The sequence below is a fragment of the Pseudomonas sp. MDV22-iso1 genome (assembly GCF_058145095.1).
Genome location: NZ_JBYVMF010000002.1, coordinates 386,318 through 443,323, shown reverse-complemented (window position 1 = coordinate 443,323; position 57,006 = coordinate 386,318). Strand labels below are relative to the sequence as shown.

Below are 57,006 nucleotides of genomic sequence, written 5' to 3'. Positions count from 1 at the left end.
GGCAAGAAAATCCTGATGTCCGGAGGTGGACGCTGCAATTTCACCAACATGTACACCGAACCGGGCAATTTTCTCTCGCAGAACGAACACTTCTGCAAATCAGCACTGGCCCGATACACCCAATGGGATTTCATCGGGATGGTCGCCAAACACGGCGTGCCTTATCACGAGAAAAAGCTCGGCCAACTGTTCTGCGATAACAAATCCAGTGACATCCTCGAGATGCTGCTCGATGAGTGCAATCAGGTCGGCGTCAGCCTCCACCTGGACACCTCGATCCAGACGATCGAGAAGCTCGTAAACGGTTACCTGCTGGACACCACGCTGGGCCAGATCAGCTGTGAGTCCCTGGTGATCGCCACGGGCGGCCTGTCGATTCCGACCTTGGGCGCTACCGGCTTTGGTTACCAGGTGGCGAAGCAGTTCGGCCACGATCTGTTGCCGACCCGCGCAGGTCTGGTGCCATTCACTATCACCGATCAACTCAAAGAGCTGTGCACCGAGCTGTCCGGTACGTCGGTGGATTGCCTGGTGAGCTGCAACGAGCAGAGTTTCCGCGAGAACATCCTGTTCACCCATCGCGGCCTGAGTGGACCGGCGATTTTGCAGATCTCTTCGTTCTGGGAATCGGGTGACACCGTAGAAATCAATCTGATGCCCGATCACGACATGCCTGGCTGGCTGCAACAGCAACAGGCCGAGCGCCCGAACAGCGAGTTGAAAACCCTGCTGGGTGAGATCTTCACCAAGAAAATGGCCAACCTGCTGGCGGACAACTGGTTCGTCTCGAAACCGATGAAGCAGTACACCCATGCGGAAATCGCCGACATCGCCGAAAAACTGGCGAGCTGGAAAGTCGTACCCGCAGGCACCGAAGGCTACCGCACCGCCGAAGTGACACTGGGGGGCGTTGATACCCATGAAGTGTCATCCAAGACCATGGAATCGCTGAAAAGCCCTGGTTTGTATTTCATCGGTGAAGTGCTCGATGTGACCGGACATCTGGGCGGTTTCAATTTCCAATGGGCCTGGGCCTCGGGTTACGCGGCCGCGCAGTTCGTTTAACTACACAGGCCCTATGTAAGAGCCATGTAGGAGCTGTCGAGTGAAACGAGGCTGCGATCTTTTGATCTTGCTTTTGAAAGAACAAGATCAAAAGATCGCAGCCTCGCTTCGCTCGACAGCTCCTACAGAGGACCGCGGTTACAGGGAAGGAACAAATTTTGCTGCCAGATGTGATCGACGCCATTGCGTCGACGTCATTACTGGCTCAATTTAGCGGCATTGCCTCGGAAGGCCTTCGCACTTCATGTCATCGACCCCACTTCATCAGTCTCTGCGTCGCCTCTGGGCGCTGGATAAATTCAGCTACAGCGTGCGGGTGTTCATCGCCCTGACCGGCAGCATGGCGCTGTGTTGGTATCAGGATGAAATGGGGCTGCTGATCCCGCTGTTCCTGGGGATCATCGCCAGCGCACTGGCCGAGACCGACGACAGTTGGCAAGGCCGCCTCAACGCGTTGGCCGTGACGCTGGTGTGCTTCAGCGTCGCCGCGCTCTCCGTCGAATTGCTGTTCCCCTACCCCATCGTCTTCGTCATCGCCCTGGCACTGGCGAGCTTCGGCCTGACCATGCTCGGCGCCCTGGGCGAGCGCTACGGTGCGATAGCCTCGGCGACACTGATCCTGTCGGTCTACACGATGATCGGCGTGGACCAGCGCGGTGGTGCGGTCACTGACTTTTGGCACGAGCCGCTGCTGCTGGTCGCCGGTGCCGCCTGGTACGGCTTGCTGTCGGTGTTGTGGCAGGCGATGTTTTCCAACCAGCCAGTGCAACAGAGCCTGGCGCGGTTGTTTCGGGAGTTGGGGTTTTACCTGAAGCTGAAATCATCGCTGTTCGAGCCGATCCGTCAGATGGACGTTGAAGCGCGCCGCCTGGAACTGGCCCAACAGAATGGGCGCGTGGTCGCCGCACTGAACGCCGCCAAGGAAATCATTTTGCACCGGGTCGGCAATGGTCGACCGGGTTCGAAAGTCAGTCGCTACCTGAAGCTGTACTTCCTCGCTCAGGACATCCACGAACGCGCCAGCTCCTCGCACTATCCTTACAACGCGCTGGCCGAGGCCTTCTTCCACAGTGACGTGCTGTTCCGCTGTCAGCGCCTGCTGCGCCAACAGGGCAAAGCCTGTCGAGCACTGGCCGAATCGATCCAGATGCGCCAGCCGTTCATCTACGACGCCAGCTTCGCCGAAGCGCTGAGCGACCTGGACGCCTCCCTGGAACACTTGCGCGGCCAGAGCAATCCGGCCTGGCGTGGCCTGTTGCGTTCGTTGCGGGCATTGGCGGCGAACCTGGGCACCCTCGACCGCCTGCTCAGCGATGCCAGCAACCCGGATGCCCTGGCGGACGCCACCGACAGCAGCTTGCTCGACCGCTCGCCGCGCAGCCTCAAGGATGTGTGGATTCGCCTGCGCACGCAGCTGACACCGACCTCTTTGCTGTTCCGCCACGCCCTGCGATTGCCCCTCGCGCTGAGCATCGGCTACGGCATGGTGCATTTGATTCACCCGTCCCAGGGCTACTGGATCATCCTCACCACACTGTTTGTCTGCCAACCGAACTACGGCGCCACGCGACGCAAACTCGGCCAGCGGATCATCGGCACCGCCATCGGCCTGACGGTGGCCTGGGCGCTGTTCGATCTGTTCCCGAACCCCTTGGTTCAGTCGTGCTTCGCCATTGCCGCCGGGGTGGTGTTCTTTATCAACCGCACCACCCGCTACACCCTGGCAACCGCCGCGATCACCCTGATGGTGCTGTTCTGCTTCAATCAGGTGGGCGACGGCTACGGGCTGTTTCTGCCAAGGTTGTTCGATACCTTGCTCGGCAGCCTGATTGCCGGCCTGGCGGTGTTCCTGTTCCTGCCGGACTGGCAGGGACGGCGCTTGAACAAAGTGCTGGCGAACACCCTGACGTGCAACAGCATTTACTTGCGCCAGATCATGCAGCAATACGCTGCCGGCAAAAGCGACGACCTCGCCTATCGCCTGGCCCGACGCAACGCCCACAATGCCGACGCCGCTTTGTCGACCACGCTGGCCAACATGCTCATGGAGCCGGGCCATTTCCGTAAGGAGGCGGACGTGGGCTTTCGTTTCCTGGTGCTGTCGCACACCTTGCTCAGTTATTTGTCAGGGCTGGGTGCACACCGTGAGACGCAGCTGCCAGCGGATGTTCGAGAGCATCTGATTGAGGGGGCCGGGGTGAAACTGGCCGCCAGCATTGATGAGATCGCCCAAGGCCTGGCGAGCAAAACGCCGATCGCGATTCAGAGCGATGAGGAAGAGGCACTGGCTAACGAGCTTGAGCAGATGCCGGATGAAATCGATGAAGGGCAGCGGTTGGTGCAGACCCAGCTGGCGTTGATCTGCCGGCAGCTTGGGCCATTGCGGACGTTGGCGGCGCACCTGATCAAGGACACCAGCGCGCAGTGATGGATAGCTTCCTGTAGCAGCTGGCGAAGCCTGCGTTGGGGCGCGAAGCGGCCCTGATTTTCAAGCGGGCATCACAGCGTCTGGACAGCGACCGCTTCGGTCGAGCGCGACCCCGGAGCGGACGCAGCCTTCGGCAGCTGCTACAGGTACTTCTGTACGCGATTTCACATGCCATGCTGCTTCATCAACCGCTCATAACTTCCGTCAGCCTTCATCGCCGCGATCTCGCGATCAAATCCCGCGACGATCTGTTCATGCCTGGGATTCTTCAGGCTGACCAGTATGTGCAGGCTGTTCTCGCTCAGTGGTTTGGGCAGGAATTCCACCGAGTTGCGCACTTTTGAAGATTCCCTGGACAAGTAATAGCGCGCGACGAATTCGTCCTCCAAGGTCAACTTGACCCGGTCGGCCGCGACCATGCGCACTGCCATGGCGAAGTTGTGAACCGGGACTTTCTGCAGCGACGCATCCTCATCGAATGCCGCCGAATAGGCATAACCGCGCACAACCGCAATCGGGTAGGTGTGCAGTTGCTGCAGATTGTTGTACTCGATGGCCACGTCTTTGCGTTTGAGAAAGCGCACCCGGTTAAGCAGGTATTCGCCGGAAAACTGACCGAGCTTGGTGCGCTCCTGGTTGTACCAGGCATTCACCAGCACGTCGTAACGCCCCTCGCCGATGCCGAGCAAGGCTCGCGCCCAAGGCACTTGCTCGAAATCGCTGGCATAACCGGCTCGGGCCAATGCGGTGCTGACGATGTCCGTGGCCAGACCGCCGTTAATCAACGTGGCATCCGTAAACGGAGGCCAGGCATCGGCGACCAGTCGCAACTTTTCCGCCACCGCGCTCTGAGTCAGCAACAGCAATCCAATCAAAGCAAAGGCTCGATGCACTCGCGGCATGCTGGAAAATCCTTGGCGGGCGGACTGTCATCGAAGATTACACAAAGAAAACAATCCCGCGCGAAATGAATGATGGCATTTTGGCCTTTGTCACAGATTCGACCGCCATAAAGACATCTTTCATCAGGGAGCTTAGTATCGGGCGACGTTGATCAAGGAATGTGGACATGACTATTGATTGGGTGTGCAAACACCACAGCGATTTGGGCAAAGAGCAGCTGTACGCCATTCTGCAACTGCGGGCGGAGGTCTTCGTCGTTGAACAGAAGTGTGTGTATCAGGACATCGATGGCCAGGACCTGGAAGGCGACACCTGCCATTTGATGGCTTGGGAGGAGGATCGTCTGGTGGCGTACCTGCGCTTGCTCGACCCGGAGCTTCAGGGCGGTGACGTGGTGATCGGCCGGGTGATCATTGCCCCTCAGGCACGCGGAACCGGGCTCGGGCATGAGTTGATGGCCCAGGCGCTCAAACAGGCTGCGAAGCGCTGGCCGGATGTGCCAATCTATTTGTCAGCCCAGTCGCATTTGCAGGGGTATTACGGGCGGTACGGGTTTGTCGTCGCGGGCGAGGAATACATGGAAGACGGAATTGCGCATATCGGGATGCGTCGCCCTTGAGGGCCCTATCGCGAGCAGGCTCACTCCTACAGGGCTGCATTCCAATGTGGGAGTGAGCCTGCTCGCGATGGCGTCAGACCTGACACTGCAAATTCAGGGGTATTCGAGCACGGCTTTCACCTGCCGCAAATTACGCTCGATCCAGCCGCGATCAATCGCTCCCCACTCGCGTATCCGATAGCGCCCGGCATGATTGCGCGCGCCCTCTTCCTGTTCGAACTCGCACACGATGTCCAGGTCCGCCAGCGCAGCAATCGTGTCCTGCGCCGTGCGCCGGGGCATGCCGGTGACCTCGGTCAATGCGGGAACGCTGCTGGCCAGCCCACTGTCGATCAGGTAAGCCACGTATAGCCGGCGGTAGAAACTGGTTTTGGTCTTGCTAACGTCCATCCATTTGCCCCGCATTCATTGGAAGATCAAAAGATCGCAGCCTGCGACAGCTCCTACGCGCCCGTGGGCGCTGGCATATCCCGCCACGTCAGGTACACCCGCAGATCGAACTCCACCTGGTGATACCCCGGCAACATGTGTTCGCACAGCTTGTAGAACGCCTTGTTGTGATCCGACTCTTTGAAATGCGCCAGTTCATGCACCACGATCATTTTCAGAAACTCGGAGGGTGCCTCCTTGAACAGCGAGGCCACGCGAATTTCTTTCTTGGCCTTGAGCTTGCCACCTTGCACCCGGGAAATGGTGGTGTGCAGGCCGAGGGCGCGGTGGGTCAAGTCCAGGCGATTATCGAACAGCACTTTATCGATGGCCGGCGCGTTACGCAGGTATTCCTGCTTGAGGTCCAGCGCGTAGGTGTACAGCGCCTTGTCGCTCTGTACCCCGTGCTTCTCGGGGTAACGCTGGCTCAGGTAATCGCCCAGCCGACCTTCGCTGATCAGTTGGCGTACTTGGTCCTGCAATGCTGCGGGATAGGCCTGGAGATATTTCAACGCGGTCATCGGGGCGGGCAACGTCAATCACGAAAAGGTCGTCAGTGTAGCGAATTCAGAGGCTCAGCGCGTTCCAGTCAAACGGCTGCACGAAGTCGATGACTTCCTCGGCGATCATCGGCCGTGCCACCAGAAATCCTTGCACGTACTCGCAACCATGGGCTTGCAGCCATTCATATTGCGCAACGGTCTCGACGCCCTCGGCAACGATCAGCAACCCATATTGCTTGCACAGGTCGATGACGTTTCGCACCAGCGCCGCATCCCGCGAGGAGTGCGGCAACCGCGCAATCAAGTGCCGATCGATTTTCAGCGTATCCAGTTCCAGGTCGCGCAAGTAAGACAGCGAGCATGCGCCAGACCCAAAATCATCCAACGCCACCCGCACCCCGAGATTGCGCAGCAACCGCAGTTGCTTGCGGGTTTCCTCAGGGTTTTGCGCCAACGCCTCTTCGGTCACCTCGACTTCCAGATAGCGCGGCTGCAAACCATGGCGCTCCAGCACCTGGCGCAATTCGGTGACCAGATGGGGCATGCCGAACTGAGTGCTGCTCAAACTGACGCCCAACACCAGATCCGAGGCAAATACGGTTTCCCACGCCTTGCGCTGCCCTGCTCCGTGCTGATAAATCCAGCTGCCGAGACGGCTGATCAGTTGCGCTTCTTCCAGCAAGGGCAGAAACAACCCGGGCGGGACATCGCCGACGCTCGGATGCTGCCAGCGCAGCAGGGCTTCGAAGCCGCGAAGGTGCCCGTCGGCGATGGACACCTGCGGCTGGTACACCAGATTGAAATCACGATTCTCGATGGCGTCGCGAACGCTCTCTTCCAGCATCAATCGCGAGCGGGCGCGGCCATTCATGTCATGGTCGTAGAAACGATACTGCTGACGCCCGGCGCGTTTGGCTTCGTACATGGCGATGTCCGCCGCTCGCAGCAAACCATCCAGATTGGAACCGCAGTCCGGGAAGGTGGCGATGCCGATGCTGGCGCCCAGCGCGATGTCCAGGCCTTCGATTTGCTGACAGGCCGAGACTCGATCGATGAGTTTTTCGGCAATCTTCGCCGCCTGCTCGGGAAAATCCAGGTCGAGCAACGCCGTAAACTCGTCGCCCCCCATACGCGCAAGTACATCCAGGGGACGCAGCGAGCCTTTCAATTGCTCGGAGACCCAGCGCAGCACCCGGTCGCCAGCATCATGCCCGAGTGAGTCGTTGACCCGCTTGAAGCCGTCCAGATCCAGGTACAACAGCACCCAGGCCCCGTCGGTTCGTTCGCCGCGCAACAACAGGTTTTCCACTGTTTGATAAAACCCGCGCCGGTTGAGCAGTCCGGTCAACGGGTCGGTGACAGCCTGGAACTCCAGTTGCTTATGAAGATGACGCACCACCGACATGTCCAGCACCGTCACGACCATGGCGTGCTGCTCGGCCGGCAACGGCGCGCAGGACAGCGCGACAGGGACCTGCTGATTGGGTGCGGTACGCAGCAGTGCGTCGTGCAGGCGCAAAGTCTCACCGCGCTTGTAACCCGCCAGCCACTCGGAATCGGCCCAGATCGGGATGTGCGGTTTTTGCAGGAAATCCAGGAATTCCTTGCCTTGCAGCTCTTGCACCGTGGCGCTGAGCATCCGTGACATGGCCGGATTGGCAAACTGGATCAGGCCATCCTCGCCAACCACCAGAATGCCTTCGGCGGCGTTTTCCAGTACCGAGGCGTTGAAGGCGCGCGCTACTTCCAGATCGTGGCTGAGGCGTTGCAAATCGCGACGATTACGCTGGTGTTCCAGCAGCGCCTGCACTTTGGGCTTGAGGATTTGCGGGTCGAACGGCTTGAACAGGTAATCCACCGCGCCGCTGGCGTAACCCTTGATCACGGCTTCCTGGGACTGTTCGTTGGCGGTAAGGAAAATAATCGGCGTCAGGCGAGTACGTTGGCTGCCGCGCATCAGTCGTGCGACTTCAAAACCGTCCATGCCGGGCATCTGCACGTCCAGCAGCACCAGGTCCACATCGTGTTCGAGCAATAGGCTGAGGGCTTCGAAACCGGAAAGCGCGGTCATTACTTGCCAGTCCTGGCGCTCCAGCAAAGCACGCATGCTGACGAGGTTCTCAGGGTAATCGTCAACGATTAACAGGATAGGGTTGCCTTCACCTGGCGTAAGTTGCCCGCATTCCATGCTGCTTCTCTTTGTTCGGGGAGTCAGGCCGGTTTTGGGTAAAAACCGGACAATTACCAAGCCATCACTCTAGACCTGGATCCAGGAAAGCAGTAGCTGTCAGAGCGCCATCATTCTACGAAAGCGTTAATTCGCCGACTAACGGTCGCGCCTACAGGCCGCTAAAACCGGGGAAGATGGCCTTTTAACAGGATTTTGACGTCATCCATCTGTCAGTTCGACGTTAACAATGTTGCCTTCTACGCTTATAAAGACCGCCCTCTAAGGCGCGTGCTAGAGCTTCTGGCACGTGCGTGCAGCAAAATTTGTGGAAGCTTTGTCTATGATCGATCTCGCAACCTGGAACCTCAGCGTTCCCGTCGGCAACCCGCCCTACACCGTTGAAACTGCAAAACTGGTGAAGGGGTTCAAGGATCAATACTTCCATTCCGATACCGGCACCTTGTTTTTCTGGTCACCGGTGACTGGTTCCAAAACTGAAAACGCGAAATATCCTCGCACTGAGCTTCGCGAAACCTACAGCAACGGCACCCTGCGCAACTGGCTTTACCCGGACGCCGACAACTCCCTGCGTGCCACGTTGGCGGTGAATCAGGTGCCGAGCTCGGGCAAGATCGTTATCGGTCAGATTCATGCCTATCAAAGCCAGAAGCCGATGGTGAAGGTCGAGTATCAGTACAAGACCAGCACGCAGTCAGGCAACATCGTCGCCAAGGTGCGCATGCGCCCCGACGACGGTGAAGGTCGAGTCATCACCATCGCTACCGGGGTGAAGCTGGATCAGCAATTCTCCTACCTGATTCACCTGAGTCCCGGCGGTTCGTTAGGCATTAGTGCTGCGGGCTATCAATGGGACACCGATATCAGCAAGACCTGGCGAGACAAGCCGCTGTATTTCAAGGCCGGGGTGTATGTTCAGGATCACACCGGGTACACCAGCGAAGGCGGGAAGGTGACGTTCAGCAAGCTGGATATTGATCACGACAAGTAAATTCCAAATCCTCCCGATCCCTGTAGCCGCTGCCGAGCCCGCGAGGCTGCGTTCGATAGCGAAGCAGTCGTAAACCGACACCACATTCTTTGGGGTAACGCTGGCTTAACTATCTGGCGAGGACTTCGTCCTCGAACGCAGCCTCGCGGGCTCGGCAGCGGCTACAGGGGGCAAATGTCAGCCCACAAAAAACCCGCATCGCTGCGGGTTTTTTGTGGGTGCTGATTGACGCTGAGGCTTAGTTGACCTTGGCGTTCAACTCACCTTTGAGGTAACGCTGATACATCGCTTCCAAGGAGATCGGCTTGATCTTCGAAGCGTTGCCTGCGGTACCGAAAGCTTCGTAACGAGCGATACATACATCACGCATTGCAGTGACGGTAGCGCCAAAGAATTTACGTGGGTCGAACTCGCTCGGATTGGTGGCCATCAGGCGACGCATCGCACCGGTGGACGCCAGGCGCAGGTCGGTGTCGATGTTGACCTTGCGCACGCCGTGCTTGATGCCTTCGACGATTTCTTCAACCGGTACGCCGTAGGTTTCTTTGATGTCGCCGCCGTACTGGTTGATGATCGCCAGCCAATCCTGAGGCACCGAAGACGAACCGTGCATGACCAGGTGAGTGTTCGGAATGCGCTTGTGGATTTCCTTGATGCGGTCGATCGCCAGCACGTCGCCGGTAGGCGGCTTGGTGAACTTGTAGGCGCCGTGGCTGGTGCCGATGGCGATGGCCAGGGCATCGACCTGAGTGCGCTTGACGAAGTCAGCGGCTTCTTCCGGGTCGGTCAGCATCTGGCTGTGATCAAGCACGCCTTCTGCACCGATGCCGTCTTCTTCACCGGCCATACCGGTTTCCAGCGAACCCAGGCAGCCCAGCTCGCCTTCTACCGAAACACCGCAGGCGTGAGCCAGGGCTACGGTTTGTTGGGTCACGCGGATGTTGTAGTCGTAGTCGGTCGGCGTCTTGCCGTCTTCGCCCAGGGAACCGTCCATCATGACCGAGCTGAAGCCCAGCTGGATGGAGCGCTGGCAGACGTCAGGGCTGGTGCCGTGGTCCTGGTGCATGCACACCGGGATGTGCGGGAATTCTTCGATGGCCGCCAGGATCAGGTGACGCAGGAACGGCGCGCCAGCGTATTTGCGAGCACCGGCCGAAGCCTGGACGATCACCGGGGAGTCAGTCTTGTCAGCGGCTTCCATGATGGCGCGCATCTGCTCAAGGTTGTTGACGTTGAAGGCTGGAACGCCGTAGCCGAACTCGGCTGCGTGGTCCAACATCTGGCGCATGCTGATAAGTGCCATTGTGTGTGTCTCTCCCGGTTTAGGGTCGTTAATCGTGCCAGCCTGCCGTAGCGGCGGCGGCTATTCAAGTTATTGCAGATCGGGGGTTGGCCCGGGCTGCGAATTCGGTAATACAAAAATCTTGAGAACCATCGATTCCCTGTGGGAGCCGAGCTTGCTCGCGATGGCGGTTTAACTGCCAGCACATGCATTGAAAGTGCCGGCCTCATCGCGAGCAAGCTCGGCTCCCACAGGTTTGGTGTCGGCTCTGGGTGCTACTGCGCTTTACACCCGCGCCCAATCAAATCATTGGTAGCGACCCAGTAAACCAGGCCTTCCTCACCTTTGATGTGAAACGCCAGCATGTCGTTGCTGTACAGCGAACCCGACGCGCCGGGTTCCTGCTTGAGACGATAGACCTGGTCGGCGCCGCCAAGCCGCACATCGACTTCCTCGCGTGCAGCATCAGCATAGCGCCATACCACTTTGGCCTGGCTGTCGCAGGTCCAGGTGGTCCAGTTGTCCGCTGGGGCTGAACTGTCGAACAGGTTGAAATTCGAGCAACCTGCCAGCAGAGCCAGCGCCATGACGGCGATAAAACCTTTCATCCATGTTCCTCGACCAACGGCGCACGCCGCCGGCCTTGAGTAATGAGTCAGACCCGTCAAGGGCAACCACGTTCCTTGGCGGGGGTCTGTGTCTCGTATTTGTCCAGGCCATCAGGCCCGGAACGCTTGTTGATCACCGGGTTGGTTTCCGCCTGCCAGTCAGCCTGGTAGCAGCCTTTCTCCACCTCGGACGGAGCAGGTTCCGGGGTGGCTTTCGGGTTACTCCCGCAAGCCGCCAGTGAACCCGCGACGATCAACAGCGCTAACGTCTTGACCATGTGAACACTCCCTTTCCTGGTCAAATGAACCGCCTCAGGCCTTGGCCCGACTTTCCAGGACTTCAACGGCCGGCAGCACTTTGCCTTCGACGAATTCGAGGAATGCGCCGCCACCGGTAGAAATGTAGGAGATCTGGTCGGCAACGCCATATTTATCGATGGCTGCCAGGGTGTCGCCGCCGCCAGCGATGGAGAACGCCGAGCTCTCTGCGATAGCTTGGGCCAGCACTTTGGTGCCGTTACCGAACTGGTCGAATTCGAACACGCCTACCGGGCCGTTCCACAGGATGGTCTTGGACGACTTCAGCAGCTCGGCGAAATTCGCCGCGGTCTGCGGACCGATGTCCAGGATCATGTCATCTGCGGCCACATCAGCGATCAGCTTGACGGTCGCGGTCGCGCTTTCAGCGAATTCCTTGGCAACAACAACGTCGACCGGCAATGGCACGCTGACCTTGGCGGCGATTTCGCGCGCGGTGTCCAGCAGGTCCGGCTCGTACAACGACTTGCCGACCGGGTGACCGGCAGCAGCGAGGAAGGTGTTGGCGATGCCGCCACCGACGATCAGCTGATTGCAGATCTGGCTCAGGCTGTTCAGCACGTCGAGCTTGGTCGACACCTTGGAGCCGGCAACAATGGCGGCCATAGGCTGGGCCGGAGCGCCGAGGGCTTTACCCAATGCGTCCAGCTCTGCAGCCAGCAGCGGACCCGCCGCAGCGACTTTGGCGAACTTGGCCACGCCATGGGTCGAACCCTCGGCGCGGTGGGCAGTGCCGAAGGCGTCCATCACGAACACGTCGCACAGGGCGGCGTATTGCTGGGCCAGGTCGTCAGCGTTCTTTTTCTCGCCTTTGTTGAAGCGCACGTTTTCGAACAGCACGATGTCGCCGGCTTTCACGTCGACGCCACCCAGGTAATCAGCCACCAGCGGCACTTCGCGGCCCAAGGCCTTGCTCAGGTAGTCAGCCACTGGCTTGAGGCTGTTCTCGGCCGAGAACTCGCCTTCAGTCGGACGGCCAAGGTGCGAGCAGACCATCACGGCCGCGCCTTTTTCCAGGGCCAGCTTGATGGTCGGCAGCGAGGCCAGGATTCGCGCATCGCTGGTGACAACACCGTCCTTGACTGGGACGTTGAGGTCTTCGCGAATCAGTACGCGTTTACCTTGCAGATCGAGGTCGGTCATCTTCAACACGGTCATGGGTCGCATTTCCTGAGTTACGGCTTTTGAGAAGCAGAGAGTGGAGAAGCTGTTTGCAGATAGTGCTCTGCAACGTCCAGCATTCGGTTGGCAAAACCCCATTCGTTGTCGAACCAGGCCAGGATATTCACAAGCTTGGGCCCGGAAACCCGGGTCTGACTGGCATCGACGATCGCCGAATGAGGGTCATGGTTGAAATCACAGCTGGCGTGCGGCAACTCGGTATAGGCCAGCAAGCCTTTGAGCGGGCCGCTGGTGGCAGCCTCGCGCAAAATCCGGTTGATCTCGGTGGCGTCCGTCGCGGTGGCGGTCTGCATCGTAATGTCGAGGCAGGACACATTCACCGTCGGCACCCGCACGGCTTTGGCCTGAATTCTCCCGGCAAGTTCCGGTAACAGGCGTTCGATGCCACGTGCCAGACCAGTGGACACCGGAATCACCGACTGGAACGCCGAACGGGTGCGGCGCAGGTCCTCGTGGTGATAGGCGTCGATCACAGGCTGGTCGTTCATTGCCGAGTGGATGGTGGTGATCGACACGTAATCCAGGCCAATGGCCTTATCCAGCAAGCGCAGCAGCGGCACACCGCAATTAGTAGTGCAGGACGCGTTCGACACGAGCAGCTCGTCGCCGGTCAGGCAATCCTGGTTCACGCCGTAGACGATGGTGGCGTCGACATCGGCCTCGCTGGCCATCGGCTGGGAAAACAGCACCCTTGGCGCGCCGGCGTTGAGGAAACGCTGGCCGTCTTCACGGGTGTGGTAAGCGCCGGAGCATTCCAGCACCAGATCGACGTCCAGCGACGCCCAATCGATGCCTTCGGGGGTGGCGCTGCGCAGGACCTTCACGCAGACGCCATTAATATGCAGACAATCGCCGTCGACCTTCACTTCACCGGGGAAACGCCCGTGAGTGGAGTCGAAGCGTGTCAGGTATTCGATGCTGGCCATGTCGGCCAGATCGTTGATCGCAACAATTTCAAACCCGGCCTTTTCGCCACGCTCGAACAACGCACGCAAGACGCAACGACCAATCCGGCCGTAGCCGTTGAGTGCAACTTTGTAGGGACGCGGTTGGGGCATGGGGTTCTCGATAATACGCAGCCAGACGAATTTCTTTCGTACAAGACGTCCTCTGTAGGAGCTGTCGAGTGAAACGAGGCTGCGATCTTTTGATCTTGTTTTTTCAAGATCAAGATCAAAAGATCGCAGCCTTCGGCAGCTCCTACAGGGGATCGCGGCAGCCATGGCCACCGCGTTGTGCCTTTAGTCTTCCAGCAGCTCTTCAGCCTGACCCAGGATGTTTTCCAGGGTGAAGCCGAACTCTTCGAACAAGGCAGGCGCAGGCGCCGACTCGCCGTAGGTGGTCATGCCGATGACGCGACCTTCCAGGCCCACGTACTTGTACCAGTAGTCCGCGTGGGCGGCCTCGATGGCGATACGGGCGCTGACCTGCAACGGCAGAACTGCTTGCTTGTAACCGGCGTCCTGAGCATCGAACACGGTGGTGCAAGGCATCGAAACAACACGAACCTTACGACCTTGTTCGGTCAGTTTGTCGTAAGCCTGAACGGTCAGGCCGACCTCGGAACCGGTGGAGATCAGGATCAGCTCAGGCTCGCCCTCGCAGTCCTTCAACACGTAACCGCCACGGGCGATGTCGGCGATCTGGCCGGCGTCACGCTCCTGGTGCTGCAGGTTCTGACGCGAGAAGATCAGCGCCGAAGGGCCGTCCTTGCGTTCCAGAGCCAGTTTCCAGCAAACGGCCGATTCAACGGCATCGGCTGGACGCCAGGTGTCGAGGTTCGGCGTGCTGCGCAGGCTGGTCAATTGCTCGACCGGCTGGTGAGTCGGGCCGTCTTCGCCCAGACCGATGGAGTCGTGGGTGTAGACGAACACCACGCGTTTCTTCATCAGCGACGCCATGCGAACTGCGTTGCGTGCGTATTCCATGAACATCAGGAAAGTCGCGCCGTAAGGCACCAGACCGCCGTGCAGGGACACGCCGTTCATGATCGCGCTCATGCCGAATTCGCGAACGCCGTAGTACATGTAGTTGCCGCTGGCGTCTTCAGCCGAAACGCCCTTGCAACCTTTCCACAGGGTCAGGTTGGAACCGGCCAGGTCAGCGGAGCCGCCCAGCAGTTCAGGCAACAGCGGGCCATAGGCATTCAGTGCGTTCTGGCTGGCTTTACGGCTGGCGATGGTCTCGCCCTTGGCCGCGACTTCAGCGATGTAGGCCGATGCTTTTTCAGCGAAGTCAGCCGGCAGTTCGCCACTCAGACGACGGACCAGTTCGTTGGCCAGCTCAGGGAAAGCAGCGGAGTAGGCCGCGAAACGCTGATCCCACTCGGCTTCAGCCGCGAGGCCTGCTTCCTTGGCGTCCCACTCGGCATAGATGTCAGCCGGGATTTCGAACGGACCGTGGTTCCAGTTCAGCGCTGTGCGGGTCAGCGCGATTTCCGCGTCACCCAGCGGGGCGCCGTGGCAATCTTCTTTGCCCTGCTTGTTTGGCGAACCGAAACCGATGGTGGTCTTGCAGCAGATCAGCGTCGGTTGCTCGCTTTTGCGTGCAGTCTCGATGGCGGTCTTGATTTCTTCAGGGTCGTGACCGTCGACGTTGCGAATCACCTGCCAGTTGTAGGCTTCGAAACGCTTCGGCGTGTCGTCGGTGAACCAGCCCTCGACTTCGCCGTCGATGGAGATGCCGTTGTCGTCGTAGAAAGCGATCAGCTTGCCCAGGCCCAGGGTACCGGCCAGGGAACCCACTTCGTGGGAAATGCCTTCCATCATGCAGCCATCACCCAGGAACACGTAGGTGTGGTGGTCAACGACGTTGTGGCCAGGACGGTTGAACTGCGCCGCCAGCACTTTTTCTGCCAGGGCGAAACCAACGGCGTTAGCCAGGCCTTGGCCCAGTGGACCGGTGGTGGTTTCAACGCCCGGGGTGTAGCCGAATTCCGGGTGACCCGGCGTACGGCTGTGCAGCTGGCGGAAGTTTTTCAGGTCATCGATCGACAGGTCATAGCCGGTCAGGTGCAGCAGCGAGTAGATCAACATCGAGCCGTGACCGTTGGACAGCACGAAGCGGTCACGGTCGGCGAACGATGGATTGCTCGGGTTGTGCTTCAGGAAGTCACGCCAAAGTACTTCGGCGATATCCGCCATACCCATAGGGGCACCGGGATGGCCGCTGTTGGCTTTTTGCACGGCATCCATGCTGAGGGCACGAATGGCGTTGGCACGCTCACGACGGCTGGGCATCGCTGTTCTCCTGGGGATTGATTAAAACGAATCGGAAAAAAGGCGAGCATTTTCCCTCACCGACCGGCCTCGGGGCAATGACAGATAGTCATCCGGGGACGTTTTTCCCATGGATAGCGGTGGTTTCGGTTGGTGAAACCTTTCCGCTGCTCGTTTGTAGAGTGGACCAGGCACGCAGAAGTGCCATCTATCGAGCAATATCAAAACTTTTTGATATTGCCCTTGCGGTGTTTTCGACCCGTGACTAGACTGCCGGCCTTATGAATTTACGCGCGCCTTCCATTCGACATGACGATTGCGACGATCTGTCGGCCCTCTGCAAGGCCGCCGGTGATCCTCTGCGCCTGAATGTATTGCGTGCGCTGGCCAACGATTCGTTTGGCGTACTGGAACTGGCGCAGATCTTCGGTATGGGCCAATCGGGCATGAGCCATCACCTCAAGGTGTTGTCCCAGGCCGGGCTGGTGGCGACTCGCCGTGAAGGCAATGCGATCTTCTACCGTCGCGCCCTGCCCCACACCGACCTGCCGGGCGGCAAGCTGCACGCCGCCTTGCTCGAAGAGGTCGACAACCTGACCCTGCCTGCGGACGTTCGCTCGCGAATTGCCCAGGTTCATGGCCAACGAGCGGCGGCCAGCCAGGACTTTTTTTCACGGGTTGCGGAGAAGTTTCGCGCCCAGCAAGACTTGATTGCCGGCCTGCCGCAGTACCGCGAAAGCGTGGTCGCCCTGCTCGACAAGTTGAGTTTCAACGAAGGCGCCACGGCTATTGAAGTCGGCCCCGGTGACGGTGCTTTCCTGCCGGAACTGGCCCGCCGCTTTACGCAGGTCACAGCGCTGGATAACAGCCCGGCAATGCTCGAACTGGCGCGCCAGGTGTGCGAGCGCGAGTCGTTGGCTAACGTCAGCCTGCAGCTGGCCGATGCATTGAACGGCGTCAGCCTCGAGGCGGACTGCGTTGTACTGAACATGGTGCTGCACCATTTTGCCGCGCCGGCTGATGCGCTCAAGCACATGGCCGGTTTGCTGAAACCAGGCGGAAGCCTGTTAGTCACAGAGTTATGTAGCCACAACCAGAGTTGGGCCAAGGAGGCCTGCGGTGATCTCTGGCTGGGGTTTGAACAGGACGATCTGGCCCGTTGGGCCACCGCTGCGGGACTCGTTCCCGGGGAAAGCCTCTATGTAGGCTTACGTAATGGTTTCCAGATTCAGGTCCGCCATTTTCAGCGACCGCCTGGCGACACTCACCATCGGTAAATTCAGGAAAACATCGAGATGAGCGAATACTCCCTCTTCACCTCCGAGTCCGTGTCTGAAGGGCATCCGGACAAAATCGCCGATCAGATTTCTGACGCGGTGCTGGACGCAATCATTGCTGAAGACAAGTTCGCCCGTGTGGCGTGCGAGACTCTGGTGAAAACGGGTGTGGCGATCATCGCCGGCGAAGTCACCACTTCGGCCTGGGTTGACCTGGAGCAGATCGTCCGTGACGTGATCACCGACATCGGCTACACCAGCTCCGATGTTGGCTTCGACGGTGCGACTTGCGGCGTGATGAACATCATCGGCAAGCAGTCTCCTGACATCAACCAGGGTGTCGACCGTGCCAAGCCTGAAGACCAGGGCGCCGGCGACCAGGGTTTGATGTTCGGCTACGCCAGCAACGAAACCGACGTGCTGATGCCAGCGCCGATCACCTTCTCTCACCAGTTGGTGCAGCGTCAGGCTGATGCGCGCAAATCCGGGCTGTTGCCTTGGCTGCGTCCGGACGCCAAGTCCCAGGTCACCTGCCGTTACGAAAACGGCAAGGTCGTCGGTATCGACGCCGTTGTTCTGTCGACCCAGCACAACCCGGAAGTGTCGTACAAAGACCTGCGCGAAGGCGTGATGGAGCTGATCGTCAAGCACGTGCTGCCTGCCGAACTGCTGCACAAGGACACTCAGTTCCACATCAACCCGACAGGTCAGTTCATCATCGGTGGCCCGGTGGGCGACTGCGGCCTGACCGGTCGCAAGATCATCGTCGACACTTACGGCGGCATGGCCCGTCACGGTGGCGGTGCGTTCTCCGGTAAAGATCCATCGAAGGTTGACCGTTCGGCAGCCTACGCCGGTCGTTACGTGGCCAAGAACATCGTCGCAGCCGGCCTGGCCGAGCGTTGCGAGATTCAGGTTTCCTACGCGATCGGTGTTGCCCAGCCGACGTCGATCTCGTTGAACACCTTCGGCACCGGCAAGATCAGCGATGAAAAAATCATCAACCTGGTCCGTGAAGTGTTCGACCTGCGTCCTTACGCAATCACCACCATGCTCGACCTGCTGCACCCGATGTACCAGGAAACTGCTGCCTACGGCCACTTCGGTCGCACGCCGCAAACCAAGACCGTGGGCGACGATACGTTCACCACGTTCACCTGGGAAAAAACCGATCGCGCCGAGTCTCTGCGCGCTGCTGCCGGTCTGTAAAACTTCCCCGGCGGTACCAAAAGCCCTGCACGGTTCGCCGTGCGGGGCTTTTTATTGTATGAAAATCAAAAGATCGTCCGAACGCGGCCCGAGCCTTCGGCAGCTCCTACAGTTGCAAGCGAGACTCTGTAGGAGCTGCCGCGTTCGGACGATCTTTTGATCCTCGCCCACGAAACATACTGAATGGATACCCTGATCCCAAAAGGCTAAAACTGACTAGCCTTTGAGCATCCCATTGAGCAAGGACGCTCACGATGCGCTTATTGATCGCTTTCCTCCTGACCTTCTCCTGCATGGCCGCCAACGCCACCCAATGCCCCGACTGGCCCACTCCCCGCGCCCAAGCTGAAATCACCAGCCTGCAAAAACAAATCGACCTTTGGGACGATAACTATCATCGCCAGGGCCGCTCACTTGTTGCCGACGAACTCTATGACCAGTCCCTCGCGCAACTGACAACGTGGCGTAAATGCTTCAACCTCAGCGCTCCCGCGAAACCGTTGCGCACCGCTGGCGGCCCCGTTGCTCACCCCATCGTCCACACCGGCCTGGAAAAGCTCAGTGATGCACGCGCCGTCAACGCCTGGTTGAAGGATCGCAACGATGTCTGGGTGCAGCCAAAGGTCGACGGCGTGGCGGTCACGCTGGTTTACCGAAACGGTCAGCTGACTCAGGCGATCAGCCGTGGCGACGGAGTCAAAGGACAGGACTGGACGGCGTCCGCTCGCCAGATCAAAGACATCCCCCAGCAACTGCAGCAGCCACTGGATCTGGTGCTGCAAGGCGAGCTTTACTGGCGCCTGACCGATCACGTCCAGGCCACGGCGGGCAGCCTCAACGCACGGGGCACGGTAGCCGGATTGATGGCCCGCAAGGCACTGAGCGCTGAACTTGCCGCGGGTATCGGTTTGTTTGTCTGGGATTGGCCGCAAGGCCCGGCCAATTTGCCCGCGCGCCTGGCGGCACTGGATGAACTGGGTTTCCCCAGCACAGCGCTTTTCAGCCACCCGATCCAGGTTTTTGCCGACGCCGAGCGCTGGCGTGAACACTGGTATCGCTCTCCACTGCCCTTCACCAGCGACGGTATCGTCTTGCGCCAGGAGCAACGTCCCCCGGCGGATCGCTGGCAAGCCAAAGCGCCTTACTGGATTGTTGCCTGGAAGTATCCATTCGCCCAGACGCTGGCCGAGGTGCGCAAGGTTCAGTTCAAGATTGGCCGGACCGGCAGGATTACACCGGTGCTGGACCTGGCACCGGTGTGGCTCGATGACCGGCAGATCAAGCGCGTCAGTGTCAGCTCCCTGCGACGCTGGGAGGAACTGGATATCCGCCCCGGCGACCAGGTGTCCATCAGCCTGGCGGGGCTGACCATTCCCAGACTGGACAGCGTTGTGCTGCGCAGCACCGAGCGTGTTGAGTTGACCGTGCCGCTGGCAGCGGACTTTCATCAGCTCAGTTGCTGGCAACCCACGCCGGGATGCGAGGGTCAGTTTCTTGCGCGCCTGACCTGGCTTAGCGGCAAGCAGGGACTGGCCATGCCCCATGTCGGCCCCGGCATCTGGGAGAAACTTCTCGAAACAGGCCATCTAAACAACCTGTTGGATTGGTTGACCCTCGATGCTCAAGAGCTTGCTAACATTAACGGCTTCGGCGAGCGCAGCACGGTTCGTCTGTTAAACAGTTTCAACAGTGCCCGGGAACGTCCCTTCGCGCACTGGCTCAAAGCGCTGGGTTTACCGCCGACGGGACAGGCAGTACTTGCGGATTCATGGCAGGAGCTGGCGCAACGAAACACCGAACAATGGCAGGCTGAAGCCGGTATCGGCCCGGGACGCGCGGCGCAATTGAGCGCCTTTTTCCGCGACCCGCAGGTCCTGGCCTTGAGCGAAACATTACGTATGGCGGGCATCGACGGTTTCTAACAGCCGGCGATGCCCACCCACCCGGGAACCCAAGTGTCGACCAGGGCTCAAACAGCCCGACGCCACTCGACCCGTTTGACTCTGCACATGGAGCTTTTATGAAATTTCTTTCTTCGCTCGCCCTGCTGACCCTTTGCAGTGTGATGGCTGCTCCACTGATGGCCGCCGAAGAGGCCCCGGGGCTGACCGGTTGCGCGGCCAAGAAACAAGGCATCATCAACCAGATCGAACTGGCCAAATCCCACGGCAACGCCGATCAGCAGGCCGGGCTGGAAAAAGCCCTCAGCGAAGTCACCGCTCATTGCACCGACGCCTCGCTGCAAAAAGAACGGGAAAACAAGGTCCTCGACGCCAAGCATGAAGTCAGCAAGCGTCAGGCGGATCTTGATAAGGCCATGAAAAAAGGCGACCCGGAAAAGATCAACAAACGCAAAGACAAACTCGCCGAGTCCCGCAAGGAATTGCAGGAAGCGCTGGACGAGCTGGATAAGTAACATCGTTTCAAGATCAAAAGATCGCAGCCTTCGTCAGCTTCTACAGAGGTACGCATGACATGTAGGAGATGCCGAAGGCTCGGGTCGCATCCGGCCGATCTTTCAATTAATCAATGATCCCGAAACTCTTTATGGCAAGCACTGCAGGCGTCTTCGACTTTTTGTACCGCCGGCCCAAGGTTGCTCACCTTGTAAGGTTGAACCTGGCTGGCGATCACCAGTTCACCGGTGGCCGCTTCAAGGTGGCGGGCCATTTCCTGGAAGCGTGTCTGTTTCTGCCAGACATCATCCTTGGCGCTGGTGTGATCTTCTTCGCGCACCTGCGGAAAATGTTTCCATGGTTCATGGGACAACGCATCAAGCTTCACGGCGCCCTCGGCGAACTTCGGACCGTCGAACGGAATACGACCGCGCAACATGCCACCCAGGTCTTCGCCGGTCTTGAGCATTTGTTTGAAGATCGCTTTGCGCTGGCCCAGTGGGGAGTTCGGGTCGACACCGCCACAGGCAGACAACGTCAGGCAGGCCAGCAATACAACTGAAAATCTTTTAAGAATCATGGTGGCTTCAGGTCACGGGAACGGCGGCCAGTATCCTCGCGTCATCGATAAAGACCAATAGCCCTATTATCAATACGGGTTGTTCGAGCGCATGGAGCACTCGGGCAACCGTCAAAGGAATCACTCCATGATCAGCCGTATCAAGGCATGGCGTCACAGCCTGGCCTGGACCCTTCCGATGGTAGCCGTGCTCGCGGGCTGCACCGGTGGCGAAAACAACACCCCCAAAACCCACGCGCTGGCGACCTACTCCAGCGCTACCTGGGAAGCTCTGCCGGCTGTGTCCGACAACGATCTGATCGCCGGTTTCGGTTCATGGCGCAGCGCCTGCAACCGGCTCAAGGCCGACCCGGTCTGGGGCTCGACCTGTGCGGCTTCTGCCAACGTGCCGCAAACCGCCGACGAGATTCGCGGGTTTCTCAAACAACACCTGGATGTCTACGGGCTGCGCGCCGCCAATGACAACCCAAACGGGTTGATCACCGGCTACTACGAGCCGGTCTACCCCGGCAGCCTGACGCAAACCGAAGCGGCGAACATCCCGGTGTACGGCGTGCCCGAAGACATGATCATCGTCTCTCTGGACAGCATTTATCCCGAGCTCAAGGGCAAGCGCCTGCGGGGACGCCTTGAAGGTCGCGTGCTCAAGCCATACGACGATGCAGCCACCATTGAAACCAAAGGGGTCAAGGCACCTGTCGTGGCCTGGCTGACTGATCCGATGAACCTGCAATTCCTGCAGATCCAGGGTTCGGGTCGTATTCAGCTCGATGACGGACGCCAGTTGCGCATTGCGTACGCCGACCAGAACGGTCACCCGTATCGACCGATCGGCCGCTGGCTGGTGGAGCAAGGCGAGCTGAAGAAAGAAGACGTGACCATGGGCGCCATCAGCGATTGGGCCAAGGCCAATCCGATGCGCATCCCGGAACTGCTCGGCAGTAACCCGAGCTACGTGTTCTTCACCCGAAATCCGGACAGCAACGAAGGCCCTCGCGGCTCGTTGAACGTACCGTTGACGGCCGGCTACAGCGCGGCGGTGGATCGCAAGGTGATTCCGCTGGGCAGTCTGCTGTGGCTATCGACAACGCGACCGGATGGCACGGCACTGGTTCGCCCGGTAGCGGCTCAGGACACCGGCGGGGCGATTGCCGGTGAAGTACGTGCGGATCTGTTCTGGGGCACCGGCGAAGCGGCCGGGCAGTTGGCAGGAGACATGAAACAGCAGGGACAGATCTGGATGTTGTGGCCCAAGGGCGCGGCGCTGCCGCAGGTCCCTCAGGTGGCTGACAAAATTTAAAGTCAAAAGATCGCAGGCTTCGCCAGCTCCTACAGGGTTGCACACCTATCCCTGGTAGACGCTGTCGAGTGAAACGAGGCTGCGATCTTTCGATCTTGTTTTTAGGCCGACACCACAAAGAAACTCACAATCAACCCCATTCCCACAAACCACACCAACGAGCGCAAGATCGCCCAGTCCGCCAGGTAGCAAATAATGAACAGCAGCCGGCTGGTAACAAACAACACGGCCAGCACATTGACCGTCACCAACTGGGCGGTGCCCACCAGGTGAGCCACAATCACCGCCGCAGCAAAAAACGGGGTCACTTCGAAGCTGTTCAGTTGCGCCGCATAGGCGCGTCTGCCCAAACCGTTCAGTGAATCGAGAAAGTCCCGGGGGTCATGGTTGTCTTTCAGCGTGAACCGGCCGCTGATCTTGGCAACACCCGTGCAAAGGTAAGGCAGGCAAAACGCGATCAATACGCACCACAGAGCAACCGTCATAAATCAGTCCCTTTTTCAGTATTTGAATTTTTATCAGTCGTTAAAATTTCATCGTCAACAAGCCGATCAATACCCGCCCACAGGCTAAGAGCCGTGGTCGACCGAAAGGTTCTTTCAGGTAACGCAAACTACACCACCACAATCACGCTAATGCTGACTCCTTTTAAAGCCCCAACGTTCGTTGTAGGCGATGTTGGCGCGGAGAATTGATTCGCGATATGTCAGCAGCTGTTTATACTGCAAGCGACCACGCCGCACTCAGTTGCACACAGACTAATTCCAATAATTTTTGCCCGCGCCCGTTCTGATCCAGATCGGACGTCGGCATGCGTATGCCTGATCACAGCGTCAAGACTACCGACAGAGACCTTGCGCATGCCACTCGCTTTGCTTGCCCTTGCTGTTGCCGCATTCGGCATTGGCACCACTGAATTCGTCATCATGGGCCTGCTGCCCGACGTCGCTCGCGACCTCGCCGTAAGCATTCCCCACGCCGGCCTGCTGATTACCGGTTACGCCCTGGGCGTGGTTTTTGGTGCGCCAATCCTCGCGGTCGGCACCGCCAACATGCCGCGCAAAGCCACGCTGCTGGGCATGACCCTGATGTTCATCCTCGGCAACATCCTTTGCGCACTGGCGCCCAACTACGCCACGTTGATGGCCGCGCGTGTGGTCACGGCGCTGTGTCACGGTGCATTTTTCGGCATCGGCTCAGTGGTGGCTGCCGGCCTCGTGGCACCGAACAAACGCGCCCAGGCGATTGCCATGATGTTCACCGGCCTGACCCTGGCCAATGTACTTGGCGTGCCATTGGGCACTGCGCTCGGACAATACGCCGGATGGCGCTCGACGTTCTGGGCGGTGTCGGTGATTGGTGTAATTGCCGCTATCGCGCAGTGGGTCTGGTTGCCAAAGGACATCGCCATGGACAAAGCCAACCTGGCCAGCGAGTTCAAAGTGCTGGGCAAGGCCAATGTGTTGATGGCGCTGGGCATGAGCGTGCTGGCATCTACCAGCCTGTTCAGCGTGTTCACCTACATCGCGCCGATCCTGCAGGATATTACCGGCGTCAGCCCGCATGGCGTGACCATTATGTTGCTGTTGTTCGGCGTAGGTTTGACGGCGGGCAGCATGCTCGGCGGGCGGCTGGCGGACAGTCGCTTGCTGCCGTCGCTGGTGGGCATGGCGCTGGCGACAGTCGTGGTGCTGGCCGCATTCACGCAGACCAGCCACTCGGTGATCCCGGCCGCAATCACGCTGGTGTTGTGGGGGATTTTTGCCTTCGCCCTGTGCCCGATCCTGCAACTGCTGATCATCGATCAGGCCCATGAGGCACCGAACCTGGGTTCGACGCTGAACCAGAGTGCGTTCAACCTCGGCAATGCGGCGGGCGCCTGGATCGGCGGGCTGGTCGTGGCCAGCGGCGCCGACCTGGCTGACCTGCCATGGACCGGTGCGCTGGTCAGCTGCGTGACCGTGCTTACGGCGATTTACTTTATCTATCGGCAACGGCGTGAAACGCAGCTGGCCAATGTGGTGGGCTGAAACAACTTAAATCTTTCGCTTAGCCTGTGCCAGCGGCACAGGCCGGGCATCACTGATTATTTTTCGTGCTTTTGCCCATTATCCTGCTGATCCGAATTCTGCTTCGGCGGCCCGCTCTCGCTGCGAATTTGCGCATGACTTAGCAGTGCAAAGATGAAGCTGCCACCGATGATGTTGCCTGCCAGCGTCGGACCGGCGAACACCATCCAGAAATCTCCCCACGACAACTCACCCGCAAACACCAGATACGACACTTCGGCGGAACCGACGACGATGTGAGTGAAGTCTCCCAACGCCATCAAATAAGTGATGAGGATGATGATCCACATCTTGGCGCTTTCCATGGACGGGATCATCCAGACCATGGTGGCGATCATCCAGCCCGAGACGATGCCTTTGGCGAACATCTTACTGGCGTCGTTCTCCATGACCTTGCGCCCGATGTCGAGGAACGCCATGTCGGTCTTGGTATCGAAAATCGGCAGATGCAGCATCACGTAGGCGACCAGCAAAGTGCCGCACAGGTTGCCCACCAGCACGACGCTCCACAGCCGGATCAGCCGACCGAAATTGTTCAGCGTGGGCTTGGTCATGACCGGCAGCACGGCCGTGAGGGTGTTTTCGGTAAAGAGTTGCTGGCGGGCGAGGATCACCGCGAGAAAACCGGCGCAGTACCCGAAACTGGCGATCACCTTGAAAGCTTCGCCGTCCGGCAGGCGGGAGTTGAGCAGCCCCATGGCCATCAGCGACAGGCCCATGGTCAAACCGGCAGCCAGGGCCGACCACCAGAGCGCGGCGACGCTACGCTCGAGCTCCTGATCGCCCTGGGTGCGGATGATTTCGTGCAGCACCGCCGCGCGCGGGGGCTGGTTTTTGTCGACGTCGTGCTTCTCTTGCGCCGAGAGGTTCGGGGTCTTACCGTCTTGTTGAGTGTCCATAGAGCTCCGAAACCGGTGGCGTGTGATGTACGTACGACATGCGCGGCTCGGGTTCCGTTCTGTAGGCGCCGGTAAACGCTGCTTCTTTTGGCCTTTATTTTTTAAAACAAGATCAAAAGCTCGCAGCCTCCGGCAGCTCCTACAGGGCTCGCATTACTCGCTTAAGCCTTCATCCTTGAACTGGTCTTTGACGTACAGGATCTCGGTGCGACCGTGAGGCGCGGGCAAGCCGTCTTCGCCAAGGTTCACGAACACCATCTTCTCGACCGTCAGAATGCTTTTGCGGGTGATCTTGTTGCGCACTTCGCAGGTCAGGGTGATCGAGGTACGACCGAATTCGGTGGCGGTGATGCCCAGTTCGATGATGTCGCCCTGGCGCGAGGCGCTGACGAAGTTGATTTCGGAAATGTACTTGGTGACCACGCGCTGGTTACCCAGCTGGACGATGGCGTAGATCGCCGCTTCTTCGTCGATCCAGCGCAACAGGCTGCCGCCGAACAGCGTGCCGTTGGGGTTGAGGTCTTCTGGTTTTACCCATTTGCGGGTGTGGAAATTCATATTCACTCCTGACCGTCTTGCCGATTGATGCCGCACATCATGGCAGAGCCCGGGCTAGAGCTCTATTAAGCTTCGACTATGGTCGCGATTACCGTTCAGGCATTGACCTGCAGAAAGACTTTGGAAGATCAGCTTAGCCCGCTATAATCGCCACCGTTTCAAAACGGTCATCATCGATTGATACCGTTTTCCCGCCACCTGTCCGAGGGGCGCTGCAGCAGGTTCGACCTGTCAGGCTCGGATGGGGCGTTGCCCGGTCATCATCGACCGGACACTAAACGCACAACGGCGCCCATTCGCATACATTACGAATGGAGGCTCATCATGAGCGCTGTCATCACGCCTGCAGATTTTAACGATTACAAAGTCGCCGACATGTCCCTGGCTGCCTGGGGTCGTCGCGAAACCATCATCGCCGAATCCGAAATGCCTGCCCTGATGGGTCTGCGCCGCAAGTACGCCGGTGAGCAGCCGCTCAAAGGCGCGAAGATCCTCGGCTGCATCCACATGACCATTCAGACTGCCGTGCTGATCGAAACCCTGGTTGCCCTGGGTGCCGAAGTGCGCTGGTCGTCCTGCAACATTTTCTCGACTCAGGATCAGGCCGCTGCCGCTATCGCCGCTGCCGGCATCGCTGTCTACGCCTGGAAAGGCGAGACCGAAGAAGAGTACGAGTGGTGCCTGGAGCAAACCATCCTTAAAGATGGCGCGCCTTGGGATGCCAACATGATCCTCGACGACGGCGGCGACCTGACCGAGCTGCTGCACAAGAAATACCCGGCGATCCTGGACCGCGTCCACGGCGTTACCGAAGAAACCACCACTGGCGTTCACCGCCTGCTGGACATGCTGGCCAAGGGCGAGCTGAAAATCCCGGCCATCAACGTCAACGACTCGGTGACCAAGAGCAAGAACGACAACAAGTACGGCTGCCGTCACAGCCTGAACGACGCGATCAAGCGCGGCACCGACCACCTGCTGTCCGGCAAGCAAGCGCTGGTCATCGGTTACGGTGACGTGGGCAAGGGCTCGGCCCAGTCCCTGCGTCAGGAAGGCATGATCGTCAAAGTGTCCGAAGTCGATCCGATCTGCGCCATGCAAGCCTGCATGGACGGTTTCGAACTGGTTTCGCCGTTCATCGACGGTATCAACAACGGTACTGAAGAAAGCATCGACAAAGCGCTGCTGGGCAAGATCGACCTGATCGTGACCACCACCGGCAACGTCAATGTTTGCGATTCGAACATGCTCAAAGCCCTGAAGAAGCGCGCCGTTGTCTGCAACATTGGTCACTTCGACAACGAAATCGACACGGCTTTCATGCGCAAGAACTGGGCATGGGAAGAAGTGAAGCCACAGGTACACAAGATCCACCGTACCGGTCCTGGCGCGTTCGACGCTCAGAACGACGACTACCTGATCCTGCTGGCCGAAGGCCGTCTGGTTAACCTGGGCAACGCCACCGGTCACCCAAGCCGCATCATGGACGGTTCGTTCGCCAACCAGGTTCTGGCGCAGATCTTCCTGTTCGGCCAGAAATACGCCGACCTGTCGCCAGCCCAGAAAGCCGAGCGCCTGACGGTTGAAGTACTGCCGAAGAAACTCGACGAAGAAGTGGCCCTGGAAATGGTCCGCGGCTTTGGCGGCGTCGTGACTCAACTGACCAAGACCCAGGCCGACTACATCGGCGTGACCGTCGAAGGTCCGTTCAAGCCGCACGCTTACCGTTACTGATCGGTCCTGCTGCCTGCTCCCCCTGTGGGAGCGGGCTTTTGTGGTGAAGGTTTAGCGAAACGTCGCACCGCCCCGTTCGGCTGCGAAGCAGTCGCAAAGCTATGGGGTCGCTGCGCGACCCCACGGGGATAAATCCCCTCACCACAAAAGCCCGCTTCCACAGGTACCGTGCAAGCCTTCCAGGCTCATGAGTTTCCAAGGATACGACCATGTCCCAAGACCGTCGCTACAGCTTCGAGTTCTTCCCTACGAAGACCGACGCTGGGCATGAAAAGCTGCTCGCCACTGCCCGTCAGTTGGCCACGTACAACCCCGATTTCTTCTCCTGCACCTATGGCGCTGGCGGTTCGACCCGTGATCGCACCATCAACACCGTGTTGCAGCTGGAAAGCGAAGTCAAAGTCCCTGCCGCACCGCATCTGTCTTGCGTAGGCGACAGCAAGGATGATCTGCGCAGCCTGCTGACTCAGTACAAGGCTGCCGGCATCACGCGTATCGTCGCCCTGCGCGGTGATTTGCCATCAGGCATGGGCATGGCCAGCGGTGAACTGCGCCACGCCAATGACCTGGTGGAATTCATTCGTGAAGAAACCGGCGATCATTTCCATATCGAAGTCGCCGCTTACCCGGAAATGCACCCGCAAGCGCGCAACTTCGAAGACGATCTCGCCAACTTCGTTCGCAAAGCAAATGCCGGCGCCGACAGCGCGATCACCCAGTACTTCTTCAACGCCGACAGCTACTTCTATTTCGTCGAGCGTGTACGGGCACTGGGCGTGAATATTCCGATCGTGCCGGGCATCATGCCGATCACCAACTACAGCAAGCTCGCGCGCTTCTCCGATGCCTGCGGTGCGGAAATTCCGCGCTGGATCCGCAAGCAGCTGGAAGCCTACGGCGATGACACCAAGAGCATTCAAGGTTTCGGTGAGCAAGTGATCACCGAAATGTGCGAACGCCTGCTGCAAGGTGGCGCGCCAGGGTTGCACTTCTACACCTTGAACCAGGCTGAACCGAGCCTGGCGGTGTGGAACAACCTGAAGTTGCCGCGTTAATACACAGCAAAGCAAGATCAAAAGATCGCAGCCTTCGGCAGCTCCTGCACGGTTTGTTTAACCCTGCAGGACCTGTCAAAGGCTGTGATTTTTTGCTTTTAACGCCCTGTTTTTGTGCGCCAATACACGGAGTTAGAGCTTCTGCGGCCAGTTTCTGGCTCTTTCCGGTTTCTCGTCGTAATCTCAAGCCATGCCTTTGATCTCACAGTTGCTGACAGTGATTTTATTCACGTGCCTGAGCTTTACCGCTCGGGCCGAGAAACTGCGCATTGTCACTGAACCCTGGGCGCCTTACGTGTACGAGGAGAACGGCAAAAAGCTGGGGCTGGACTACGAAACCACCGCCATTGTCTTCAAGCGTCTGGGCATTGAAGTGGAGTGGCAGTTCCTACCATGGAAGCGCTGCCTGTCGATGCTCGAGCAGGGTCAGGTCGACGGAGCGCTGGATATTTTCCACAGCGTCGAGCGCGATGCGACCCTGCTCTACCCCAGCGAACCCCTCTCGCAAGTGCAATTCGTGATGTTCTACGCCAACGCCCGCCCTCACCCGTTCAATACCCTGGATGGTTTACGCGGACTAAGCGTCGGTACCTCGCCGGGCTATCTCTACAGCACGGATTTCAGCGAGTCGACGTTGTTCACACGGGAGCCCGCGCCGAGCCACGAAGCCAACTTCGGCAAACTGGTACGAGGACGAATCGACCTGCTGATCACTGATCGCCGAGTCGGTCAGCACCTGATCGACGAGTTGAACCTCCGGGACGAGATCACCGAAAACCCGCTGATCATCAGCGAGCAAAGCCAGTATCTGGCGGTACGACGCAACGCGGGGATGGACTTACTGGTGCAACGCTTCGGCGCCGAACTCAAACGCTTCAAGCGGGAGCCCGCCTACGCGGAACTGAGTGCCAGATACGGTGCCGGACCTGCCGCCAATGCCAACGCCGCCAGCGTCACCCGTGCGAGCGGAAAAACCGTTGAGCAGCAGGAAAGCAGCGCGCAGTGATTGCTCTGTTATACTCCGGCCTTCCCGCCAGGCTCACGCCCGGACGCTCGGACTTGTTCAAGGCATCTCGACCCCGCTACAGCGCAGCTTTTCAGCCCGCGCGAGCGCTCCAGACGAGCTTTCAAGGCCCAGCAGGACCGGACGGGGTTGCGTTCTTCTTAAACGCGATTCGCGCCAGGCAAGACTCCCATTGGGCCAAGCCCTAACTAAAACAGGATTACTCATGTCCTTTGCTTCCCTCGGTCTCTCCGAGGCTTTAGTCCGCGCCATCGAGGCAGCGGGCTATACCGAGCCTACTCCGGTGCAACAGCGGGCTATTCCCGCCGTGTTGCAAGGTCGCGACCTGATGGTTGCGGCTCAGACAGGTACTGGTAAAACCGGTGGCTTCGCCCTTCCGATCCTGGAGCGGTTGTTCCCTAATGGTCATCCGGACAAGTCCCAGCGTCATGGCCCGCGCCAACCGCGCGTACTGGTCCTGACCCCTACCCGTGAACTCGCCGCTCAAGTACACGAAAGCTTCAAGATCTATGCCCGTGACCTGAAGTTCGTCAGCGCCTGCATCTTCGGTGGCGTCGGCATGAACCCACAGGTTCAGGCCATGTCCCGCGGTGTAGACGTGCTCGTCGCCTGCCCGGGCCGCCTGCTCGACCTCGCCGGCCAAGGCAGCGTCGATTTGTCCCACGTGGAAATCCTCGTGCTGGACGAAGCGGACCGCATGCTCGACATGGGCTTCGTCCATGACGTGAAGAAGGTCCTGGCTCGTCTGCCGAGCAAACGTCAGAACCTGCTGTTCTCGGCGACGTTCTCCAAGGACATCACCGACCTTGCCGGCAAGCTGCTGCATAACCCGGAACGGATCGAAGTCACGCCGCCGAACACCACGGTCGAGCGTATCGAGCAGCGCGTGTTCCGTTTGCCTGCCAACCACAAGCGTTCGTTGCTGGCTCACCTGATCACCGCTGGCGCCTGGGAACAGGTCCTGGTGTTCACCCGCACCAAGCACGGCGCCAACCGTCTGGCCGAGTACCTGGACAAGCACGGTCTTTCCGCCGTCGCGATCCACGGCAACAAGAGCCAGAATGCCCGTACCAAAGCACTCGCCGATTTCAAGGCCGGTGAAGTGCGCATCCTGGTTGCTACCGACATCGCCGCTCGCGGCCTCGACATCGACCAGTTGCCACACGTGGTCAACTTCGAGCTGCCGAACGTCGACGAAGATTACGTTCACCGCATCGGCCGTACTGGCCGTGCCGGTCGTTCGGGCGAGGCGATCTCTCTGGTTGCCCCGGACGAAGAAAAACTGCTGAAAAGCATCGAGCGCATGACCAAGCAGAAAATCGCCGACGGCGACCTGATGGGCTTTGATTCCAGCGCTGTGGAAGCTGAAAAACCCGAAGTTCGCGAGCGTCCGGATGTGCGTAACCCGCGCAACCCACGTGGCCCGCGCGGCGACGGTCCAAACGGCGGTGGCGGTGGTGGCGGTCGCAAGGACAAAGGCAAGGACAAGGGCGGCAAGGAAAAACCTGCCGCCACTGGCCGTGGCGATCGTCCGGCACGTGAACACAAACCACGTGAAGGCACCCCGGCTCGCGAGCAACAACGCCCGGCTCCACGCGCGGCCTCTGCTGATCGCGCACCGGACGAGTTCCTGGACGACGACATCGATAACTTCGGTAATCGTGTCGACTACGTTCCACAGGCCAAGCCAGCCCAGGGTCGCGGCCGTCGTCCAGGTGCTCCGGCACAGGGCACGACAGCAGGCGCAGGTGCTCCGCGCACCGGTGGCAAGCCGCAAGGTCGCCAAAGCGGTCCGCGCAGCAGCGATGGCGCCACCACCGGCACCCCGCCAGCCAAGCGCAGCGGCCCACGCAGCGGTGCTCCACGTGACGGTCAGGCCCGTCGCGAAGAAGGCCGCAACCGTCGTCCCGCTCGTGACGACCAACCGCGCTCTGAACCAGCTGTGCAGAACCCGCGCGGTCCAGCGCCGAAGATCATTCACAAGGAGTCGAAAACTGATCGTTTCCCGACACCTGAACAGCTTGATCAATTGCCAGGCCGTCCTCGCGGCGAGAAACCAGCGTTGCTGACCCGCAATCGCTGATTTGACGCTGCAATAAAAAATGCCCCGGATCGTAAGATCCGGGGCATTTTTTTGATGCTGGGAAAAGCTTTTGTAGGAGCTGGCGAAGCCTGCGATCTCTTGATCTTAAAAGATCGCAGCCTGCGGCAGCTCCTACAATCTCAGCATTACTTCGCTTTCACACCTTCAAACGAGATGTACAGCTCGACTGCATCGGACGCTGCGCCGAGGTCTTTCTGCTTGCCGAAGTCCGAACGCTTGATGCTGGTGGTGCCTTCGAAGCCGGCACGGTAGCCGCCCCATGGATCCTTGCCTTCACCCAGGAAAGTGGCCTTGACCACGATCGGCTTGGTGACGCCAAGAAGGGTCAGGTCGCCGGTCACGTCGGCAGTGTCTTTGCCAGCGGCGTTTTTGCCGGTGGATTTGACGCTGGTAGAAACAAACTTGGCTTTAGACCCGTCCAGGAAGTCTTTGCTGGCGATGTGCTTGTCACGCTCGGCATGGTTGGTGAATACGCTGGCGGTATTCACATTGAATTCGATCTTGCTGTCTTCAGGCTTGGCAGCATCGAAGCTGAACTTGCCATCGATATCCTTGAAGGTACCGGTGATGTAGCTGTAACCCAGGTGGCTGATCTTGAAGTCAACGAAGGCGTGCTGGCCTTCTTTGTCGACAGTGTAGTCAGCCGCCATCACGTTAGCGGACAGCAGAGCAGAACCAATTGCCAGAGCGGCGAGAGTCTTTTTCAACATGCTTTCTATTCCTTTGGAGTCGAGGTTGAACTTCAAGCTTTGCGGCCCAGCATTCGCGTCAGGGTCGCATCACGGTCGATAAAGTGGTGTTTCAATGCTGCCAACGCATGGAGGCCGGAAAAAATTACCAGCGCCCATGCCAGGTAGAAGTGAATGACACCGGCGGTATCCGCCTGGTCCGGTAGCCCGGAAATCAGTGCAGGCACTTCGAACAAGCCAAACACCGGAATACCGACACCGTCTGCGGTGGAAATCAGGTAACCGGCAATCATCACAGCGAACAAGGCAAGGTAGAGGAACGAATGCCCGAGCTTGGCGCCAAGGCGCGTCGTTCGGCTATAGCTTTCCAATGTCGGTGGCGGCGGGCTGATAAAACGCCACACCACCCGCACCAGCATCACGGCAAACAACACCAGGCCTATGCTTTTGTGCAGGTCCGGCGCGTCTTTGCGCCAGGTGCTGTAGTAGTCGAGACCGACCATCCACAAGCCCAACGCGAACAATCCAAAGACTGCCAGCGCCACACCCCAGTGCATGAAGACGCTGACCCAACCGTAGCGCGAGGAAGAATTACGTAGTTGCATTGCCCAAATCCCGTGAGAACTGCGACCAAGACTATCGAGTTATCTATCGAATTAAAGCGGAAAATTTCGCTTTGAAATATCGAGAAATACGATGAAGAGTCTGAAATAGCTTAGTTAAGGAAAGATTAAAGGCCAAAGTGTGGCGGGATGTTTGGTGGCGAGCAGGGAAATGTATGTCGACAGCAGGGCCGGATACCAATGGCAAACGTCCCCTGTAGGAGTGAGCCTGCTCGCGATAGCCATCTATCAGGCAAAAAAAAGCGCGGCCCTTAAGCCGCGCTTTTTTTCACTCCAAAACCTTACTGCGCTTTGGTATCTGTCGCTGCCGGAGTCGTCGCAGCGGGTTTGGCTGCTGGCTTCTTCGCCGGTTCAGCCTTCTTCACCGGAGCCTTTTTAGCCTCGGTTTTTGCCACCGGCTTCTTCACCGGTGCCTTCGCAGGCGCCTTTTTAACAGGCTCGGCTTTTACCGGTGCCGCAGGCTTCGGTGCTTCGATCGGCGCAGGTGCCGGGGTCGGCGCAGGCGTTGGAGCCACTGGAGCGACCGGCGCTGGAGCCTTGGCCGGCTCCGGCTTTTTATCATCATCCGAGCCGCCAAACAGGTTGGTGAAGAAGTTACCCTTCTTCGCTGCCACTGCACCTGCCGCTACAGCGGCCGCTGCCGGGACAACCTTCGCCGGTTCAAACGATTTGCCAGCGGCCAGGTCTTCAACCTGACTCGCCGCGCGCTGACCGGTGCGCAATGCGCCTTCCAGCGTGCCCGGGTACAAGGTGTCGGTGTGTTCGCCAGCGAACGCTACGCGCTGCAACGGACGCTCCCACAGGCGCCAGTACTTGCTGATCTGCCCTGGGCCGAAGGCCAGGTAAGCACCGCCCATCGACGGGTCGGTGCTGTAGCGGCGGATTTCATAACCGGTGAACGAACCACGGGCCTGTGGATAAAACGCGTGCAGACGGATCAGCACCTGATCGACCATCTGCTTGTCGCCGAAAGCCTGCATCACGCGGGCGTTATCGCCGGACAGGTTGATCACTACATTGGCGCCACCCTTCAGCGCTGGCTCAATCCACAGCATGCCCAGACCGGTATTGCTGTAGATCTCGCCGGACATGCGCGCCTTGGGTTCCCACACCGGCGTCTTGAATTTCAGCATGATCTGGTCGCGCCAGCCGTAGTTGGTGCCCTTGATCGCGCCCATGTGCTGGGCATCCAGCGACGGGATCATCGAAATCTTGGCCAGTGCGCGCAAGGGCACCGCCACGATCACGTAGTCCGCCTGATAGCCAACGCTGCCGACCTTGACGGTCACGCCGTCCTTGTCCTGGGTAATGGACGAGACCGGGGAACTGGTCTTGATCGTTTTCAGTTGTTTGACGAACGCCTGAGCCAGCACCGGGCTACCGCCGAGCAGGCGCGACGCACGCAGGTCACGGTCAGACACCCCCAGGTAAACGCGGCTCTGCTGTGCGAAGTACAGCAGCGACAGACGCGAAGGTTCGTCATAACGGGTGCGAATTTGCTGGTTGATCAACTGACGGGCCGTGGCAGGCAGCGTCAGACGGTCGAGCCAGTTGGATACGTTGATCTGATCCAGCGCGTGCAGCGTGTTGTTCGCGGCAGGGTTCTGTGGATCTTCGATCGAGCGCGCCAGATCATCCACGGTTTTTTCGTAGCGCTTGAGCGCTTGGGCAGTGGTCGGATCCTTGGTCGCCAGATCAGCGGCGGAGTAATACACGCCGTCGATCAGATAGCTCGGCGTACGCACGAATTCCGGCGCTGGCGTGGTGCTCAGCTTGAAGTTCGACACGTACTTGTTCAACACCGGCTGAGTCTTGTCGTTACCGATCCACTCGCTGGTGGCCATGCCGGAACGCCCGCCCAGGCTCGGCTTGGCTTCCAGAAGGGTCACTTGCCAACCCTTGTTTTGCAGTTCGTAAGCAGCCGTCAGGCCCGACAGGCCCCCGCCGATCACGATCGCCGTTTTATCCTTGGCCAGCGCAGACACGCTGAACAGCCCCAACATCACCAGCGCACAGGCGCGCAGCCAACCAGCAGACATTCAGAGAACTCCGGAAATACACAAGGAAACAGTTTTTTCGAGTCAGACGACTCAAGGAACGGCGAAGAATACGTCAGCCATCAAATGGCCGCCAGCGACGTCTATCGCCCTATACAAAGTAGCTCAATTGACACAATGGGTTGTTCCGATGCCGCGCATTGCATAGGCTTGCGCGATTGTATTTCCGCGCATGTCGCAGGAAGCCTCGAGGAGACTGAACATGGGCCTGAATAATCAGTGGATGCAGCGCGATCTCGCCGTGTTGTGGCATCCCTGCACCCAGATGAAAGACCACGAACAACTGCCGCTGATCCCGATCAAGCGCGGTGAAGGCGTGTGGCTTGAAGACTTCGAAGGTAAACGCTACCTCGACGCCGTCAGTTCCTGGTGGGTCAATGTGTTCGGCCATGCCAACCCACGGATCAATCAACGCATCAAGGATCAGGTCGATCAGCTGGAGCACGTGATCCTCGCCGGTTTCAGCCACCAGCCAGTGATCGAGTTGTCCGAGCGCCTGGTGAAGATGACGCCGGAAGGCCTGACCCGATGCTTCTACGCCGATAACGGTTCGTCCTGCATCGAAGTTGCGCTGAAGATGAGCTTTCACTACTGGCTCAATCGCGGCCAGCCGAACAAAAAGCGCTTCGTCACCCTGACCAACAGCTACCACGGCGAAACCATGGCGGCGATGTCGGTGGGCGACGTGCCGCTGTTCACGGAAACCTACAAGGCGTTGTTGCTCGATACCATCAAGGTGCCAAGCCCCGATTGCTACCTGCGCCCGGAAGGCATGAGCTGGGAAGAGCATTCGCGCAACATGTTTGCCGTTATGGAACAGACCCTCGCGGACAACCACGACACCGTCGCTGCCGTGATCGTCGAGCCGTTGATCCAGGGCGCTGGCGGCATGCGCATGTACCACCCGGTGTACCTCAAGCTGCTGCGGGAAGCCTGCGACCGTTATGGCGTGCACCTGATCCACGACGAAATCGCCGTCGGCTTTGGCCGCACCGGCTCCATGTTCGCGTGTGAACAGGCCGGCATCCGTCCGGATTTCCTGTGCCTGTCCAAAGCCCTGACCGGTGGCTACCTGCCACTAGCCGCGTGCGTGACCACCGAAGACGTCTACAGCGCTTTCTACGACGACTACCCGACGCTGCGCGCATTCCTGCACTCCCACAGCTACACCGGCAATCCCCTGGCATGCGCCGCGGCATTGGCGACGCTGGATATTTTCGAAGAAGACAACGTCATCGAAAACAACAAGGCGCTGGCGCAGCGCATGGCTTCCTCCACCGCGCACCTGGTCGATCACCCCAATGTCTCGGAAGTGCGCCAGACCGGCATGGTGCTGGCCATCGAGATGGTCAAGGACAAGGCCACCAAGGAAGCTTATCCATGGCAGGAACGCCGCGGCTTGAAGGTGTTCCAGCATGCACTGGAGCGTGGCGCCCTGTTGCGTCCGTTGGGCAGCGTGGTGTATTTCCTGCCGCCGTATGTCATTACGCCAGAGCAGATCGACTTCCTGGCCGAAGTGGCCAGCGAAGGCATCGATATCGCAACGCGTGACAGCGTCAGCGTGTCGGTGCCGAAAGACTTTCATCCGGGTTTCCGTGATCCGGGCTAAAGCTTGACGCAGTTCCCCTGTTGTTAGGGGTTTATCTGTGGCGAGGGGATTTATCCCCGTTGGACTGCGCAGCAGTCCCATTTGGGGGCCGCTTCGCAGCCCAACGGGGATAAATCCCCTCGCCACAAAAGCCAGCCACATTTGCGACTCGTTGCAACTTACAGATTCAGTAGAGACCCAGCATGAGACTGTCCCGCTTCTTTATCGACGCCCCCCTGAGCATCGGCGAGCACGAATTGCCCGAGGCCCAGGCGCACTACATCAGCCGTGTGCTGCGCATGACCGAAGGCGATGCGTTGCAGCTGTTCGACGGCTCGGGCGACGAGTTTCGCGCTCGGCTGGTCGACGTCGGCAAGAAGCGCGTCGTGGTGCAGATCGATGAAAGCTTCCCTGGTCAGGTCGAGTCGCCGCTGCAGATCCATCTCGGCCAGGGTCTGTCCCGTGGCGAGCGGATGGACTGGGCGATTCAGAAAGCCACCGAACTGGGCGTGACCGAAATCACCCCAATCTTCAGCGACCGCTGTGAAGTCCGATTAAAAGATGAACGCGCCGACAAACGCTTGATGCACTGGCGCCAGGTAGCGATCAGCGCCTGCGAGCAATGTGGGCGTTCGCGGGTGCCGGTGATCCATCCCCCGCTACTGCTGGCCGATTGGTTGAAGCAGACGCAAGCCGAGCTGAAACTGGTGCTGCACCCGGTGGCCGAGCCGCTGGTCAGTCATGCCAAGCCTGCGACGCTGGCGTTCCTGATTGGCCCAGAAGGCGGGTTGTCGGATGCCGAGGTTGAACAGGCCAAGGGCGCCGATTTCCATGCTGCCCGACTAGGTCCACGCGTGCTGCGAACCGAGACCGCGCCGGTTGTGGCGCTGGCGGTGGCGCAGCAGCTGTGGGGTGATTTCTAGATCAAAAGATCGCAGCCTGCGGCAGCTCCCACCTGGGAACGCATTACACCTGTAGGAGCTGCCGCAGGCTGCGATCTTTTGATCTTCCCTTCAAAGGACATAAAAAAATATCGCCACAAAATGCAGCAAACTCCCGGCGATCACGAACAGATGCCAGATCCCGTGGGCATGGCGCAGGCGATGATCGAGGGCAAAAAAGACAATGCCCACGGTGTACAGAATCCCCCCCGCTGCCAACCAGGCAAACCCGACGCCACCCAGCGCCGCCATCAGCGGCTTGACCGCCACCAGCACAATCCAGCCCATCACCGCATAAATCACGATCGACAGAACGCGCGCTTCGGATCGCGGCTTGATCTCTTGCAGGATGCCGATCAGCGCCAGCCCCCAGACAATCCCGAACAACGTCCAGCCCCATGGCCCGCGCAGGGTCACCAGGCAGAACGGCGTGTAGCTGCCGGCAATCAAAAGATAGATCGAAAAGTGATCAACCTTCTGCATGATCGCTTTCTTGCGCCCGCGCACGCTGTGGTAAACCGTCGAGGCGCTGTACAGCACCAGCAACGTAAACCCGTAGATCGCCACACTGACAATCTTCCACGGACTGCCGTCCAGGCTGGCAATGACCAGCATCCACACCACACCGACAAATGCCGCAACCGCCCCGACCAGATGCGTCCAGGCGTTCAATTTTTCCCCGTGATACATGTATTGCACACCTCTTAATTCGTCACAGCATTGAGCAAGGCTCAGGCCTTGAGGCTAAAAGCGCAATGTTTCAAAAAACAAATCCCTCGTATGCGTGCACAATCGAGCCATTCGAATAAGAGTCCCCATCATGCTGATCGACGAAGAGTTGACCCTGAAAAAACTCGAGGTGTTCCTGGCCTTCATGCGTACCGGCAACCTGGCGCGAGCCGCTGCCGAGTTGCAGACCAGTAACGTCAGCGTGCACCGCGCCATCCATTCCCTTGAAAGCGCCCTGCGTTGCCCGTTGTTCAAGCACGAAGGCCGCAATCTCACGCCACTTGAGAGCGCTTATGTGCTGGAAGAGCGGGCGCAGAAACTCATTCAGGACGTCGTGGAAAGCGTGCGCCTCACCCGCGAGGCCGCCGGTTTCTCTGCCGAGCGTTTCAAGCTGGGCTCACTGTATTCGCTGACGGTGAAGACCGTGCCCCAGCTGATCATGGGCCTGAAAATTCGCCGCAGCGAACTCAACATCGATCTGATTCTGGGCTCCAATTTCGACTTGCTGTACAAGCTCAAGAACATGGAAGTCGACGCGATTCTGGTGTCCCTGGACGACAGCATCAACGACCCGGACTGCGAGCACATTCCGCTGTTTTCCGACGATATCTTCCTGGCCACGCCGGCCGATTCGAAGTTTGCCAACAGGACTGAAGTCGACCTTGCCGAAGTGCGAGATGAAACCTTCATCACCCTGACCCAAGGCTTCGCCACCCATCAGGACGGCAAGCGGGTTTTCGAGCAGGCGGGGTTCGAGCCGAAGGTGGCGATGCAGGTCAACGACATCTTTACCCTGCTGAGCATGGTCAGCTCCGGGGTGGGTTATGCGTTGCTGCCAGGGCGAATTGCGGCGGTGTATGAGAACCGGGTGAAGCTGATTCCACTGCAGGAAAAGTACCGGCTGCAGCAGCACATTGGCGTGGTGTTCCTGAAGGCCAAGGAGCGCGATCCGAATTTGCTGGCGTTGCTGGCGGAGTGTCGGATGTATGCCAATCGGCAGGGTTGAAAACGGGTTGACCCCAATCGCCAGCAGGCTGGCTCCCACAGTGGGAATGCATACCCTGTGGGAGTGCATCCCCCTTTCCCCCTGTGGGAGCTAGCCTGCTGGCGATGGCGTCAATCCTGGCAACTCAGACCCTGCAGTCAGCCCACAATCCCGCGGACAATGAAGTACAACAACGAAGGCCCCAGCAAACACCCAAGCCCGGTATGAAAAGTCGCGGTCAATGCGCCGTAAGGTACCAACCGACGATCCGTCGCCGCCAGCCCCGCGGTCACACCGCTGACAGTGCCGGCCAAGCCACCGAATACCATTGCCGAGCGCGGGTTATCCAGCCCCATCCAGCGCGCCGCCATCGGCGTGCCGACCATCACCAGAATCGCCTTGATCAACCCGGTGGCAATCGACAGCGCCACCACATCCGAACTCGCCCCGATCGCCGCACCAGTCACCGGCCCGACGATGTAGGTCACCGCTCCCGCGCCGATGGTGGTCATGCTCACGGCATCCCGATAACCGAACGCCCAGGCAATGCTCGCGCCGACAACGAACGGCAGGATCGTGCCCAGCAACAACGCAATCACACCAATCAGCCCGGCTTTTTTCGCCTCGGTCGCCTGCACTTCAAACGCCGTGGCAACAATGGCGAAGTCACGCAGCATCGCGCCGCCCATCAAACCGATACCGGAAAACAATGTCAGGTCCGCCAGGCCTTTTTGCCCACCGGTCATGGTGCCGCCTACCCAGGCCAACACCAGACCGATGACGATGGCAATCGCCGAACCGTGAATCCGTCCGAACGTCAGTCGTTTGGACAAGATCACCGACACCCACATGATCACACCGACAAAAGCGAACGCAGTGACCAGACCGTTATGCTCAAGGCCTTTTTCAATGAGATCCCACATATCAGCGTCCTCCTACAGGTGTACTGACCGGGGTAATTTCCGCCGGCTCATCGGGCAAGGGTTCTCCCTTGTGGGTCCGGCTGATCAAGGCAATGGTGCAGCCGCAAAGCACCACCGAACCGATCGCCGCCAGCACCGCCACCGGACCGCCATGCAGCGCGGTAACAACGTTCTGTTGCGCGGCCATCGCGACCACCACGGGAATGTACATGGCGCCCCAGAAGCCGACGCCCATCTCGCAATCCTTGGTCATGCCACCGCGTTTTTGCATCCACAACCGGGCGCAGATCAACAGGATCATCGCGATCCCCACGCCGCCCACGTTGGACTTCACGCCCAGTAACACGCCAAGCATGTCACCCATGATCACGCCTGCCAGCGTACAAATCGCCAACAGCGCCACACCGTAGATAATCATTGTTGTAGTCCTCAAAGTGCATCGTCGAATATTGTTTTTGTTGTTCGAAGCCTGAGTCGCAGATCTAGTGTTGGCGGCTTCCCTCCTCACGCAAAAGCGCTTGCAGGGTATCGAGCCGCGCGCCATCGAAAGCGATGACGGTGCCTTGCTCGAATACCCGACGCGCCAGTCCCGTCAGCACCGCGCCAGGCGGCAGTTCGATCTGCAGACGAACCCCACGTTCGTAGGCGCTTTGCACGGTGCCGCGCCAATCGACGACGCGGCACATGTTGAACGCCAGGTCGTCGCGCAAGGCATCGGTGTTGATGATTGGCCGGGCGCGACTACCGCTCAGGTAGCCCAACACCGGCGTTTTCATCGGCACCTCGGTGAACGCTTGCGCCAGGGTTTTGGCCGGGCCTTCCAGCAACGGGCAGTGCGACGGAACGCTGACCGCGAGGCGTTTGGCCAAGCCTGCACCTTGATCTCTTGCCAGCGCCGCAACCGCTTGCATCGCGTCATCGCTGCCAGCAATGACCACCTGGTTATCGGCGTTGATGTTGGCCAGGTAGACCGGTGCGTCGACACCGTGAACCTGCGCCAGCAAACCTTCTACCGTGGCCAGATCAAGGCCGATGATCGCAGTCATCCCGTAGCCCCGTGGATAAGCCTGCTGCATCAGCTCACCGCGCAGGCTGACCAGATGCAGCGCATCACTGAAGCTCAAGGCACCAGCCACCACGGCGGCGGGATAAGCGCCAATGGATAAGCCGGCCACGTAATCCGCTGTCATTGCTAACTGACGCGAAGCCGCCACGCCGGCGATCAGCAGGCACAGCTGCACAGACCTCGTCGACTTCAAAGCGTCGGCGTCATCCAGCAGCAAAACATCTTCACCCAGCGCTTCGCTCGCCTCGCGAACCGTCTCGCGGGGTAAACGATGGAGCATGCCCGGCTGCTGCGCGCCTTGTCCCGGGAACACCAGCAAACTGCTCACGCTGCCTGCTCCTGTGGGTTCCAGGGATCGTCGACCAGGCAGGCACCGATAGCACTTTTGAGCAGGACTTTTCGCGTAGAACCGGCCCACTCGCGCAATGCGACGGCGCCGAAAGGCGTCTGCAACTGCATGTCCACCGGGCATAACGCAGCGTCCAGCAGGTTCACCAGTTCCTGGGCTTGCGACCGACACACTGGTTGCGGCGTACGCAGGATCAAGTCGAGGTCACTCTGCGGGTGCAATGCCTCAATACCGCTGGCCAGCTCGAACCCGGCACTGCCACTGACACCCCAGACCCAACCGCAGTCGTCAAGCATCGGTCGCAGTTGATCGAGGGCGCGTACTGCCGGCAGATCCCGTTCGATCAAGACGTGACACAGCGCTTCCGGTTGAACGCGACGCTGAATCCCGTCGACCCGCATGACCGTTGCGAAGCGCTGTTCACGCAAGCGCCCACGCACCCCGACTGCGATGTCGCCCGCCGTGCACAACGCCCGTCGAACCACCACTGGCTGCCCTGCGTCGATCGAATCGATCACCCACGCAGGCGCGCCCGCTGGCAACTGCTCCAGGGTCATTCCCCAGAGCAGGTCATGGGCCAGAATGGCGCTCACCACTGCTCTCTCAACAGTTGGCGAACCTGGCTCGAGGCGGCACGATTGCTCGCGCCCAAACGGCTGCTCAGGTCGCGACCGCTGACAGCGACGTCAGCAATCGCCTGACTCAGGCATTCAGTCACCCGCTCCAGATCAGCAGCGGTGGGCTGTTCAATCTGCTCCACCGACAAGGTTTCCCAGAGCAATCCAAGGCTGGCATAGCTGTCGATGTCATAGGCCATCGGCGGCACACTGGCGGCCAGGGCTTCAAGTTCTTCGACGCTGCGCAACGTCACGCGCGCGGCCGATGCCTTGCCCATGGCATGCACCATCACCCCCGGATCCCGCAGCGCGATCAGCCGGTTGGCCTGGTAACCATGAGCCAGAAACGCACCCGACATCGCCTTGCCCACCAACAACCCGATCACCGCGTGACCAGCCAATCGAGCGCGGGCGTAACTGTCTGCCGCACCCGCCAACGCCTGGTGAATGCCGAGCGCTTCTTCGCGTCGGCCGTAGGCCTGACTGGGCACATCGACAATAGCGATCACCGCGCGTTTGTGCGGTGTGTCCTGATCGGCTGCGATGACTTCATCCACAGCCTTGGCCAGCCCCCACCCTTCCAGCAGGCCGACTTCGCCATTGCGGGCGCGCACAAAACGGTTGTCGGGATCGGCCACAACGGCAATGAACCGAACAGTTTGATCACCCATTACGCCATCAGCGACCTTTAGCGAGGGCGGCAAACCTTCAACCGATTTTGCGCCGGCACTCAAGGCCTCGAACCAGTTCAAGCCTCGCACTGAATAGGAACTCATGAGCGCTCTCCTTGATACAGATCGCGAACCGTCGCCGGCTCGATTTGCGGTACCGCGCCCAGACGGGCCAGGCGTTGCAGAAACCGTTCGGCCTGATGGCTGCGCGGTTGTGCCGGCAACCCTTGCTTGAGCAATTGACTGACGTGTTGCTGGATCTGCTCGACGTCGTCGGCGACGTAGCGGTCTACCAGACCGCTGGCGAAACGTTGCTCGCCGCCGGTCAGGCTCCAGATGAAAGGACGATCACGTGAGTCGTATTCCTCAAGTCCCGCTTCCTGTTCGATCACTTGCGGACCGTTCAAGCCAAGCCGTGCTTCGCGCGTCACCACCAGATAGCTGCAGAGCCCGGCGGCAATCGACATCCCGCCAAAGCATCCGACGCTGCCCGCCACGACGCCGACGACAGGCTGGTACTGCTGAAGATCGACAATGGCCGCGTGAATATCGGCAATCGCGGCCAGACCGAGGTTGGCTTCCTGTAACCGCACGCCCCCGGTTTCCAGCAGCAATACAGCACGGGTCGGCGTGCCCTTGCGGTTGTCTTCGGCCGCCAGTTCCATTGCGCCGGCAATCTTGGCCCCGCCGACTTCCCCCAGGCTGCCGCCCTGGAATGCGCCTTCGATAGCGGCGATGACCACGGGTAATCCGCCGAGGCTGCCCTTGGCGATAACCACACCGTCATCGGCTTGTGGCACCACGCCCTGGCGCGATAACCACGGCGACATGACGCGTTGGAAGGGGTCGAGCAGTTCGCGAAAAGTGCCGGCATCGAGCAAGGCTTTCGCCCGTTGTCGCGCGCCGAGTTCGACGAAGCTGTGTTTGTGGGCAAGCGCTGCGTTGTCAGTCATGGCCGATCTCCTCAAAGCCTTGCTCCAGACGCAGACGCACCACGCCCGGGGTCGCGCCGAAATCGTGGATATCGATGTCCATCGCCGGGGGTGTCTGGCCTTCGAACATGCGCGCAAACAGATGCTGCCAGCGCTGCTCGCTACCGTTGACAGAGGTCTGAACCTGGATCTTCAACTTGCCCGCCTGACCGGGCTCGATCAGCACTTCCAGATCGCCCGAGCCGACACAGCCCACCAGCGTGCGGCCACGGGGTGGCTGACCGGCGGGGAATTCAAAAGATAAGGTTTCCATCAGGACGCTCCCTGGATAATGCCGGCGCCGGACTCGATGCGATCGAGGAACAGGCAGGCGGCGAGCAGGTCTGCGGCACCGCCGGGCGAGGCATTCAATGCGATAAGTTGTTGGTCGAGTTCATGCAAATGACGGCGACCGGCGAGGCTGGCGCTGCCACCTTTGTCGAGCACCGCTTGGGCGCCAGCCTGCATGGCGTGCAAACCCTGCTCACCGGCGCGGTACAGCACGCAGGTATCGGACAGTTGAGTCATGATCGCCAGCAACGCATCGAGGCGGGCATTCTGCTCGCCGCCTCCAGCGGCACGACTGCGTTTGAGTTGTGGCAACGCGCGGTGAATCACGGCCGGAAAACCCAGCTGCGCTTCTTCACGGGCACCGCGTGCGCCGTATCGTTGGGCGACCTGGGCGCCATGACTCAGGGGGCGCGGCGCGTAACGGTCATCAAGCAGGGCTAATCGCGCCGCTCGCAGGGCCACGCTATGCGGGGTATTGGCTTGAGGCGCCAAAGCGGCGGCTGAGACCAAAAGACCCAAGGCCCAAATAGCGCCACGATGGGTATTCACACCGGCCGTGGTGGTGAGCATGGCGTACTCCCCTTCCCGGCCGATACGCCCGACGGCTTCGCGCAGTTGCACATTCACTTCGCCAAGCTCGATGGCCGCTTCAGCCATTTCCTTGAACGCCGGCCACAACGACAGCGCCGAGGCGTGCATCAGTCCGAGGTGCAAATCGGTGTGAGCGCCATTGCCGCGACGGTCGACCAGCGCCGGTTTCGGCGACAGATCCGCTTCATCGATCAGTGCGTCCACCGCAAGGTCCGCCAGCCGTTCGGCCAGGGTTAAAGGTTTGGGTTGCAGATTGAATGCGTGCATTACCAACTCCTGAACTTGGCGGGCGGGTTGTAGAGGCCACCGGACCATTCCACCAGATCTGCCACGCTTTTCGCCGCCAGCAATTGGCGAGTGGCGTCGGTGCGGCGGATACCGAGATCCTCGGGCAAGGCGATCAAGCCTTCACGGCGCATGCGGGCGGTGTCTTTGGGGTTGTGGCGCAGCCCGATGGTGGTGACTCCGGCGACGGCGGCGATCATCGCCTGACGCTCTTCGAGCGAGCGCGCCTTGTACAAATAAGCGATGCCTTCTTCGGTCAGCAGGTGCGTGACGTCGTCACCGTAGATCATGATCGGCGCCAACGGCATGCCACTTTTGCGCGCGACTTCCACAGCGTCCAGAGTTTCGACAAAGGTCGGTTTTCCGCCCTCCTGGAAGGTCTCGACCATTTGCACCACGAGTTTTTTACCGCGCTCGAGCAGCGCTTCAGGCGCATCGTCGTGGCGCATGTCGAGCCACGCCGGTGTGCCATGGCGACGACCGCGCGGGTCGTGGCCCATGTTCGGCGCGCCACCGAAGCCAGCCAGTCGTCCACGCGTCACGGTGGATGAATGCCCGTCACCATCCACTTGCAAGGTCGCACCGATGAACAGGTCCACGGCGTATTGCCCGGCCAGTTGGCAGAACATCCGGTTGGAGCGCAGAGAGCCGTCGCGCCCGGTGAAGAACACGTCTGGCCGGGCGGCAATGTAGTTTTCCATGCCCAGTTCGGTGCCGAAGCAATGCACGCTTTCGACCCAGCCGCTTTCAATCGCCGGTATCAGTGTGGGATGGGGATTGAGGGTCCAGTTGCGGCAGATCTTGCCCTTCAGGCCAAGGGACTCGCCGTAGGTCGGCAGGATCAATTCGATGGCGGCGGTGTTGAATCCGATGCCGTGGTTGAGCGACTGGACATTGTGTTTTTCGTAGATCCCGCGGATCGCCATCATCGCCATCAGCACATGCACAGGCTTGATGTGCCGCGGGTCGCGGGTGAACAGGGGTTCGATATAGAAAGGCTTGTCCGCCACCACCACGAAATCCACCCAGGACGCGGGGATGTCGACACGGGGCAGTTCGCTGACATCGTCCACCAGCTGATTGACCTGGACGATCACGATGCCGTCGCTGAACGCGGCCGGCTCGATCAGCGCCGGGGTGTCTTCGGTGCTAGGGCCGGTGTAGATGTTGCCGGCGCGGTCGGCCATGAAGCCGGCCGAGAGCACGACGTTGGGAATCAGGTCCACCACCAGCCGTGCATAGAGTTCGATGTAGGTGTGGATGGCGCCGATTTCCAGCAGTCCGTCTTCCAGCAACTGGCTGATGCGCAGGCTTTGGGTGCCGGCAAACGAAAAGTCGAGCTTGCGGGCAATGCCGCGTTCGAACAGGTCCAGATGCTCGGAACGACCGACGCTGGGCATGATCATGTGCAAGTCATGCAGCTTCGCGGGATCAGCCTTGGCCAGGGAACGGGAAAGGAAATCCGCCTGCTTCTGGTTGTTGCCCTCGAGCACCACACGGTCGCCCGGCAGGATCAACGCTTCAAGCGCGGCAACGATCTTGTCGGTGGGAAGGACCACACCGTCGGCCAGATCCTTGACCAACTCCAGACGCCGCTGCTTCTCGCTGCGCCGCCGCGTCCATCGCGAGTCGGGGGATATTGTTGTTGTCATGACCACTCCACGGGTTCGCTATCGTGGGGGTCACCTTAGGAGCGTTGAGTGGGGGCATCAATCAAGCAGAGTGGTGGATAGTTACGGTCAGGGTAATGGTTTGAGATTGGCCTCTCACCCTAGACTTCTCCCCAGAGAGTTGGATTTCGAACACACCTAGTTATCTGTCCTGATAAAGCTCCACGGCAATCATCGACAAGTCCCAAAAAAGGACCTATCAGTCCCTTTTTGGGACTCTTCAACCTTCACCAGCCAAATGGGGATTTGTGTTTAAAAGTTTCTCCGCAGGAGGGTGAGCAGCTACGCAGTCTGGCGTCGCTGCCTACAGCAATGCCAGAACTCGCCGACTGGTGCGGTTTTGCGTTGATCTTTATCGTTTCCGGGTCGCTGCCAATTCAGCGATCGGGTCTGGAAAACCCGAAGAACAGGATCAATGCACATGACATAATGCGGCGCTTTTTTTGCTCCGTAGTTCTAAGTTATGGCGGCTGTGCGTGGGAGACCTTCGGGTCTGCCGGGTTTGATCCTTTCTCGGTTTTTCCAGTCCGCGTACAGCTGCCACCCTTTTCGTCTGGAAAACGAAAAACGGCAGCTCCATCACTACAAGGATCTTTGCCATGTTTAAACCAACTCCCAACCCGCCGGAATCCGACACCGACTCCGAAGCATCCCTCGAAGCTGAAAAACTCAAGGAAGCCGTCGACCGCATCTTTTCCTGCTACTTCCCACCTCATGAAAAACCGGGCAAGCGCCGCAAACATCAACTCTTCAGCGTCTCCCCCGGTATCGACACCGAAGCCCTTCTGGCCAATGCATCCGAAGACCTGCTGTCCATCAGCGCTATTGCTGCCGATCTGGCGGACGATGTGGAAGGCTCACGCCGCTCTGTAGCCTTGGCGCTCAGCCGCATGGCGGATGGGGTGCAGTTGTTGGTGGAGCGGGCGCTGGATCATCACGAGTCTGCGCAGATGAAGGCTCAGGCCAGGGCTTAGCGCAGAAACCCTAGTGGCGAGGGAGCTTGCTCCCGTTCGGCTGCGAAGCAGTCGTAAAACCAATGTTCTCGGTGTACCTGATACACCTCGATTGCAGGTTTTGGGGCCGCTTCGCGACCCAGCGGGAGTAAGCTCCCTCGCCACAGGGATCCGGTCAGACCAGACCCGCACTCACTAGCAGTTCTTCCAGCGCCAGCAAATCCGGCACCTTCGCCACCTGATCCCCCACCTGCACCGCCGCCATTTCCAGCGCGCACAACGGCACATCCACATAGCTCAGCTGACTGTCCAGCTTGTAGGACCTGGGGATCCCTTGTACCAGCAGCGCGATGAACCGCAGCTCCGGCCGCCCGCCCAGAGCGTTGAGGATGACGATCCGCGCACGGTCCCCGATAACGATTTTGCTGCCACACGCCGCTTCGAAACTGAGCAATGGAATGTGCCGATCCCGCCACGTCACTCGCCCCAGGTACCACGGCGGTGTATCCAGATCGAAAGCACCGGGCTGATAGTCGATCAGCTCGGCGACCGCGACGTTGGGCAGGATCAGGTTGCGATCTGCCAGGGGCAGCAGCAGTCCGGTGAGGTTGCTGGTGCGGTGTTCAAGCATGGGGTTTGCTCCACAAGGCGATGCTGTCGAGCAACACCGATTCCTGATACGGCTTGCCCAGGTAGTCATTGACGCCGATGGCCATGGCACGGTCGCGGTGTTTCTGGCCGGTGCGGGAGGTGATCATGATGATGGGCAGGTGCTGCAAACGTTCGTCGGCACGAACCTGTGCGGCCACCTCGAAACCGTCCATGCGCGGCATTTCGATGTCCAGCAGCATCAGGTCAGGCAGGTGTTCTTCGAGCAGGAGCATGGCGTCGACACCGTCCTTGGCCGTGAGCACGTTCATGCCGTGGCGTTCGAGCAGGCGACTCGTCACCTTGCGCACCGTGACCGAGTCGTCGACCACCAGCACCAGCAATGGCTTGTGCGGTTCGACTTCCGCATCGTCAGTGGCCTGAGGGACACGGGCCTGCATGGCGCGCAGCGGCGCCAGCAGATCAAGAATCAGCACCACCCGGCCATCACCCAGAATGGTCGCCCCCGACAAGCCTTTCACGGCCGCAAATTGCGGACCGAGGCTTTTGACCACGATCTCACGAGTCCCGGCCATGGCATCGACCTGCACAGCGATGTGACGCTCGTTGCACTGCACCAGCAACACCGGTAATGGCAGGCTCTGGCCCAACAGTTTCGGGCGAGAGCTGGTTTTGAGCAGCTCACCCAGGTAGCACAATTCATAGTGCTGTCCGGCGTATTTATAAGTCGGCGGATCCAGCCGGTAATGCCCTTCGAGTTCGTTGGGCAGCACGCGAACAATGCCGTCGATAGTGTTCAGCGGGATCGCGTATTGATCCTCACCGCACTGCACCATCAATGCCCGGTTGACCGACACCGTGAAGGGCAGGCGAATCCGAAAATGCACGCCCTGCCCCGGCCGGGAGTCGATGCTCATGCTGCCGCCCAGTTGCCGCACTTCTTCATGGACCACGTCCATGCCGACGCCACGCCCGGAAATCTGGGTGATTTTTTCCGCTGTCGAGAACCCCGGCTGCAGGATGAATTGCAGCACGTCGCGGTCACTGATATCGCTGTCGGGCGCCAGCAAACCCCGCTTGATCGCTTTGCGGCGCACGGCGTCCAGCGGCACGCCGGCGCCGTCGTCGCGGATGTCGAAAATGATGTCGCCACCCTCTCGCGACAGGTCCAGGGTGATCATGCCTTGAGCCGGCTTACCCGCCGCAATGCGTGCTTCGGTGGATTCCAGCCCATGGTCCACCGCGTTGCGCAGCATGTGTTCCAAGGGTGCCGCCATGCGTTCGAGCACATTGCGGTCCATCTCGCCTTCAGCGTTGCCGACGATGAATTCCACGTCCTTGCCCAACTCACTGGAGACCTGGCGGACGATGCGTTTCAACCGCGGCAACATTCGTTCGAACGGCACCATGCGCGTACGCATCAGGCCTTCCTGCAACTCGGTATTGATGCGGCCCTGCTGTTGCAGCAGGTTCTGCGCGTCCTGATTGCGCCGGTCGAGTGTTTCCTTGAGATCGAGCAAGTCGGAGGCGGATTCGAACAACGCGCGTGAGAGTTGCTGCAGTTGCGAATGGCGGTCCATTTCCAGCGGATCGAATTCCTCGTAACCCAGGCGTTCGGCTTCGACCTGCTGCCGGCTGAGGATGCGTCCCTGGGTTTCCGTATCGAGCCGACGCAGCTGATCGCGCATCCGCTCGATGGTGGTTTCCATCTCGCTCAGGGCCACGCGGGCATCGTTGACCTGTTGCTCGATGCGGCCACGGAATATCGACGTTTCACCCGCCAGGTTGACCAGATCGTCGAGCAGTTCCGCCGAGACCTTGACCATGTCCGCGCCGATATCGGGCTGCAGGATCGGCGGTTCGGGCTTGAGCGCGGCGGGTGCGACCACCGCGACGTCAGTCACTGCCGGATGACTGAAATTCCTGATCGCATCAATCAGCCGGTCGGCCGGCGGCAAGGGTTGGCCAGCGCGGGCCGCGTCGAGCATTTGGGCCAGTCGGTCATGGCTGCTTTGCAACAGGGCGAACAACGCCCCGGTCGGTTGCAACACACCCGCGGACAAGCCTTCGTAAAGGGTTTCCAGCTCATGGGCCAGGTCGCCGATGGGTGCGATTTCCACCATCCGTGCCCCGCCCTTGAGGGTGTGCAAATCCCGCAGCAGGGTTTCCACTTCCTGGCGGTTCGACGGTTCCGCCTGCCAGCGCACCAAGGCAGCGCCGGAGTTTTCGATGATGTCGAAACCTTCTTCCAGGAAGATATCGAGCAACTCCGGATCATGGCTTGGCGAATCGCTGACGGGTGTTGTTTGCGCGGCTTCCGCACTGACGACGTTGTGCTGGCGGAACTCACGGATGGCCTCGATCAGCTCATCCGGATTGTCCAACGGCGTGTGACTGTGCAACTGCTCAAGCAGCTGTGCGAGGCGGTCATGGCTGTGCTCAAGCAGCTGCGCCAACACGTCGTTGTGGCTGTAACGGCGGTCTGCCAACCCTTGGTAAAGGCCTTCCAGCTCATGGGCCAGATCGCCCACCGGCTCGATTCCGGCCATCCGCGCACCGCCTTCGAGGGTGTGCAGATCACGCTGCAGAGACAGCAGCGGCGCGGCGTTGTCCGGATCACTCAACCAGCGTTGCAAGGCCTGCCCGGCGCTCTCGAGAATATCGACCGCTTCCTCAAGAAAGATCGAAACGATTGCATCGTCGCGCTCGGCAGGAGATTCGGTCTTCGCCAGTTCGGCGGTGGCACTGCCCAGTTCACGGATGCTCAAGGTGCGGCTGCCGTCGCTGCGAATCAGGCCCATCGCCGAGGGATCAAGACTCTCATCGAGCAAGCCGCGCAAGGCTCGCACTCGCTCCGGTTGAGGGCTGACTTCCTGGCCCGCCGCCAGTTCGTCGAGCATGTTGATCAACGCTTCATGGGCACTTTGCGCTTCGTGAAAAAACCGGTCGCTGACTGCCAGACTGCTTTCTTCCACCGCGCCATACAGGTCGAGCAAGGCTTCGCAGAGTTCATCCACCGGGTGCAGATCAGCCAGGTGCGCGCCTTCGCCCAAGGTGGTCAATTCATCCAGTAGTGCACTGAGTTCCTGGCGCTCGCCCGGATGTTGCTGCCAGCGTTGCAACAGGCTTTCAGCGTCCAGCAGGATGTCCATGCCTTGGGCGAGGAAGTTGTTGATCAGTTGCGGATCACGCTTGATGCGCATCCGGGTATGCGGTGCGTTCAAAAGGGTTTCCAGACGCTCGGCCAGCAGTGCCTGGGTTCTTTCGATCAAGGTACGCGCACCGGGAATGTCAGCCAGTGGATCGATTTTCAGCTGGCGCAATCCGAGCCGGAACAAGCCTTCGGCCTCCAGCAACAACTCGACTTCGTCCAGGTCCAGCGCTAACAGATGCGCCTTGTACTCGCGAGCCAGTTGGTCCAGCGGCGCCGCCAGTTCGGCAATCGGCAAAACGCCGGCCATGGAGGCGCTGCCCTTGAGGGTATGCAAGGCGCGCTGCAAGTCGTCGCTGGCCTGCAAGGGTACATGCTCGGCGGCTTGTTCGAGGAATCGGTTGAGGCTGGCCAGATGGGTTTCGGCTTCGTTGCGGAAGATCTCCAACAGCAGGGGATCGAGCGCGGCGACGTCTTGCACGTCCTCGTCCAGCAGCGGTTCAACGCCCTTGGCCAAGGCATGCGCTCGGGCGGCCAACTGGTCGACATCGTTGCGCTGGCGCTGGGTGTTGCTCGCAAATTCAGCCACCAGTTCCGGCAGCAATTGCATCACATCATCCAGCAGCTGATTCACCGCAGGCCCGGGTTTGACGCTGTGTTCGAGCACGCGATTGAGCAGGTTCTCCACCGCCCAGGCCAGCTCGCCCAACACCAATGCCCGGACCATCCGGCCACTGCCTTTCAAGGTGTGAAAGGCCCGGCGTAATTCACTCAGGGCCGATGTGCTCTCGGGTGTGGCGGTCCAGCGCGGCAAATATTCGCGAAGGGTATCCAGAACTTCTTCAGCTTCTTCGAGGAACACTTCACGCAATTCATCGTCCACCGGCTCTTCGTCCGCGGGTGGCGGGAGCAGACTGCCAGGCGTGTTCAGGGCGGGGGGATTCACGGTGGAAACGGGACTGGCCAATACATCGGCCAAGGTCTGGACCACGTCTGGATCTTCCAGCGCCTGCTGTTCCTGCATCACCTGCGCTTCGCTGGGGCTCAGCACATCTTCCAGCACCGGCACATGCCGCTCGTTGGGGAAGAAACCCAGGACAGCCAGGCCTTTTTGCGCCACGTCGAGCAGGTGCTCCCCCGGAGCCTCCGGGTCATCACTGAGACGCTCCACGTAATATTCGATGCTGGTGATAACGTCGGCGAGGCTGTCCAGTTCCTGCCAGCCGGGCTGGTCCGGGTCCAGCAACAAGTGCTCGCGAATGAAGTGATTGCAGGATTCGATCAGGCTGGCTGCGCGGCTCAATGGAATCATCGCCAGCGCCCCACGCACCTGTGTCAGCAAGGCCGGCAATGGCTGCAAGTGCTGGCGGTCCCAGTCGGCGTCGATGTAGTCGACGATCATGTCCTTGGCCTGTTGCAGGCAGATGCGCGCCTCCCTGATGACGATCTGGTGGATCTGCGTCAGGTCGGTGGTTGGCAAGCGGCTGTCTTCCTGGCTTTCCGGCTCAACGGTGCCGACCATGCCGGACAGGTTGGCTTCGACGTAGAGCAAGGCACCGGCGACGTCCATGAGAACGGCATCGCTGGGTTCGCGCTGGCCTTGAACGAGGCTCAGCACTACCGCCAGTTGATCGATGATGACCTTGCGCGGCTGACCAAATCCCAGCACCGCCAGGGTGTCGGCGATTTGTCGCAGGGGCGACAGCAGGCTTTCGAGGTCCGACGTGTGCTGGCGGTCGCTGCGGACGAACAGGTCCAGGCGCTCTTTCACCCGCACCAGTTCTTCGCAGAGCGCCGCCAGCACCGAGCGCATGGCATCGCGGTCGGGGCCGGCCAACCGGGCGCGTTCTTCGTCGACCATTGCGCTGTCAGGCAATGCGTCGTCCAGTGAGTAGCGATCTTTCATGGTCAGCATCTGCCCGGTGGGGTGGTCGGCTTTGGCAATGTAGAACAGCAAACTCTTGAGCAACTCTGGAGGCGCTGGTTGGTTGATGCCGCGCATGCCCTGTTCGAGCAGGCGCTTGAGTTCTTTGTCCGCGTCCTTGAACAGGCTGCGCAATGCCGGACTGTTAGCAATGGCACCGCCGCGCATGCCTTCGACCAACGCCGAAGCCACTTGCCACAAAGGGCTCAGCGGCGCATCGCCACAGATGCCTTCCAGGCGCGCAAAGACCTTGGCCAGGTAGCCAAGGTGAGTATCGTCCTCCTGCTCGCGCAGCAAACCGACCAGCGCCATCTGCAGCATCTGCCGCAACTTGCGTAATACGTTGGGTAATTCCGCCGGCTCCAGAAGCGCGAGTTCTTCTTCATCCAGCGCGGGCAAGTCCGGCAGTTGCGGGCTGAACAGACTGGTTTCTGACAGCAGGCTCTCGCCACGTGCGCTACGCAAATCATTGATCAGCGGCAGCACTACCAGCGGCAGGTCCCGCCGTGCGCCCTGTACCCGATCGAGGTAGATCGGCAACTGCCCGAGGGCTTGCAACAGCAGGTGGATCGCTTCATCACGATGGCTGACGCGGTTCTGCAACAGCGCCAGGGTCAGCTGTTCCATCTCTTCGGCGAGCAACGCCGCGCCGTAGAACTCGACCATCTGCAGCACGCCATGGACCTGATGGATGCACGCCAGGCATTCACCGAGCGCAGGCGTTGTCTGCTCCTCGTCGATGGCCATGCTTTCCAGGTGAAGAGCCGCCTGCCTCAGCGTTTCGGCAATCTCACCCTTGACCCACTCGAGGGCCACATAGTCGTGCCGATCACCCATAACCACTCCGCTCACTGCCCCTCTCAAAAAAAAGCATACGCCTGTTGGCGCTTCACACTTTATCCGCTGCTTGCGATTTGGCCGCCGGCAAGGTGAAACCGGACACCGAGCGCCGCAGCTGACTGGCCATTTTCGCCAGGTTGCCGATGCTCTCGGCGGTAGCGGTGGAACCTGACGAGGTCTGCGAGGTGATTTGCTGGATTACGTTCATCGTCAGGGAAATCTGTCCGGCCGAAGACGTCTGCTGCTGGGCGGCGTTGGAAATACTCTGGATCAGCGCCGCGAGGGTTTTCGAAACGCCTTCGATTTCTTCCAGGGCCACGCCGGCATCGTGCGCCAGGCGTGCTCCGCGCACCACTTCGGTGGTGGTCTGCTCCATGGAGATGACCGCTTCGTTGGTGTCGGTCTGAATCGCCCGCACCAGGGTTTCGATCTGCCGTGTCGCGGCGGAGGAACGCTCGGCGAGGCGCTGCACTTCATCGGCGACCACCGCAAAACCGCGTCCGGCGTCACCGGCCATCGACGCCTGGATGGCTGCGTTCAAGGCGAGGATGTTGGTCTGGTCGGCAATGTCATCGATCAGGCTGACGATATCGCCGATTTCCTGAGAGGACTCGCCCAGGCGCTTGATGCGTTTGGCGGTGTCCTGAATTTGTTCACGGATGTTGTCCATGCCGTGGATAGTGTTGTGCACCACCTCGTTGCCCTTGTTGGCGATTTCCACCGAACGCTCGGCCACCGCCGAAGATTCCGCGGCGTTGGCTGATACCTGGTCGATGGACTGCGCCATGTCATTGATGGCCGTGGACGCTTCGGAAATCTGCTGGGCCTGATGCTCCGACGCCTGCGCCAGATGCATGGCGGTGGCCTGGGTTTCCTGCACGGCAGCCGCGACCTGGCCGGCCGTCAGGTTGATGGTGGCGACCAGGTCCCGCAGCTGGTCCACGGAATAGTTGATCGAGTCAGCGATGGAGCCGGTGAAGTCTTCCGTCACCGAGGCCGTCACCGTGAGGTCACCGTCAGCCAGGTCTTCGATTTCGTCGAGCAGGCGCATGATCGCGGTCTGGTTGCGCTCGTTCTTCTCGGCCGTTTCCCGCAGCTGACGATTGGTTTCACGCACCATCACCATGCCGATGAGGATGATCGACGCCAGAGCCAGCAGCCCCAGTACGTAGCCGCCGATGGTGTCGGTGGTGCGCCCGCCGGCCAGGTTCTCAAAACCGGTGGCCAGGTGTGAAGCTTCGTCGAGCAGGGTTTGCGACAGGCTGAAAATGTTGGTGGCGGACTCACGGACCTTGAACAGCTCCGGTGAGGTTTCGAGGATTTCATCGACAGAGCCCGAGACAAACTCAAACAGCTCGGAAATCTCGATCAGACGCGCTCGCGCATCGCGGTCTTCGACCTGGCTGACTTTCAGCGCCGGATTGCCCTGAAGCATGCCGTTGAGCACTTGGCCGAATCGCGCTGCGTCACGTCCGAAGATGTCGGCGGCTTGCTGCGAACTTTCATCGCCGGCCAGTACGGTATTCACCGCGCCCAAAATACGCTCGGCCAGCAGCGATTGACGTTGAGCCATCGCGACCTGGGCGGCCGGTGCACCGCGCTGTAGAAGAATCTCGACGACTTTTTCGTACTCGACCTGCAATTGCGGCACGGTTTCGGCCAACGTCGCCGCGACTTGATGCAGCGACAATACGGTCTGTTCGCTGGAGAGAATGGTGTCGGTGTTTTTCAGCAGGCGCTCCCAATCCAGCTGCACGGCGCGCATTTCCGGGCGCACGGTGGACGGCGCCGGCGGCAGTCCGGTGGAGGGATCGCCTTTTTTCAGGTAACTCCAGCGCTGGGCAAAGTCATTGCGTGCATCGCTGAGCAGCTTGAATGCGGCGGACTTGCCGGCGGCGGCTTCGGTGGCGTTTTTGGCAATGCGCTGGGATAGCACGCGCAGTTCACCGGCGTGGCCGATGTACTGTTTGTCGTACGTGGCTTGGGTGTTGAGGTAAGCAAAGTTGGCGAAGAGCAGCATGATGAAGATGATCAGCGCGATGAACAGCACGATGATCTGCGAGCGGCTGCGCGACCCTTCCATTGACTTGCCTGTTTTTGCTTTTGTCATCGGTCCTCGCCTGTTAACCAACCTTTAGAACCGCCAGAGCCCGCTCCCACATGGGTTACAGCGCGACGTGCATGAAGCTTTGGGACTGCACCAACGCAAACGGGCTGAATACCTGCCAGGTCTGCTCACGCTGAAACTGGCCCTGGATGAATGGTGCAATCGTGCCGCCCAAGCCATCTACCGGTTCCAGACTGTCCTGGGCAAAGTGCTGCAAGCCGAAAACCTCATCAACCATCAACCCCGCAAACACATCGCTGTGCTCGATCACCAACACGCGTCGTTGCTTGCGCACCGCCGACAATTCATCACCGAAGAAGCCGCACACATCCATGACAGGCAGCAGTCGGCCGCGCAGGTTAGCGACACCCTTCACCCACGGTTTCACCCCTGGCAACTGAGTGAGCCGCGGCTCGGGCAGAACTTCGCTGACTTCC

At 59.8% G+C, this 57,006-nt stretch carries 49 protein-coding genes, 1 pseudogene and 1 riboswitch (2 of these 51 only partly in view); of the genes and pseudogenes, 18 read left to right on the top strand and 32 right to left on the bottom strand.

Features of this window, described 5'->3' with window-relative positions:
* Both AC3ZVB_RS04405 and yccS read left to right on the top strand, forming a co-directional pair.
* Positions 1-1,065: the 3' portion of a BaiN/RdsA family NAD(P)/FAD-dependent oxidoreductase gene (locus AC3ZVB_RS04405; protein WP_490145849.1), read on the top strand. 114 nt of this gene lie to the left of the window's left edge; 1,065 of the gene's 1,179 nt are visible here — the last part of the coding sequence; the start codon falls outside the window, past its left edge; the stop codon is at positions 1,063-1,065.
* Between the two features lie 244 nt (positions 1,066-1,309).
* Positions 1,310-3,493, top strand: a complete 2,184-nt coding sequence (gene yccS, locus AC3ZVB_RS04400) for a YccS family putative transporter (protein WP_162436164.1) — start codon at positions 1,310-1,312, stop codon at positions 3,491-3,493.
* A gap of 164 nt (positions 3,494-3,657) precedes the next feature.
* On the opposite strand, the gene AC3ZVB_RS04395 is transcribed toward yccS, so the two are convergent.
* On the bottom strand, positions 3,658-4,395 hold the full coding sequence (locus tag AC3ZVB_RS04395; protein ID WP_490145848.1) for a substrate-binding periplasmic protein: 738 nt from the start codon (positions 4,393-4,395) through the stop codon (positions 3,658-3,660).
* Positions 4,396-4,562: 167 nt separating this feature from the next.
* On the opposite strand from AC3ZVB_RS04395, the gene AC3ZVB_RS04390 reads away from it, so the two are divergent.
* Complete coding sequence (locus AC3ZVB_RS04390; protein ID WP_194691065.1) at positions 4,563-5,015, top strand: GNAT family N-acetyltransferase; 453 nt, start codon at positions 4,563-4,565, stop codon at positions 5,013-5,015.
* Positions 5,016-5,108: 93 nt separating this feature from the next.
* On the opposite strand, the gene AC3ZVB_RS04385 is transcribed toward AC3ZVB_RS04390, so the two are convergent.
* The 3 genes from AC3ZVB_RS04385 to AC3ZVB_RS04375 are packed head-to-tail and all read right to left on the bottom strand — an operon-like array spanning position 5,109 to position 8,135.
* On the bottom strand, positions 5,109-5,405 hold the full coding sequence (locus AC3ZVB_RS04385; protein ID WP_162436161.1) for a winged helix-turn-helix domain-containing protein: 297 nt from the start codon (positions 5,403-5,405) through the stop codon (positions 5,109-5,111).
* Positions 5,406-5,458: 53 nt separating this feature from the next.
* Complete coding sequence (locus AC3ZVB_RS04380; protein ID WP_194691121.1) at positions 5,459-5,965, bottom strand: M48 metallopeptidase family protein; 507 nt, start codon at positions 5,963-5,965, stop codon at positions 5,459-5,461.
* 46 nt (positions 5,966-6,011) lie between these two features.
* Positions 6,012-8,135 (bottom strand): putative bifunctional diguanylate cyclase/phosphodiesterase, encoded by a 2,124-nt coding sequence (locus AC3ZVB_RS04375; protein WP_490145847.1) that lies wholly within the window; start codon positions 8,133-8,135, stop codon positions 6,012-6,014.
* A gap of 322 nt (positions 8,136-8,457) precedes the next feature.
* Between AC3ZVB_RS04375 and AC3ZVB_RS04370 the strand changes: the two genes are divergently transcribed.
* Positions 8,458-9,126, top strand: a complete 669-nt coding sequence (locus tag AC3ZVB_RS04370; RefSeq protein WP_162436159.1) for a polysaccharide lyase family 7 protein — start codon at positions 8,458-8,460, stop codon at positions 9,124-9,126.
* A gap of 238 nt (positions 9,127-9,364) precedes the next feature.
* Here AC3ZVB_RS04370 and fba read toward each other — a convergent pair whose 3' ends face one another.
* The 6 genes from fba to tkt form a co-directional block, all read right to left on the bottom strand.
* Complete coding sequence (fba, locus tag AC3ZVB_RS04365) at positions 9,365-10,429, bottom strand: class II fructose-bisphosphate aldolase (RefSeq protein WP_046045276.1); 1,065 nt, start codon at positions 10,427-10,429, stop codon at positions 9,365-9,367.
* Between the two features lie 254 nt (positions 10,430-10,683).
* On the bottom strand, positions 10,684-11,016 hold the full coding sequence (locus AC3ZVB_RS04360; protein ID WP_162436157.1) for an MliC family protein: 333 nt from the start codon (positions 11,014-11,016) through the stop codon (positions 10,684-10,686).
* A 56-nt stretch (positions 11,017-11,072) separates the two neighbouring features.
* Positions 11,073-11,294, bottom strand: coding sequence for a hypothetical protein (locus AC3ZVB_RS04355; RefSeq protein ID WP_162436156.1), 222 nt, complete (start codon positions 11,292-11,294; stop codon positions 11,073-11,075).
* Positions 11,295-11,328: 34 nt separating this feature from the next.
* Positions 11,329-12,492, bottom strand: a complete 1,164-nt coding sequence (locus AC3ZVB_RS04350; RefSeq protein WP_194691061.1) for a phosphoglycerate kinase — start codon at positions 12,490-12,492, stop codon at positions 11,329-11,331.
* Positions 12,493-12,509: 17 nt separating this feature from the next.
* Positions 12,510-13,574 carry an erythrose-4-phosphate dehydrogenase gene (gene epd, locus AC3ZVB_RS04345; protein WP_162436154.1) on the bottom strand — a complete coding sequence of 355 codons (1,065 nt, stop codon included), beginning with the start codon at positions 13,572-13,574 and terminating at the stop codon, positions 12,510-12,512.
* A 183-nt stretch (positions 13,575-13,757) separates the two neighbouring features.
* Complete coding sequence (gene tkt / locus AC3ZVB_RS04340; RefSeq protein WP_162436153.1) at positions 13,758-15,755, bottom strand: transketolase; 1,998 nt, start codon at positions 15,753-15,755, stop codon at positions 13,758-13,760.
* A gap of 260 nt (positions 15,756-16,015) precedes the next feature.
* Between tkt and AC3ZVB_RS04335 the strand changes: the two genes are divergently transcribed.
* The 4 genes from AC3ZVB_RS04335 to AC3ZVB_RS04320 all read left to right on the top strand — a co-directional run bounded on the left by AC3ZVB_RS04335 (position 16,016) and on the right by AC3ZVB_RS04320 (position 20,636).
* Positions 16,016-17,011, top strand: a complete 996-nt coding sequence (locus AC3ZVB_RS04335; protein WP_490145846.1) for an ArsR/SmtB family transcription factor — start codon at positions 16,016-16,018, stop codon at positions 17,009-17,011.
* An 18-nt stretch (positions 17,012-17,029) separates the two neighbouring features.
* A complete protein-coding gene (gene metK / locus AC3ZVB_RS04330; protein WP_162436151.1) occupies positions 17,030-18,220 on the top strand; it encodes a methionine adenosyltransferase in 1,191 nt (396 codons plus the stop codon).
* A gap of 254 nt (positions 18,221-18,474) precedes the next feature.
* The gene (ligB, locus tag AC3ZVB_RS04325; RefSeq protein WP_490145845.1) at positions 18,475-20,142 is read left to right on the top strand and encodes an NAD-dependent DNA ligase LigB; all 1,668 of its coding nucleotides are present in this window, start codon (positions 18,475-18,477) and stop codon (positions 20,140-20,142) included.
* Between the two features lie 98 nt (positions 20,143-20,240).
* Positions 20,241-20,636: a DUF1090 domain-containing protein gene (locus tag AC3ZVB_RS04320; RefSeq protein WP_162436149.1), complete on the top strand. Its 396-nt coding sequence runs from the start codon at positions 20,241-20,243 to the stop codon at positions 20,634-20,636.
* 110 nt (positions 20,637-20,746) lie between these two features.
* Here the strand turns inward: AC3ZVB_RS04320 and AC3ZVB_RS04315 are convergent, their stop codons facing one another.
* Positions 20,747-21,196, bottom strand: coding sequence for a c-type cytochrome (locus AC3ZVB_RS04315; protein ID WP_194691056.1), 450 nt, complete (start codon positions 21,194-21,196; stop codon positions 20,747-20,749).
* Positions 21,197-21,323: 127 nt separating this feature from the next.
* On the opposite strand from AC3ZVB_RS04315, the gene mltA reads away from it, so the two are divergent.
* Positions 21,324-22,496: a murein transglycosylase A gene (mltA, locus tag AC3ZVB_RS04310; protein ID WP_162436147.1), complete on the top strand. Its 1,173-nt coding sequence runs from the start codon at positions 21,324-21,326 to the stop codon at positions 22,494-22,496.
* A 101-nt stretch (positions 22,497-22,597) separates the two neighbouring features.
* Here mltA and AC3ZVB_RS04305 read toward each other — a convergent pair whose 3' ends face one another.
* Together AC3ZVB_RS04305 and AC3ZVB_RS04300 are read right to left on the bottom strand one after the other, a co-directional pair.
* Positions 22,598-22,981, bottom strand: a complete 384-nt coding sequence (locus AC3ZVB_RS04305) for an MAPEG family protein (protein WP_162436146.1) — start codon at positions 22,979-22,981, stop codon at positions 22,598-22,600.
* A gap of 40 nt (positions 22,982-23,021) precedes the next feature.
* Positions 23,022-23,151, bottom strand: a pseudogene (locus AC3ZVB_RS04300) (EamA family transporter); the annotation flags it as partial.
* 205 nt (positions 23,152-23,356) lie between these two features.
* Here AC3ZVB_RS04300 and AC3ZVB_RS04295 point away from each other — a divergent pair.
* Positions 23,357-24,526, top strand: a complete 1,170-nt coding sequence (locus AC3ZVB_RS04295) for an MFS transporter (protein WP_490145844.1) — start codon at positions 23,357-23,359, stop codon at positions 24,524-24,526.
* A 56-nt stretch (positions 24,527-24,582) separates the two neighbouring features.
* Here the strand turns inward: AC3ZVB_RS04295 and AC3ZVB_RS04290 are convergent, their stop codons facing one another.
* Positions 24,583-25,464, bottom strand: coding sequence for a formate/nitrite transporter family protein (locus AC3ZVB_RS04290; protein ID WP_162441073.1), 882 nt, complete (start codon positions 25,462-25,464; stop codon positions 24,583-24,585).
* 153 nt (positions 25,465-25,617) lie between these two features.
* Positions 25,618-26,022, bottom strand: coding sequence for an acyl-CoA thioesterase (locus AC3ZVB_RS04285; protein WP_162441072.1), 405 nt, complete (start codon positions 26,020-26,022; stop codon positions 25,618-25,620).
* 198 nt (positions 26,023-26,220) lie between these two features.
* A riboswitch (S-adenosyl-L-homocysteine riboswitch) is annotated at positions 26,221-26,323 on the top strand.
* 23 nt (positions 26,324-26,346) lie between these two features.
* On the opposite strand from AC3ZVB_RS04285, the gene ahcY reads away from it, so the two are divergent.
* The 4 genes from ahcY to rhlE2 all read left to right on the top strand — a co-directional run bounded on the left by ahcY (position 26,347) and on the right by rhlE2 (position 31,918).
* A complete protein-coding gene (gene ahcY / locus AC3ZVB_RS04280; protein WP_162441071.1) occupies positions 26,347-27,756 on the top strand; it encodes an adenosylhomocysteinase in 1,410 nt (469 codons plus the stop codon).
* A 209-nt stretch (positions 27,757-27,965) separates the two neighbouring features.
* Complete coding sequence (gene metF / locus AC3ZVB_RS04275; RefSeq protein ID WP_162441070.1) at positions 27,966-28,811, top strand: methylenetetrahydrofolate reductase [NAD(P)H]; 846 nt, start codon at positions 27,966-27,968, stop codon at positions 28,809-28,811.
* Positions 28,812-29,001: 190 nt separating this feature from the next.
* Positions 29,002-29,817 (top strand): substrate-binding periplasmic protein, encoded by an 816-nt coding sequence (locus AC3ZVB_RS04270; protein WP_490145843.1) that lies wholly within the window; start codon positions 29,002-29,004, stop codon positions 29,815-29,817.
* A 223-nt stretch (positions 29,818-30,040) separates the two neighbouring features.
* Positions 30,041-31,918 carry an RNA helicase RhlE2 gene (rhlE2, locus tag AC3ZVB_RS04265; RefSeq protein ID WP_194691050.1) on the top strand — a complete coding sequence of 626 codons (1,878 nt, stop codon included), beginning with the start codon at positions 30,041-30,043 and terminating at the stop codon, positions 31,916-31,918.
* Positions 31,919-32,064: 146 nt separating this feature from the next.
* On the opposite strand, the gene AC3ZVB_RS04260 is transcribed toward rhlE2, so the two are convergent.
* The 3 genes from AC3ZVB_RS04260 to AC3ZVB_RS04250 all read right to left on the bottom strand — a co-directional run bounded on the left by AC3ZVB_RS04260 (position 32,065) and on the right by AC3ZVB_RS04250 (position 35,290).
* A complete protein-coding gene (locus AC3ZVB_RS04260) occupies positions 32,065-32,649 on the bottom strand; it encodes a YceI family protein (RefSeq protein WP_162440877.1) in 585 nt (194 codons plus the stop codon).
* A gap of 32 nt (positions 32,650-32,681) precedes the next feature.
* Positions 32,682-33,233, bottom strand: a complete 552-nt coding sequence (locus tag AC3ZVB_RS04255) for a cytochrome b (protein ID WP_194691049.1) — start codon at positions 33,231-33,233, stop codon at positions 32,682-32,684.
* Between the two features lie 299 nt (positions 33,234-33,532).
* Positions 33,533-35,290, bottom strand: a complete 1,758-nt coding sequence (locus AC3ZVB_RS04250; protein ID WP_490145842.1) for a flavin monoamine oxidase family protein — start codon at positions 35,288-35,290, stop codon at positions 33,533-33,535.
* 220 nt (positions 35,291-35,510) lie between these two features.
* Between AC3ZVB_RS04250 and AC3ZVB_RS04245 the strand changes: the two genes are divergently transcribed.
* Together AC3ZVB_RS04245 and AC3ZVB_RS04240 are read left to right on the top strand one after the other, a co-directional pair.
* The gene (locus AC3ZVB_RS04245) at positions 35,511-36,917 is read left to right on the top strand and encodes an adenosylmethionine--8-amino-7-oxononanoate transaminase (protein WP_490145841.1); all 1,407 of its coding nucleotides are present in this window, start codon (positions 35,511-35,513) and stop codon (positions 36,915-36,917) included.
* A 182-nt stretch (positions 36,918-37,099) separates the two neighbouring features.
* Complete coding sequence (locus AC3ZVB_RS04240; RefSeq protein WP_490145840.1) at positions 37,100-37,819, top strand: 16S rRNA (uracil(1498)-N(3))-methyltransferase; 720 nt, start codon at positions 37,100-37,102, stop codon at positions 37,817-37,819.
* Between the two features lie 90 nt (positions 37,820-37,909).
* On the opposite strand, the gene trhA is transcribed toward AC3ZVB_RS04240, so the two are convergent.
* Positions 37,910-38,527 (bottom strand): PAQR family membrane homeostasis protein TrhA, encoded by a 618-nt coding sequence (gene trhA, locus AC3ZVB_RS04235; RefSeq protein WP_162440882.1) that lies wholly within the window; start codon positions 38,525-38,527, stop codon positions 37,910-37,912.
* A 130-nt stretch (positions 38,528-38,657) separates the two neighbouring features.
* On the opposite strand from trhA, the gene AC3ZVB_RS04230 reads away from it, so the two are divergent.
* Positions 38,658-39,572 (top strand): LysR family transcriptional regulator, encoded by a 915-nt coding sequence (locus AC3ZVB_RS04230; protein WP_490145839.1) that lies wholly within the window; start codon positions 38,658-38,660, stop codon positions 39,570-39,572.
* A gap of 137 nt (positions 39,573-39,709) precedes the next feature.
* Here the strand turns inward: AC3ZVB_RS04230 and madM are convergent, their stop codons facing one another.
* The 9 genes from madM to mdcA all read right to left on the bottom strand — a co-directional run bounded on the left by madM (position 39,710) and on the right by mdcA (position 46,967).
* Positions 39,710-40,474: a malonate transporter subunit MadM gene (madM, locus tag AC3ZVB_RS04225; protein WP_490145838.1), complete on the bottom strand. Its 765-nt coding sequence runs from the start codon at positions 40,472-40,474 to the stop codon at positions 39,710-39,712.
* Between the two features lies 1 nt (position 40,475).
* Positions 40,476-40,892 carry a malonate transporter subunit MadL gene (gene madL, locus AC3ZVB_RS04220; protein WP_490145837.1) on the bottom strand — a complete coding sequence of 139 codons (417 nt, stop codon included), beginning with the start codon at positions 40,890-40,892 and terminating at the stop codon, positions 40,476-40,478.
* Between the two features lie 64 nt (positions 40,893-40,956).
* Complete coding sequence (gene mdcH / locus AC3ZVB_RS04215; RefSeq protein WP_490145836.1) at positions 40,957-41,868, bottom strand: malonate decarboxylase subunit epsilon; 912 nt, start codon at positions 41,866-41,868, stop codon at positions 40,957-40,959.
* Positions 41,865-42,485: a malonate decarboxylase holo-ACP synthase gene (locus AC3ZVB_RS04210; RefSeq protein ID WP_490145835.1), complete on the bottom strand. Its 621-nt coding sequence runs from the start codon at positions 42,483-42,485 to the stop codon at positions 41,865-41,867. The genes mdcH and AC3ZVB_RS04210 overlap by 4 nt, the downstream gene beginning before the upstream one ends.
* Positions 42,479-43,282 carry a biotin-independent malonate decarboxylase subunit gamma gene (gene mdcE, locus AC3ZVB_RS04205; protein WP_490145834.1) on the bottom strand — a complete coding sequence of 268 codons (804 nt, stop codon included), beginning with the start codon at positions 43,280-43,282 and terminating at the stop codon, positions 42,479-42,481. The genes AC3ZVB_RS04210 and mdcE overlap by 7 nt, the downstream gene beginning before the upstream one ends.
* Positions 43,279-44,130 (bottom strand): biotin-independent malonate decarboxylase subunit beta, encoded by an 852-nt coding sequence (locus AC3ZVB_RS04200; RefSeq protein ID WP_490145833.1) that lies wholly within the window; start codon positions 44,128-44,130, stop codon positions 43,279-43,281. The genes mdcE and AC3ZVB_RS04200 overlap by 4 nt, the downstream gene beginning before the upstream one ends.
* Complete coding sequence (locus AC3ZVB_RS04195) at positions 44,123-44,422, bottom strand: malonate decarboxylase subunit delta (protein WP_162440890.1); 300 nt, start codon at positions 44,420-44,422, stop codon at positions 44,123-44,125. Before AC3ZVB_RS04195 ends, AC3ZVB_RS04200 begins: the two co-directional genes overlap by 8 nt.
* The gene (locus AC3ZVB_RS04190) at positions 44,422-45,297 is read right to left on the bottom strand and encodes a triphosphoribosyl-dephospho-CoA synthase (RefSeq protein ID WP_490145832.1); all 876 of its coding nucleotides are present in this window, start codon (positions 45,295-45,297) and stop codon (positions 44,422-44,424) included. Before AC3ZVB_RS04190 ends, AC3ZVB_RS04195 begins: the two co-directional genes overlap by 1 nt.
* Entirely contained in the window at positions 45,297-46,967 is a 1,671-nt protein-coding gene (gene mdcA, locus AC3ZVB_RS04185; protein WP_194691036.1) for a malonate decarboxylase subunit alpha, read from the bottom strand. Before mdcA ends, AC3ZVB_RS04190 begins: the two co-directional genes overlap by 1 nt.
* Positions 46,968-47,584: 617 nt before the next feature.
* Here mdcA and AC3ZVB_RS04180 point away from each other — a divergent pair.
* A complete protein-coding gene (locus tag AC3ZVB_RS04180) occupies positions 47,585-47,959 on the top strand; it encodes a DUF6124 family protein (protein ID WP_490145831.1) in 375 nt (124 codons plus the stop codon).
* A 154-nt stretch (positions 47,960-48,113) separates the two neighbouring features.
* On the opposite strand, the gene AC3ZVB_RS04175 is transcribed toward AC3ZVB_RS04180, so the two are convergent.
* The 4 genes in view from AC3ZVB_RS04175 to AC3ZVB_RS04160 are tightly spaced (at most 55 nt apart) and all read right to left on the bottom strand, a layout consistent with a single transcriptional unit that may run on beyond the window.
* Entirely contained in the window at positions 48,114-48,569 is a 456-nt protein-coding gene (locus AC3ZVB_RS04175; protein ID WP_490145830.1) for a chemotaxis protein CheW, read from the bottom strand.
* Complete coding sequence (locus AC3ZVB_RS04170; RefSeq protein WP_490145829.1) at positions 48,562-54,459, bottom strand: Hpt domain-containing protein; 5,898 nt, start codon at positions 54,457-54,459, stop codon at positions 48,562-48,564. The genes AC3ZVB_RS04175 and AC3ZVB_RS04170 overlap by 8 nt, the downstream gene beginning before the upstream one ends.
* Before the next feature lie 52 nt (positions 54,460-54,511).
* Complete coding sequence (locus tag AC3ZVB_RS04165) at positions 54,512-56,572, bottom strand: methyl-accepting chemotaxis protein (RefSeq protein ID WP_162439344.1); 2,061 nt, start codon at positions 56,570-56,572, stop codon at positions 54,512-54,514.
* Between the two features lie 55 nt (positions 56,573-56,627).
* A protein-coding gene (locus tag AC3ZVB_RS04160) for a chemotaxis protein CheW (protein ID WP_490145828.1) crosses the window boundary here: on the bottom strand, positions 56,628-57,006 show its 3' portion. The gene runs 155 nt beyond the window's last position; 379 of the gene's 534 nt are visible here — the last part of the coding sequence; its start codon lies off the right edge, out of view; the stop codon is at positions 56,628-56,630.

Bases quoted from the DNA above. Each gene is read 5' to 3' on its own strand.
- yccS (WP_162436164.1), top strand. From the start codon at position 1,310: ATGTCATCGACCCCACTTCATCAGTCTCTGCGTCGCCTCTGGGCGCTG.
- AC3ZVB_RS04395 (WP_490145848.1), bottom strand. From the start codon at position 4,395: ATGCCGCGAGTGCATCGAGCCTTTGCTTTGATTGGATTGCTGTTGCTG.
- AC3ZVB_RS04390 (WP_194691065.1), top strand. From the start codon at position 4,563: ATGACTATTGATTGGGTGTGCAAACACCACAGCGATTTGGGCAAAGAG.
- AC3ZVB_RS04385 (WP_162436161.1), bottom strand. From the start codon at position 5,405: ATGGACGTTAGCAAGACCAAAACCAGTTTCTACCGCCGGCTATACGTG.
- AC3ZVB_RS04380 (WP_194691121.1), bottom strand. From the start codon at position 5,965: ATGACCGCGTTGAAATATCTCCAGGCCTATCCCGCAGCATTGCAGGAC.
- AC3ZVB_RS04375 (WP_490145847.1), bottom strand. From the start codon at position 8,135: ATGGAATGCGGGCAACTTACGCCAGGTGAAGGCAACCCTATCCTGTTA.
- AC3ZVB_RS04370 (WP_162436159.1), top strand. From the start codon at position 8,458: ATGATCGATCTCGCAACCTGGAACCTCAGCGTTCCCGTCGGCAACCCG.
- fba (WP_046045276.1), bottom strand. From the start codon at position 10,429: ATGGCACTTATCAGCATGCGCCAGATGTTGGACCACGCAGCCGAGTTC.
- AC3ZVB_RS04360 (WP_162436157.1), bottom strand. From the start codon at position 11,016: ATGAAAGGTTTTATCGCCGTCATGGCGCTGGCTCTGCTGGCAGGTTGC.
- AC3ZVB_RS04355 (WP_162436156.1), bottom strand. From the start codon at position 11,294: ATGGTCAAGACGTTAGCGCTGTTGATCGTCGCGGGTTCACTGGCGGCT.
- AC3ZVB_RS04350 (WP_194691061.1), bottom strand. From the start codon at position 12,492: ATGACCGTGTTGAAGATGACCGACCTCGATCTGCAAGGTAAACGCGTA.
- epd (WP_162436154.1), bottom strand. From the start codon at position 13,574: ATGCCCCAACCGCGTCCCTACAAAGTTGCACTCAACGGCTACGGCCGG.
- tkt (WP_162436153.1), bottom strand. From the start codon at position 15,755: ATGCCCAGCCGTCGTGAGCGTGCCAACGCCATTCGTGCCCTCAGCATG.
- AC3ZVB_RS04335 (WP_490145846.1), top strand. From the start codon at position 16,016: ATGAATTTACGCGCGCCTTCCATTCGACATGACGATTGCGACGATCTG.
- metK (WP_162436151.1), top strand. From the start codon at position 17,030: ATGAGCGAATACTCCCTCTTCACCTCCGAGTCCGTGTCTGAAGGGCAT.
- ligB (WP_490145845.1), top strand. From the start codon at position 18,475: ATGCGCTTATTGATCGCTTTCCTCCTGACCTTCTCCTGCATGGCCGCC.
- AC3ZVB_RS04320 (WP_162436149.1), top strand. From the start codon at position 20,241: ATGAAATTTCTTTCTTCGCTCGCCCTGCTGACCCTTTGCAGTGTGATG.
- AC3ZVB_RS04315 (WP_194691056.1), bottom strand. From the start codon at position 21,196: ATGATTCTTAAAAGATTTTCAGTTGTATTGCTGGCCTGCCTGACGTTG.
- mltA (WP_162436147.1), top strand. From the start codon at position 21,324: ATGATCAGCCGTATCAAGGCATGGCGTCACAGCCTGGCCTGGACCCTT.
- AC3ZVB_RS04305 (WP_162436146.1), bottom strand. From the start codon at position 22,981: ATGACGGTTGCTCTGTGGTGCGTATTGATCGCGTTTTGCCTGCCTTAC.
- AC3ZVB_RS04295 (WP_490145844.1), top strand. From the start codon at position 23,357: ATGCCACTCGCTTTGCTTGCCCTTGCTGTTGCCGCATTCGGCATTGGC.
- AC3ZVB_RS04290 (WP_162441073.1), bottom strand. From the start codon at position 25,464: ATGGACACTCAACAAGACGGTAAGACCCCGAACCTCTCGGCGCAAGAG.
- AC3ZVB_RS04285 (WP_162441072.1), bottom strand. From the start codon at position 26,022: ATGAATTTCCACACCCGCAAATGGGTAAAACCAGAAGACCTCAACCCC.
- ahcY (WP_162441071.1), top strand. From the start codon at position 26,347: ATGAGCGCTGTCATCACGCCTGCAGATTTTAACGATTACAAAGTCGCC.
- metF (WP_162441070.1), top strand. From the start codon at position 27,966: ATGTCCCAAGACCGTCGCTACAGCTTCGAGTTCTTCCCTACGAAGACC.
- AC3ZVB_RS04270 (WP_490145843.1), top strand. From the start codon at position 29,002: ATGCCTTTGATCTCACAGTTGCTGACAGTGATTTTATTCACGTGCCTG.
- rhlE2 (WP_194691050.1), top strand. From the start codon at position 30,041: ATGTCCTTTGCTTCCCTCGGTCTCTCCGAGGCTTTAGTCCGCGCCATC.
- AC3ZVB_RS04260 (WP_162440877.1), bottom strand. From the start codon at position 32,649: ATGTTGAAAAAGACTCTCGCCGCTCTGGCAATTGGTTCTGCTCTGCTG.
- AC3ZVB_RS04255 (WP_194691049.1), bottom strand. From the start codon at position 33,233: ATGCAACTACGTAATTCTTCCTCGCGCTACGGTTGGGTCAGCGTCTTC.
- AC3ZVB_RS04250 (WP_490145842.1), bottom strand. From the start codon at position 35,290: ATGTCTGCTGGTTGGCTGCGCGCCTGTGCGCTGGTGATGTTGGGGCTG.
- AC3ZVB_RS04245 (WP_490145841.1), top strand. From the start codon at position 35,511: ATGGGCCTGAATAATCAGTGGATGCAGCGCGATCTCGCCGTGTTGTGG.
- AC3ZVB_RS04240 (WP_490145840.1), top strand. From the start codon at position 37,100: ATGAGACTGTCCCGCTTCTTTATCGACGCCCCCCTGAGCATCGGCGAG.
- trhA (WP_162440882.1), bottom strand. From the start codon at position 38,527: ATGTATCACGGGGAAAAATTGAACGCCTGGACGCATCTGGTCGGGGCG.
- AC3ZVB_RS04230 (WP_490145839.1), top strand. From the start codon at position 38,658: ATGCTGATCGACGAAGAGTTGACCCTGAAAAAACTCGAGGTGTTCCTG.
- madM (WP_490145838.1), bottom strand. From the start codon at position 40,474: ATGTGGGATCTCATTGAAAAAGGCCTTGAGCATAACGGTCTGGTCACT.
- madL (WP_490145837.1), bottom strand. From the start codon at position 40,892: ATGATTATCTACGGTGTGGCGCTGTTGGCGATTTGTACGCTGGCAGGC.
- mdcE (WP_490145834.1), bottom strand. From the start codon at position 43,282: ATGAGTTCCTATTCAGTGCGAGGCTTGAACTGGTTCGAGGCCTTGAGT.
- AC3ZVB_RS04200 (WP_490145833.1), bottom strand. From the start codon at position 44,130: ATGACTGACAACGCAGCGCTTGCCCACAAACACAGCTTCGTCGAACTC.
- AC3ZVB_RS04195 (WP_162440890.1), bottom strand. From the start codon at position 44,422: ATGGAAACCTTATCTTTTGAATTCCCCGCCGGTCAGCCACCCCGTGGC.
- AC3ZVB_RS04190 (WP_490145832.1), bottom strand. From the start codon at position 45,297: ATGCACGCATTCAATCTGCAACCCAAACCTTTAACCCTGGCCGAACGG.
- mdcA (WP_194691036.1), bottom strand. From the start codon at position 46,967: ATGACAACAACAATATCCCCCGACTCGCGATGGACGCGGCGGCGCAGC.
- AC3ZVB_RS04180 (WP_490145831.1), top strand. From the start codon at position 47,585: ATGTTTAAACCAACTCCCAACCCGCCGGAATCCGACACCGACTCCGAA.
- AC3ZVB_RS04175 (WP_490145830.1), bottom strand. From the start codon at position 48,569: ATGCTTGAACACCGCACCAGCAACCTCACCGGACTGCTGCTGCCCCTG.
- AC3ZVB_RS04170 (WP_490145829.1), bottom strand. From the start codon at position 54,459: ATGGGTGATCGGCACGACTATGTGGCCCTCGAGTGGGTCAAGGGTGAG.
- AC3ZVB_RS04165 (WP_162439344.1), bottom strand. From the start codon at position 56,572: ATGACAAAAGCAAAAACAGGCAAGTCAATGGAAGGGTCGCGCAGCCGC.